This window comes from Bradyrhizobium shewense, assembly GCF_900094605.1.
GTDB lineage: Bacteria > Pseudomonadota > Alphaproteobacteria > Rhizobiales > Xanthobacteraceae > Bradyrhizobium > Bradyrhizobium shewense.
The window spans coordinates 114,026-171,038 of the sequence record NZ_FMAI01000014.1 but is presented as its reverse complement, the minus strand read 5'-3'; the positions used below and the strand labels follow the sequence as shown (position 1 = coordinate 171,038).

The window sequence follows — 57,013 nt, the reverse complement described above, 5'->3', positions numbered from 1 at the left end:
GATCCGCGGGAAAGCAGGGCTTGGTTCGGGGGAAATAGCCCCATTCGAACGGGACCGGCACTCCGGAGATCTCCCAATGGCCCGACGGTGTATCCTTGCCCTTCGAGATTTCGCTTGCGCAGCCAAATTGCCGGTGCTCGACCCGACCGTCCAGGCCCGGCGGCACGCGACCGTTAGCGAGGCTGCAGGCTTGGCCAAGGCCCAGCGCGACGAGATTGGGCAGATAGAGCGGACCCTCGCGGGCGTTGCTGTCGGCCCGCCCGGCCGCGCAGGCGTCCGCGATGTGACCGACGGTGTCGGCGCCATCGTCGCCATAGCGAGCGGCATCCGGCGCACCGCTGATGCCGACGGAGTCCATGACCAGGATCAGGGCACGCATGTTGGCTCTCTGATGGGAGGATCGGCCGATGCTGGCGAGGCGGCAAGACCGGTCTTCGAGCAGTAACGATCGACCATCGATGCGCAGAAATCGGCGAATTCATTGACATCGAGCGGCGGGCTGGTGTGATGCGGCTCGATGCCTCGATGCTCGGGCGTGAAGCAGAACGTGACGGTGACCTGAAATTCCGCCAGCGTCTCCATCTGGCGGTCGAACCAATCTAGCGCATTCGGACGGAAACTGTCAGCCCATGACAGGCCAGTCCTGAGATGGGTCACGCCGAGACGGCGCATCCATTGCACGGCATTGTCGAGGCGATGATCCTCAAAGTGAAACCACTGGCACAGCCCCATGGCCGGGGCATAGGCGCCGAACAGATTGGCGGCCGCCTTCGGCGTGCCATCCTCGCGCAGCAGGCCCATGTGGAAATGCCTGTAATAGGACGAGCCCTCAGCTTCCTTGTGCCGCGTCGTGGCTTCCCATGCGGAGGGAAGGTCATAAAGGCTGTACCAGTGAATACGCGGCGCGCGGCCGATCAGGAGCTCGGCGGTGCGCGACAGGCCCCAGGCCTGCACCTCTTCGGCGCCGAACGAGGAGACGCCGACCTCGGTGACCCAGACGGGAAGCGCGGTGACCGCCTTGATCTCCTCGATCTTGGCCGGCCACTCGCCGATCCGCCACAGGTTCCAGTCGAGCGGAAAGCCGTGTACGGCGACCGCATGGAAATGGTCGAGAACGTCGCGGCTCTGCATTTTGCGCATGAAGGAGGGGTCGATCGGCGAGATGCCGCCAAGCACGATGGGCAGTGCGGGCCGAGTACTGCGGATCGCCTTGCCGGCCGCAATGGCGAGGTCCGCGAACATGGACCAATCCGGATCGATCTGAAGATCCCAATGTGATTTGTTGTTCGGCTCGTTCCAGATCTTGGCGGCCTCGATCATCAGCTAGTACTCCGGGATGGATAGACGGGACCGTCGATTTGAGGCCGATCGGTTCGCCTGCAGAGGTAGACTTCCTCCTCCGGATGGGCGGTGATCGCGAAGCCGGCGCTGCGCAGCATGGCCTCAACGCAGGCCCGGTTCGGCACCCACCAATTGGTGGGATCGTCGGCATATTTGTGCTCGATGAAGTGCAGCTTGGGATAGCCGGCGGAATCGAACTGGTCGGTGGTCCAGAAATCGTAATTCTTGTCGATCGTATCGACATGGCTGGTGCCGCGCTGCATCGACTGGAACAGCAGGAGATCCGTGGCGACGTGCTCATGGATGAGATCCAGCGCCAGCAGCGGATGACGCAGATGATAGAGCACGCCCATGAAGATCACGAGATCGAACTTCTCGCGGAGCTGTCCGACGTCGTAGGTCGACATCTGGCGGAATTCGATCCTGAGGCCGTTCACCTCGGCGGCGAAGCGCGCCTGAGCGAGGTACTCCTCGTCGGTATCGAGGCCAAGCACGCGCTCGGCGCCCCGCCGCTTCATCTCCATGGCGTAGAAGCCGGCGTTGCAGCCGATGTCGAGTACGCTCTTGCCGTCGAGCCGGTCCGGTATGATTCCCGCGAAGCGGCGCCATTTCACGTTGGGATAGTCGCCCAGGAAGTGTGTGGGGGCGGTCGGCACACCGTTGAGGTCGAGATTGTGAAACCACGGCCCGAGCGCGTCGATGCGCCTGCGAATTTCCTCGCGCGTGAGTAGCGCTCTCGTCATGCAGTCGCTCCATTCTCCATTGCAGCGATCGGTCGAGTTCCATCCGCGACGCCAGCCCGCAATCTCGATCGACTGTCGGCGCCTGTGCTCTCCGCAAGGACCGCCATTGCCGTGCGATAGCCGCCGACGGTCCCGACATCGACATAGGACTCGCCTGCCTTGATCCCGATGCCACTGCCGCCGGCCTGGAGATAAGCATTGACCAACGTGCCGAAATATTCGTCCAGCTTGTCCCGGTCGATCCAGAGTGCATGCAGTTCGCGGAAGCCGTGGGCGGACATCCTGAACGCGCCCCAGATCCATCGCGATGTCGGGTTCGGCTGCTTGACCTGGATCTCCCGCACGCTGTCGCCGTCGAGCACGACGGCGTCGAAGAATTCCGGACGCTCGACAGGAAAGAGCAGGAAGGAGAGGTCGGCGCCGGGAAGCGCCTGCAAGGCGGCTTTCGGAAACCAGACGGTATCGGGCAGGCCGACGACGACGTCTTCATCATGGCCAACGACGGTGCCGGCCCTGAAGACGGCGTCGCACAGGCCGGAGGCGTCGGGCTGGACGACATAGGCGAGCTGGGCGCTGCCGTAGTGATCGCCAAAATATTCGAGAATGTCGGACTTGCCCGGCGAGATCACGAAGCAGATCTTGTCCGCGCCGCCGAGGATCAGGCGCTCCAGCAGATACTCGGAGACCGCGCAGGGCCGCTCGGTGCCATCGTCGCACCGGCTGCCGACGGGCAGCAACTCCTTGGAGAAAGCCAGCGGCTGGATACGACTGCCGCGGCCCGCGGCCGGAACGATGCCCCACATGTCAGGCCTCCTCGGATTGCTGGTAACGCGCGCCGCTGGATACCGCCTGCTCGAGCAGCGCCACCAGCTCGCGCGCCCGTTTGTCGGATGTGTGCTGATCCATCGTCCGCTCATAGGCGCGCCTGGCGATGGACTGGAGGTCGGTGCTCGACAGCGCCAACGCTGCCAAAGTGTCCTGTGCATCGCGGGCGATCAGGATCTCCCTGCCGGGCGTGAAGAACTCTACGATGCCTGGCCAATCATCGCTCAGGAGCGGGACGCCGCAGGCCGCCGCCTCGAACAGACGGCCGGAGGGGCACCAGCCCATCTCCGCCATGGCTTTGCGCGTGACGTTGAGGGTCATGCGTGAGGACGCAAAGAAAGGCGCATGCTCCGATGGCGGCAGATGCCGCACGAAGTAGATGTTGGGCGACCACGGAAAGTCGTCAGGATATTGTGCTCCACCGATCAGGAAACGCAGGTCTTGCCGCGCTCGCGCCGGTTCGACGAATAGCGCCTCGAGCCCGTGTTGGCGGTCTTCGGAGTAGGTGCCGAGATAGGACAGATCCGCGCGATAGTGCGGCTCGGACGGCACTGGGCGGTGAATATCGCTATCGACGTGGCCGTACAGGGGACGTATGTCGCGGGCCCCAAGCCGGTCGCGAAACTCCTGGACGACGCGCGGTCCGCCGGTGAAGCTGAGGACAAGCGCGAAGTCGCGTAGACCTCGCGGACCCATGTAGGGAACGGATTCTCCCGCCATGAGCCGCGCCAGCGTGATCGGGGTATCCAGATCATAGAAGACGGGTAAGGCGCGCCCTTCGGACATGATCAGGTCGGTCGCCGCAATTGCGTCGGGACAGTAGGACGTCACGATCGCAACATCGGCATCCGCGACGTCATTGCGGGCGAGGGAGCGGGTCTCCTCCCAATTCGAAAAAAGCCGCAGCTGCCCACCAGGCAATTCATTGAAGTCCCGGGCATCGGCATAATAGGGCACGTCGCGCTCGTAGAAGACGACGATGTGGCCGAGACGCGTCAGATGCTTGCAGAGGCCGCGCCAGAGTGTGGCGTGGCCGTTGCCCCAGGAGGACGAGATCGTCAGTCCAAAAATGACGATCTTCACGCCGGCACCCGCTGGTTGATCCCGGTAATCCTGAACCCGCCCTTGTCAGCGCTGAGAGTGCTGATGCTGGATGGATCGATCTCAATCGATAGGAAGTCGTCAAGACGCCTGCGTGCGTAATGCAGCAGCGCCGCACGGATCGGCTCGGCATGACTGACGGCGATGACGGCGCCAGTCGAATTGTCGTTGCGCAGTTGCTCCAAATGGCCGACGACGCGATTCTGGAGCGACCGCATGCTCTCGCCTCCGGGTGGGCGGGTGCTGCCGCGCCGCTTGTTCCAGCGTGACCATCGCGGATCCCTGCCGAGTTCCTCGAACGATCGTCCGGTCCATTCGCCATAGTCGAGCTCGTCGAGCGCGGGAACGATCTCGATCGCCGATCCGAAGTGGGCCGCAAGAATGGAGGCCGATTGCATGCAGCGCCGCTGCGGGCTCGACTGGATCAAGGCAGACTGCGGACTGACGTTGGTCGCACAACGCGCGACTTCCTCGCAACCGATGTCATCAAGTGTGACGCCGTTCATCCGGCCGCACAACGTGTGGCCGAGCAGGGCGTGGTGACCATGGCGGACAAGATGGATGATCCCGACCATTAGCTGTACGCCTTGCCGTCGATGAAGGCGCGCGTCCGCCGTCCAGCCTCTTCGTCGGTGAACTGCTGCGGCGGCGATTTCATGAAATAGCTCGAAGGGCCTGTCAGGGCGCCGCCCTGGCCCCGGTCCATGGCGAGTTTTGCGCAGCGGACCGCGTCGATCACGACGCCCGCCGAGTTCGGTGAGTCCCACACTTCGAGCTTGACCTCGGCGCTCAGCGGCACGCCGCCGAACGTCGTGCCTTCGAGCCGGATGAAGGCGAGCTTGCGATCGGTCAGCCAGGGTACGTGGTCGCTCGGCCCGACGTGAATGTTGTCGGGATCCATCGGGACGTCGAACTGGCTGGTGACCGCCTGGGTCTTGGATATCTTCTTCGAAGTCAGCCGCTGGCGTTCCAGCATATTCTTGAAATCGGTGTTGCCGCCGACATTAAGCTGATATGTGCGGTCTAGCCGCACGCCGCGGTCGCGAAACAGATTGGCAAGCACGCGGTGCAGGATAGTCGCGCCGACCTGGCTCTTGATGTCGTCGCCGATGATCGGAAGGCCGGCATCGTCGAACCGCCGCCGCCAGTCCGGATTTGAGGCGATGAAGACAGGGATGCAATTGACGTAACCGCAGCCGGCTTCGATCGCGCGTGCCGCATACCATTCGCTTGCGCGTTGTGAGCCGACGGGCAGGTAGGACACCAAAACGTCGGTGCGCGACATCGCCAGGACTTCCGAAACATCGGCCTCCGGCACGTCAGCGACCGGAACGTCATCTTCGAGATAATGACCGATGCCGTCCATCACCGGGCCACGTTGAACAACCACGCCAGTCTGATCGACATCAGCGAAGCGATGCGTGTTGTTTGGCTTGGCAAAGATGGCATCGGCGACGTCGCGCCCGACCTTGCTGGCGTTGACGTCGAAGGCCGATGCGATCTGGATATCGTTGATGTGGTACCCGCCGAGGTCGACGTTCATGAGGCCGGGCACAGGCTCGTTCGAATTGGCGTTCCGATAGTAGGTGAGACCCTGGACGAAGGAGCTTGCGCAGTTGCCGACGCCGACGATACCGACGCGTACGCGCCGCCTGTCCTGAAGACGGGAGTGCATGAACGAAAACCTCCGGAAAAACGCGTGGTGTCAGCGTAAGTAGGTCGGCGAACGTGCCGGAAGGTATGTTCGTTCCTGCGTCCAAGACGCTATGCCTGCTCGCGGATCGATTCCGGGCAAGAAAATGCACCGGGCTTAACCTGGGATAGAATCCGGGGCTGCATGAAAGGAACGAAGAGCATCTTGGATGAAGATGAAGAAGATGATGCCGGTCGTCTCGCATCACCGTGTCGCGCCGTAAAGAACAAATCTTGCCGACCCGCGTTTCACGGCAGATGGTTCGATGCGATCCCGTGACATTGCCGGACCTACCAACACGCGAGGTGCCGCATGACGTCCAAAACCCAGAGCAGCGAAGCCCAGCAGACCACCGACCACGCTGCGATCCGCAAATGGGTGGATGAGCGCGGTGGTCAGCCGGCGACGGTCAAGGCAACCGAGGAGGACGGGCATGCCGGCATCCTGCGTATCGATTTCGATCCGCCGGATGAGGGACTCGACCGTATCGGCTGGGACGAATTCTTCGAGAAATTCGATCAGGCTGATGTTGCCTTGCTGCACCAGGACCGGACCAGAGACGGCAAGCTGAGCCGTTTCCACAAATTCGTCCGCCGCTAGCCGTATCGCGGGCGATGGCGAACGATTGGGTGGAGGCGATGCGCGCGGGCGATTTCGCGCGCGCCTGGGCCATCAACGACCGCGATCTGGCAGTGCTGGCATATCCGCCAAAGCACACCGGCCCGCGTCATCTCCAGCGGATCTGGCGTGGAGAGCCGCTCACGGACAGGCACGTGCTGGTGCGCTGCTACCACGGGCTCGGCGACACCCTCCAGTTTCTGCGCTTCATGCAGCCTCTCCGCGACTTGGCGCGCAGCGTCACGGTCTGGTGTCAGGCCGGACTCTTGCCGCTGGTGGAGCGCACGACAGGCGTCGATCGCGCACTTGTACTCCATGAGGGGACGCCCGAAACAGATTTCGAGGTGGATATAGAGATTATGGAGGTACCGCACGCTCTCAAGGTCGGGCGAGAGCAAGTCGCGATGCCCGCGCCATATTTGACCCTGCCGGCGAGGAGCACGCCTGTTTCAGTCGACGGCGAAGTTCTGGCCGTCGGCCTGGTCTGGGAAGTTGGCCAATGGGACAAGCGACGGGCGATTCCGCCCGCAATGCTGCGACATCTCGCTGTCCCTAGCGTAGCGCTTCACTCGCTTCAGAGGGATGCGCCGGCTGAAGATCTCATCCGGATCGGCGCGTGCGACATCAGTACGCCGGACATCCCGACCCTCGGCCATCTTCTGTGCCAGCTCGATCTGGCCATTTGCGTGGATACCATGGTCGCACATCTCGCGGGCGCACTCGGATGCGAGGCCTGGGTGCTGCTGCACGCCGACTGTGACTGGCGGTGGCCATCCTCAGGGTGCCGCTCACTTTGGTATCCGAGCTTGCGGTTGTTTCGTCAAAAGGCGGCTGGCGACTGGGGCGCTGTCATCTCTGAGGTGGCCGAAGCATTGCGGGCGCGTGCGAATTGCAAGCAAAGGGTCGCATAAATACCGTTAGGCCGGCACGACGGCCGCTTTAGCCGATTCCAATTGGGCTGGCCGCGCGCTTTGATCGCGCGGCCGGACGCCAAGATAGTTGGGCTCGAAGCCTGCCAGCCGAACCAGCCCGGGCCAGTCCGAGATCACCAGAGTCTTGCCCTGCCATTGCAACAGGTTGCCCTGCCGTAGCTCCTGGATGGTGCGGTTGGCGTGGACGGGAGAGATGCTGCAGGCCGCGGCGAGGTCGGATTGGGTGAAGGGCGAAGACAACCGCAAATCCTTGGCGAGCCCGACATTTTGCAGTCGCGTGGTGATCTCGCAGAGCAGGTGGGCCACTCGTGTCAATGCATCCCGGCTGCCGAGGTTGATGGTCCAGTTGCGCTGTATGGCGTGGTCACGAAGCAGCATCAGCAGCAGGGTACGAGACAACGCAGGCGAGCGAGCTGATAGCTCGCGGAAGAAGCGATGTGGCACGAGCGCGACAACGGCGGGGCCGAGCGCAATGAGGTTGCCGTTGATGCGGGGCCGGTAGAGTGTCTGGAGGTCAGCGATGTCGCCGGGCACAGAGATCGATGTTATCTGCCCGTTTGCTCGCTGGGCATCCTGCCAGGACAGATAACCCTGGAGCAGCACGCAGCATTGATGGCTGTCGTCGCCGTGGCGCAAGATCGCCTGATGTGAATTGAGGTGCGCGATCGTGCTCGGCATCTCTGCCAGCAGATCGAGATCGTCGGCGGTCACGTCACCGAGACTCGCCAGGTGATCGGCGAGCCTGGAAAAAGCAAATCCAGTCTGCATTGGTCTTCCGATCGCCCGCGCCTCCACCAACTCTGATTCAAATGGAAAAGGGCAGGCAATAACCTGTGATACGGTCTATAGATCCATGCGTATGCATCGGCGGATACAAGTCGACCTTCGACGATCTTCAATGTTCCTACGGAAAGGAGATCACACTAGGAAGCCGCTGCAAACCGCGCGAAAATTTATCTACGGGTCGCTCGATCTTTAACAATGTTGAATCTCCCGCCGTCCCCGTTGCCTTAGTCTTGGGTCTTTCAGCTGGAGGCGGCTTCGATGTTCGACACCGATACGACGGCGCTTTTGCGCGCCGTGCTCGAGGAAGTTTGCAAAACCATCTTCCGTCGCGAGATTGGTGCCCGGACTCACGTGGCCTCGAAGCTTCTGGAAGCGGCGACAAGAGGACAGACCTCTCTTGACGACCTCAGGCAGGCCGGTTCCAGGGCTTTGTCCGAAGCCTCCGTCGCGCGGAGGTAAAGGTGAGAGGAACGAGCGTCCTATCCGGGGATTTGAGCAAGGTCTCCACCGGAAGACGCTCATGCACGAAGTTGATGCCGCCCCACTGACTGTTACCCTGACGAGGGCTACGGACGACATCTGGATCGCCGACGATGCACCCATCAGTGCAGCGGGCTTGCGCCTGCCTGTTCGCATGACGGTCATCCGGTTGTCGAACGGCGACCTTATCCTGCACTCGCCGGTGCGATATTCGCGAGCTCTGCGCGATGAGCTGGAACGTCTGGGTTCGATCGAATATTTGATGGCGCCGAACGTTGCGCATTGGACGTTTTTGCCTGCTTGGCAGAGAGAGTTGCCGCAAGCACGGACCTTCGCGGCGCGCGGAATTTCGGCGCGGAAGCAGGCACGCGAGGTCGGCCTTCGCATTGATCGCGAGCTCGGCGAGACCACCCCTGAAGAGTGGGCGGTCGAGCTTGAGACCGTCTCGTTGCAGGCCCCGATGTTTTCCGAGGTGGAGATATTCGACAAACGGAGCCGCACATTGGTCCTGACGGATCTCGTGCAAAATCTTGATCCTCATCATCTTCCTCGCTCGAATCAGGCCGCCGCAAGCCTGCTTGGCATCGCCAAGCCGGACGGGATTGCACCGATCTATTTGCGGATGTTGTTGCGCCTGGGCGGCCGTTCCGTCCAAGCCGCTGCAGAGCGGCTCGTGGGCCTTGCGCCCGAGCGGATCATTTTTGCCCACGGCGACTGGTTCGAAACCGGCGGCACACAGTGTCTCCGCCGGTCACTGCGATGGCTGCTTCCTAGGAGCACTTCGCGATCGCCAACCCGGTCAATGGCAGGCACGCGCGTGGTCATTACGGGGGCATCCAGCGGAATAGGCCGGGCTGCGGCGCTGGCATTTGCGCGGGAAGGGGCGAGCGTTGCGCTCGCCGCGCGGCGCGGCGAGGTCCTGAGTGGCCTAGCGGCGGAGTGCGAGGCGCTGGGAGGCCGCGCCCTGGAAGTCCCGACCGACGTCAGCGATGCCGAGGCGGTGCAGCGACTGGCCAGGCAGGCGGAGGACGCCTTCGGCGGGATCGACGTCTGGATCAACAATGCCGGCACGGGTGTGTTCGGCGCCTACCAGGACGCCGATCTTGCACTTCATCGCCGGACAGTTGAGGTCAATCTGCTGGGAGCGATGCACGGCGCCTTCGCAGTCCTTCCGATCTTCCTGCGCCAGAAGCGAGGCGTCCTGATCAACAATATCTCGCTTGGAGGATGGGCGCCGACACCGTTCGCTGCGGCCTATACCGCAAGCAAGTTCGGCCTGCGGGGATTCACGGCAAGCCTGCGGCAGGAGCTCGGGGCACATCCTCACATCCATGTCTGCGGTGTGTTCCCGGCGATGGTGGATACGCCGGGATTCGTCCACGGCGCCAACATGTCCGGGAAGAGGCTCGATCCGGGCCCATTGTTGTACCAGTCCGAAGACGTTGCCCAGACCTTTTTGAACCTGGTTCGCGCGCCGCGCGATGAAATGGCCGTCGGGTGGCCGGCCCGTGCCGGTCAGATGGCCTACGCCGTGGCGCCGAAGCTGACCGAGGATTTGCTCGGAGGCGCGTTCCGGTTTCTCTTGTCGCGCGCGCGCCGGGCTCCGATTAGCGAGGGAAGCATGATCGAGGCGTCTCCGCCGGGCACGTCGGTCGACGGGGGTTGGCTGGCGCGGAAGCAGCTTCCGCCGGCTGGGGTCATCAGCACAGGGCTAGTTGTGCTTGGAATAGCAGCGTGTGCGGCCATCGTAGCCTTGGCAGTTGCTCGTCCGCGCCGGCAGAGCGGGATAAGACGTCGCCGAGCATCCACGCATCGTACCGACGGGCATCATGGCAGCGCGTAGGCCCGCACGTAGGCGCCGAGCTTGGTGCCGAACGAGCCGTGCCCGCCATCGACCGTCATGACATATTGCTTGCCGCCTGCCTCATACGTCATCGGCGTCGATTGGCCGCCCGTCGCCGGCTTTTGCCGGGATAAAGATCGCGGGCGTGGTGCCGCCCATTCGAACGGAGATCGACCCGGCTCGGCTGCGAGGGCATGTCCATGTCCCAGACATCGTGATGCACGTTCTGGAATGACCAGCGCAGCTTCCCGGTCGTGATGTCGAGTGCGATCAGCGCTGAATCGTAGTGCTCCTTGTCAGGCGAACGGCCACCGCCCCAGATATCTGGAGAGCTCGAGCCGGGCGGGACATAGACGAGCCCGAGATTTTCATCGACCGCCGAGATGCCGTCGGCGTCACACCATTTCACGGCGAGCTCACCGTTCGGATCGGGATTGCTGGCGTCGAAGGCCCAGATCAGCCGCCCCGAATAGATGTCGAAGCCGCGGATCACGCCTGACGGGACCTTGTCGGAATAATTACCGATGACGGCACCACCGACGATCAGCACCTTGTCGGTCACGACGGGCGGCGAGGTACCCTCGTAGAAGCCGAGCGTCTGGACCTCGCTACCTTCCTTGAGGTCGATCTGCCCATGATCGCCGAAGCTGGCACAAGGCGAGCCACTTTGGGCATCCAGCGCAAACATCCGGCCGTCATTGGTCGGCACGAAGATGCGTTCCGGACAATCGCCTGGCGCCGTCGCGCAGTCGGCCGTCACGGCGCCCGGCTTCGTGGCGTGATAGGACACGCCGCGGCAGGTCATGTGCTGGAAGGCCTTGTTGTGCTGGACCTGTGGATCGAACTTCCAGCGCAACTGGCCGGTCGCCGCATCGAGCGCGAACACGATCTGGTGCGGCGAGCAGGTGTAGAGCAGATCACCGATCTTGAGCGGCGTTGCCTCGTTGGTGATCTCGTCGGGATCATCAGGACCCTTGTGATCGCCCGTGCGGAACTCCCAGGCGAGGCTTGAGATGCTTTACATTGGCTATAGTTATCTGGCGAGCGCGGAATAGCGCGCGGTGAAACCGCTGCCGCCATAACCCGTCCAGTCCCCGCCGGCGATGGGCGGGGCTGCTTCGGAGGAGGCAACGGCGCCGGCGTCCGCGATGGTGCCGGCAAGGTCGTGACGATCGCGCGCCAGGGAGAAAGCGAGCACGTCGGCGGCCACGATCAGCACCAGGCCGAGCGCCCATCGCGCGGTCCGCATCTGCGGTATCAGGCGGCCCGCGATGAACGGCAACAGCAGCCAGACGCCCAATGGTGCAAGCACGTCGCCGCGAAGCGCGAGCGACCAGAAATCCAGCCCGGCTTCCCAGACCGCCCACGCCAAGGTGCCGAGCAGCAGCGCGGCATAGACCCAGAGCGCCCCGGCGCGCGAGCAGCCAGCTCGTGAGGAGGAGCGTGATGCCGGCAACGAGATAGTAGACGGAGCCGCCAAGCGTCGCGAGCCAAGCGCCGCCGCCGATGAGTGCCAATCCGATGATCGCCACAACCACAACAGTGGTGGCCAGTATCGGCGTCGCGAAACAATCTTGCCGAACGGTGGATGGAATTCATGTGGTTTACTTCAGCGTATAGAGAAACGCGGCAATGTCGCGTGCGTCCTTCTGCGGGATGCCCATTCTGGGCATGGCGTTGCCCGGCAAAGCCCGCTGCGGATCTTCGATCCAGTCGGCCATGTTGTCCGGCGAATTCTGGATGTAGCCGGCGATGTAGGTCCGCGTGCCGATCCGCTGCAGCGGCGGGCCGACATTGCCGTCGGCACCTGCGATGCCGGGAATGTCGTGGCAGCTGCCGCAGTGATATTGTTTGACGAGCTCGGTGCCACGGCGCGCATCGCCCATGAAATTGTCGGGGCCGGCGGCCTTGCCTGCCTCGCAGGCCGCAGCGGTCACGGCCAGCAGCGAAGCGATAAGTAATCGTGTCGTCGGACTCACCATCGGCTGCTCCCTTTTCCAATCAGGGTTTTTGGCCGAAATTGAAGGTCTTCGTGGCGGACCACGGATCCGTCGTCGAGACTTGCTCGCTCGGGACTTGCTCGACCTCAGGCGACAGCGGATTGGCCGAGAAGGTCCGACCCCATTGCCGGCTGGGCTCGTTGCTGATCTTGCCGATATAGGTGACGAGATCCCAGATCACGCTGTCCGGCAGCACCCCGCCCCAGGCCGGCATGCCATTGGGGCGCCCCTGATAGATCGACAGGTAGATGTTCTCGGGCTGCGAGCCGTAGGTGAAGAGGTTGTTGCTCAGAGCCGGGCCCATGCCGCCGCCGCCATTCGGCGCGTGGCAGCCGACGCAATTGAAATTGACGAAATAGGTCATCCCGCGTTGCTCGGCATTGGGGTCACCCTGCACCGGGTTCTTGATCATAGGCGGATCCGGCTGCGCACCCGGCAAAAGAGTGGTCACGGGTACCTGCATGAACACGCCCGGTCGGCCATTGCCGACGCTGCCGCCGAAATTCGGGCGCGGCGCCAACGTCGGCGTCTGCGCCTCCTGAGATTGTGGCAGGGTTTGCTGAGCGAGAGCTGGGCCGTTCAGGACGGCCGCAAGCAGGAGGGACAGGGCGCTCGTGCGCGGCGCAGACATCATTGACGTCCTCCGGAGGCTGCGACCGGCACGTCGATCAAAGGCACGCCGTAGCTCCGTAACAGTGCGGCAATCTCGGACCGATGCTCGTCGATGTAAGCATTCAGTTGATCGCGGAGCGCGCGGTCTCCTTTGCGTACCCCCATCGAGATGGCGAACTCAAACTGCTGAGGCGCAAAACGCTCGCCGTCCTGGATCGGCGTAACCGTCAGCGGCACCCTGGAGTGCCCGGAAAAGTATCCGGCGAGCGGACCCCAGGCCGCGGCGACGTCGATCTCGCCGCGCGCGACCGCCTCGATCAGGCGTGCAGGCGGATTAGCCTGACGATAATCTCCATAGATCGAATAGCCGCGAACATTGTCGACGATGCCCAGCTCGCCGAGCGCCTGCGCCGGCGGTGGATTGTTGCCGTCATCGCCTACGAGATGAACGCCGATCACCAGACGATGCAGGCGCGGGTCGAGCAGCGAAGACAGATCGAGATGCGCGTCCTGGCGGCTGACGAAGACGTAGGTGGAGCGATAATAGGGTTTTGTGGTCTCCACGAGCTCGCAGCCGGAAGGCACGCCTATCACGACGTCGCATTTTTCCGTCTTGAGCGTGTTGCGGATGAAGCCGCGACGCTGTGCCCACCAGGTGAAGGACACCGAGCGTCCCAGCGCCTCGGCCACCATGGAGGCAAGCTTGTTCTCGAAGCCGGCTTCCGTGTTGTTGGAAAATGGCAGATTGTTTGGATCGGCGCAGACACGAAGCGTGCCATTCGGCGCGGCGAATGCGGGGGACGCGATCCCGGTCAGGCCGGCAAGCGCAAATGCAAGAGTAAGGGCGGCGCAATCACTGCGGAGGTGCATGGCTGTTGTCCTGACCATTGGCGCCGCCGAGCTTGAACACCAGGAGCTCGCTGCCGCCCGTGGTGTAGAACGGAAGATCCTGCATCGCACCGGTGAAGCCGAGCGCACCATTGCGTACGCGCTGATCGACCTCTGCATTCGCCACCACGCCAGGCCAGCCGCCGACACCTGAGAGGATTGCGATGTATTGCTGCCCATCCGAGCCGCGATAGGAGATTGGTTGACCGACGAACCCGGAGCCTGCGCGGAACTGCCAGAGCACGTTGCCCTTTTTGGCGTCCACTGCCTTAAACAGGCGGTCCATCGTTCCGTAGAAGGCGACGTCGCCTGCAGTCACCAGCGCGCCACTCCAGACCGGCAGCTTTTCGTGAATTTCCCAGACCTTCTTGCGCGCGACCGGATCCCACGCCATGAACTCGCCGCGATGGCCGCCCGGGCCGGCATACATGTCGACATCGGCACCGACATAGGGCGTGCCGGCGATATAACCGACCTGCGACGCCTTGAAGTTCATGCAGAGATGCTGATGTGGAACGTACAGAAGCTTGGTGCGCGGTGACCACGCTGACGGCTGCCAATCCTTGGCGCCCGGCGCGCTCGGGCAGATGTTCTCGACCGTCTTGCCGACCAGGGGAGTCTTCTCCTCATTCGGGATGATCTTGCCGGTCTTGAGGTCAACGCCCTTGTAGGCGTTCACGAATTCATAGGCGTCCGCCGAGATCACTTCGCCGGTGGCGCGGTCCATGACGTACATGTAGCCGTTGCGGCCAGGATGAATCAGCACCTTGCGCGGCTGACCATTCAGCTCGAGGTCGACCAATACGTTCTCGTTGATCTCGTCATGGTCGAACAGATCGTGCGGGTTGACCTGATACGCCCATTTGGCATGGCCACTGTCGGGATCGCGCGCGAAAATGGTCGTGCTCCAGAGATTGTCGCCGCTACGTTGGTTCGCATTCCATGGACTGGGATTTGCGGTGCCGTAGTAGATCAGGTTGAGGTCGGGATCGTAGGAGATCCAGCCCCACATAGTGCCGCCGCCCACCTGCCAGCGGTCGGCAGGCCAGCTATTGACGCCGAGATCTTTGCCCTTAAGGTTGTCGTAGAACGGCTTGAAGTCGTCGCCGATCAAGACGTCCTTGTCGGGACCCGTGGCGTAGGCGCGCCAGGCGATGGCTCCGGTGTTCTCGTCGAGCGCGGTAACCCAGCCGCGCACGCCCATCTCTCCGCCGCTGTTGCCGATGAGAACCTTGCCCTTGACGATGACGGGCGCCATCGTGATGGTCTCGCCCTTGTTGATCTCGCCGAGCTTCGTGTGCCAAAGCTCCTTCCCCGTTTTGGCATCGAGTGCGACGGAATGATTGTCGAGCGTATTGAGGAAGATCTTGCCGTTGTCGAAGGCAAGGCCGCGATTCACGACGTCGCAACAGGCAACGCCCGCCGCGGCAGGCTCCGGCTTCGGCGCATAAGACCATTTCAACTCGCCCGTTGTTGCGTCCAGCGCGAACACACGGTTCGGGTAGGGGCCGGCATAGGGGCCGACTACATACATGGTCCCGTCGACCACAAGGGGGGCGGCCTCCTGACCGCGATCCGCTCCGATCGAGAACGTCCAAGCGAGCTGCAGGCGTGAGGCATTGCCTGCGTTGATCTGTTCGAGCTCGCTGTAACGGGTGTTGGCGTAGTCGCGCGCAGCCATCGGCCATTGATCGGGATCCTTCATGCGACTGGCCAGATCGGTCTGGGCAAAGCTAGGCGATAACAATGCGAGGCCTGCGCAGAGCGTACTCAGTACTCCCCACAGCAATCGCCTGAGGCCGAAACCTAACATAAGTGAAGATCTCCACGGCATCGACGAGGCCTTGCCGCGTTGCAGGCCGGTTTGCGAACGTACAAACGTTTGGCTTCCGCTTGGTTCCTAAGCTCTGCGGAGTGTCGCTATCTCACGACATTTCCCGAGACGCCGGCACCGAGATCGACGGCGATCTGGTCTTCCTTGCCGTTGCACTTGGGATGACCGAAGCCCGACGGGCTTTTGCCGTCGGGCCCGATGTCGTAGATGATCGCGTCCTTCATGTTGGGGCTGACGCCGGCCGGCACGTGATCGAGGCCGAGGAAGTGGCGCACGCGCCAGGCGACATTGTGATCCGCACAAGAGCTGTCGCCGCTGACGCCGAGCGCGCCGGCAATGCCGTTGCCGTCATAGAGTGCGAGCCCGCCGCCGAACGCGATCACGCCGCCAACGGGCTTGCCGACCATCGGATCTTTTGCCGTGCCGAACTCCTCTGGCGTGCCCGCATAGATAACTTCCGGAGACGGCGGATTGCTGAGCGCCGCGCCGAACAGGAAGCCGCCGGGTTGGGCGCCCGCGTAGAGATTGGCAGTGGCCATCGCCTTGTTTTTCAGGCTGAACGCATTTGCCGTGTTGGCCTTTTCGGCGGCGATGGCGCGGCTGCCGAGCCATTGGTCGTCGACCTTGCTGCCGCTGTAGGCGACGGCGCAAACCACTCCCTGCCGGTTCACCACGGCAGCCCACTCGTTGTTGTCGAGGCCGCCATTGCTGGGGCCGCCGCTGGGCTTGACGCTTTTCTTCAGGATGTCCGCGAGCTGATCATGGTCGACCGGACATGACATTCCCGGGCGCGGCTGATCTTGCGCTGTCGCGCCTTGCAGCATCGCAAGAGCGGCCGCGATGATAACAGTCGCTCGGACGGTTGGTTTGCCCATATGGCCTCCACGGGATAGTCGAGAGTCAGCTGGCGAACGTTGCATTACAGCTGCGGTTCCTATGTTCGCCCTGAGTCCATGATTCAGCCGGCATGCCGAGCCGCTGGAATGTGGCAGTGCGCAGGAATCGTGATGAGCCACCGGTAGGCGAAGAACAGCGCTGCGCCGGTGTAGAGCATACCCATGGGCACCCACATCAAAATGCCCGCGAGCTGCTGATCTTCCAGGGGAGACAAACCGAATTCGCTGGCGAGTGCGCCCTGTCCCAGAACCCATATGCGTGTCGACAGCGTCAGCAATGCTCCGAGCACGCCGGAATGCAGGACGGTGACGAACAGGCAAGCGATCGCGATCCCGTCCCGCAGCCGCAGGCTGCGGCCGACGCCGCGGCCATGGAAAAGCACCCACCAGAACAACAGCGCGGTCGCAAAGAAGCTGATGTGCTGCAGGCGGTGGAGGGCGGTGTTTTCGAGTGCCCACGCATAGAGTGGCGGCGCATGCCATGCCCAGAGCGCCAAACCATGCAGGGCGGTCGCGCTGACAGGATGGCTGATGACAGCCCATGGCCGCGCCACAGTCGACCAATTCAAGAGACGGCCCGCAGTGGGACGCAGCGAGGCGGGCAGGCTCCACATCATCGGCCCGTTGATCCGGGCGTAGGCTATCAGCGGCGCGCCGATCACCATGAGCAGCTCGTGCTCAATCATGTGCGCCGTGAACAGGCGCTCGCCGAGCCAATGCAGCGGCGACGTCAGCGCGAGCGCGACCACCAGCCATCCAGTCCAGAATGCGCCGACCTGACGGAAGCTGACACCGCGGCCGCCGCCGGCATGGCGCCACAGCCGCTGCGTGCCGACATAGAAGCCGATGCCGACGACATAAAGCGGCGCCAGTAGCCAGGGATCGGAGCTCCAGAGCGAGCCCGTGTCGACGTCCGCGATGCCGTGCGCCATTGCAGGTGTTGCCATGAGGCCAAGCAGGAACGCCACCAGGCTCAGCGCAGGCATGGGCTGATCATGAGCGATGCCGCAAGCTGGTTCACGATCACCAGCGCAAACAGCACGCCGGAGCCGACACCGAGCCACGCCATGAACGTCCGGGGACCGCCGCCTTGGGCATCGGTCCGCTCAGCCCCCGCGCCGCGCCGGACCGCGCTTGCCGATATCACTGTGCCCGCGAGGGCGACAACGACCAGGACCGTGCTCATGATCGTGCCGGTCAGCGTCGTCGTCTCGCACGAGAAATGGGCGAGCGCATAGACGCCTTGCAGGTTGATGCCCCAGGCTAGTGGCCCGAGGGCGACGCCGGCCCAGTAAAGCAGTCTGGTATGTCTTTCGGCGGCGGTCATAGGCGCGGCACCCAGTCGAGCAGGACGTAGAGTGGCAACCAGGCCAGCACGACAAAATTCCAGTAGAACACATTATCGGTGACATCGCTGAACCGGCGCGGCTTGGCGTGCCGGGTGAACATCAGCACTGCCAGCACGAGCGTGTCGCCGACGTCGGTGGCAAGATGGGTCGTGTGCAGTCCCAGGATCAACCAGACGATCGATCCGTAGGCCGAGTTGTCCCAGCGCGTGTTGAGATGAGCGAATTCGAAGCCGCGCAGGACGAGCAGGGCAATTCCGATCAGCGCCATCACGATGAGGCCTAGGCGTACTCTCGCAAGGTCCTGCCGATGAGCGACGCGATTGGTCATCTCGTTCGGAATGACGCTCAGGAGATAGATGATGGTCTCGGCCGTGCCGGGCCAGAGATCGGGAGGCGCAGCGCCAATCGGCCAGTTCGGATTGACGGCATAGAGATAGAGGTAGGCGCCGATCGCGATGGCAAATCCCATCCCCTCCAGCGCCATGAAGCCGATGGCGCCCCACCAGGGGCCGCTGCGCGGACCGTAGCCATAGGTAGGCAGCTCGGCGACATTGCGGACGATTGTTTGTCTCACTCTTCGTCCTCCTTGCTGCCGGCCGGCCAGAACCAGCCGATCAAGGCGACAGCCATCGGCGGCGTGCCCCACAGCACTGCCCAAGGCGTAAAGATCGAGCCGATGAAGAACACCGTTGTCGCGATGGCCGTCAGCAGCGGCCAGATGCTCGGCTCGGGAGACGCCTCCCGGATCTGCGGCTCCGCTTCGGCCAGCGATGTCAGGAGCACCTCTCGCCGCTCGACGCTGAGGCCCGCGACGACAGGCAGGCTCGCGTTGTCGAGCCAGAGCGGATCGCGGTGCTTGACCACGGGAATGCGGTCGAAATTCTGCGGAGGCGGCGGTGAGGACGTCGCCCATTCCAGGGTGGAGGCATCCCAGGGATTATCGCCCGCCAGCGTGCCGCTGCGCAGACTTTGGATCACATTGACGAGCAGCAGCGCAAAGCTGAACGCAAAAATGGCAGCTCCGCCGCTGGACAGCAGGTTGAGGTGCGCCCAATCCATGTCGGCGGTGTAGGTGTAGACGCGGCGCGGCATCCCGATCAGCCCGAGAATGTGCATCGGGAAGAACGCGACATTGAAGCCGACAAAGGCGAGCCAGAAGTTCCAGCGGCCGAGCCTCTCGCTCAGCATCCGGCCGGTGATCTTGGGAAACCAATAGTAGACCGCGCCAATGAGCGGGAATACGGCGCCGCCGATCAGGACGTAATGGAAGTGGGCGACGACGAAATAGGTGTCATGCACCTGGGTGTCGATTGGGACCGACGCGACCATCACGCCGGACAGTCCGCCAAGCACGAAAATGACGATGAAGCCGATCACGAACAGGAGCGGGGTGCGGTAGACCGGGCGGCCATCCCAGAGCGTCGCCAGCCAACAAAATATCTGTAGTCCGCTTGGCACCGCGATCAGCATGCTGGACGCCGTGAACAGGCCGGCGCCGAGCTGGGGCAGACCGGTTACGAACATGTGGTGGACCCACAGGCCGAACGACAAAAAGCCCGTCGCGATCAGCGAAAGGATGATGACCGGGTAGCCCACCACCGGCCGGCGCGCGAATGTGGCGAGGATCGCCGAGACCATGCCCGTGCCAGGAATGAAGATGATGTAGACCTCGGGGTGGCCGAAGAACCAGAACAGATGCTGCCAGAGCAGGGGATGCCCGCCCGAGGAAGAATCGTAAAAGCGCGTGTTGACGAGGCGGTCCAGGATCAGCGACGTCGATGCGACCATGATCGACGGCATCGCGAACATTACGAGGAACGCCGTGACCAGCATCGCCCAGACGAAGAGGGGGATACGGTCGAGCGTCATGCCGGGCGCACGCTGCTTGAACACGGTCACGACGATCTCGACGGAAACCGCGAGCGCGGCGACCTCGGTGAAGGTGATCATCTGCGCCCAGACGTCCGGGCGCTTCGTCGGCGTGTACTGCAGCGATGCCAGCGGAACATAGGCAAACCAGCCGACATCAGGGCCGACGTTCACCGCAAAGGAGATCCAGAGGAAGCAGCCTCCGAACAGGAACATCCAGTAGCTGAAGGCATTCAGGCGCGGGAAAGCAAGGTTTCGCGTTCCGACCATCAGCGGGACGAGATAGACGGCGAAGGCCTCCATGACAGGCACGGCGAACAGGAACATCATCGTCGAGCCGTGCATCGTGAAGAGCTGGTTGTACTTGTCCGCCGACAGGAACGTGTTCTCAGAGCGGGCGAGCTGAACGCGCATGAGCACCGCAAGAAGTCCTCCGAGCAGCAGGAACGCGAATGCCGTGACGATGTAGCGGCGCCCCACGATCTTGTGGTCCACCGACATCAGTGCGCCGAGAAAGCCGGAAGGCGTGCGCCAGATGCCCTCGACCCGCGTCGAAAGCTGGAGGCCATTCAGCGCGTCGTCACGCAGCTCGTGTTGCTCCGCCACCATGCTCACTTGAGCTGCTCCAGATAATGAACGATCGCGATGAGATCGTCCGATTGCAGCGGCATCCTCGGCATATTGTTTCCGGGCTTGATGTGCTGGGGATCGGCAATCCAGGCGGCGAGGGTTGCCGATGACATCGGCAGCGTTCCGGCTGCAACCGTTGTTCGGCTCCCGACGTGGGTGAGGTCGGGGCCAAGCTGCCCGCCGGCGAGCGTCCCGCGGATGGTATGGCAGAGCGCACAGCCTCTTCCGCGGAACAGCTGCTCGCCCTGCTTGCCGAGCGGGTTGGTCGGGCTGCTCACGCTCTGGTTTTCGTGATCGCGCCAGCGGCCGAATTCGTCCGGCGACAGCGCGAGCACGGCGAAGGCCATGTGCGCGTGCTGAAGGCCGCAGAATTCGGCGCACTGGCCGCGATAGACGCCGGCATTTTTTGCCGTGAATTGCAGCTCATTTTTCTGCCCGGTGATGAGGTCCATCTTCCCCGTCAGGCTCGGCACCCAGAAGCTGTGGATCACGTCGGCGGATTCCAGCTCGACTCTCACCGGCTGGCCCGTCGGAATGCGGATCTCGTTGGCGGTCACGAAGCTCTTGTCGGGACTGTCGTCCTCGTAGCGAACCTCCCACCACCATTGATGGCCGATGATCTTGAGCGTGAGGGCGCGCTCGTCCTTGGCAAAGACGGTACGTTGACCGGCATAACTAAGGATGGACAGTCCAAGCACGATGACAAGGGTAGCGGCCCCCAAGGCAAAGACGACGCGACCGGTCGCTTGCTCAAAGGGCGCATCCAGTGCGAGGGGTTGGTCAGCCGTGCGCTTCCGGCGCAGCATGCTCACGCAAAGCACGATCACCACGGCGATCCAAACGACGGCCGCCACGATTAGGAAGATGAAGAGGGTACGGAGGATCTCGTCAGACTGAAGTCCCTGCGGGTCGAGCGCGGACTGCCGGCCGGCGCAAGCGGCCAGCGGCAATGTGGCAAATGGCACCAGAGCCGTTCGCATCGGGACAGGCATCGATGTTCGCCGTGCTCTCCTGTTGCAGGGCGAACCGGTCAATCCTATGAAGGTTCCTATTGCAGTGAGGCGGCCGGTCCCACAAGTCAGAAGGGCCAGCCCTTGGCTGCGATGAAGATTGCCACGTCAGCCACGGCCATCAGGAGCAAGACAAGGACTATGGCAATCATCGCTCCGGGCTGGGCGATCGCGCGAAGGTCTTCGAACATATATCATCCTCCATGTTCGATCACCTTGCCATCCGCTTTTGTGGATCATCGCGGCGTTGCGTCGCTTCGGTGTTCCGGTCAAGCTGGGCGTTCGCTACGACGCAAACTGCAAGCATGCTGCCGTGGTTCCTAAGCGCGGGAACGCGGCGGGACGTCAGGAGAGCGCTGTGATCAGAATTGGGGTGATCTCGGACACGCACGGGCTCCTACGGCCAGAAGTGGCGCGTTGCCTTGACGGAGTCGCACATATCATTCATGCCGGCGATATCGGTGCCGAGCAGGTGCTCGAAGGGCTTCGCAGGATTGCGCCTGTCACTGCGATTCGGGGGAATGTCGATACCGGCGATTGGGCGCGGGACTATCGGGATACGGAGACTGTGCGCCTCGGCCAGTACGACTTCTACATCCTGCATGATCTGAACGAGCTCGGGAGCAAACCTGCGCCTGAGGGCGCCGCTGCCGTGATTTGCGGTCATTCGCACCGGGCGAGCGTCAGGACGGTCGACGGGGTTCTTTATCTCAATCCCGGGAGCGCCGGGCCGCGACGCTTCAAGCTCCCGATCACGCTTGCGACGCTCGATCTCGACGAGAGCGGCGAGCTTCGACCGATCGTGCACACGCTCCGTGAGCCCTAGCGGCGACATCGGGCGCTTGGACCAGGAGGTCTGACTTCGGGTCAGGAACGCTTGCGGTCGCCTTCCGTTACCGGCGCAAACTCCGGAGCCGCTCCCGGGCCGATCTGGCCCCCTCATTCCGTCGACCGTGCCGGAGGACTCCGTCAAAAATTTCGGCAAGCAGGTGCCGATGCAGCGCGCCGGGAAGCCCTCCAAGCTTGCGGTAGGGGTATTTTGCCCGACGAGCCCAAGCTGGATTCGAAAAACAGAAGGACGTCGCGGTCGACCGCTAATCCATTGATTCATTGTCCCCGGGTACTGTGCATGGGGTTGTTTTCGCGCTTCTATTGTTGCAAGCCGATCGATAGGAACCGCACGGGCAGCGAACGGTTGCTTCGAACCTGCCACACGAGGTTTCCCATGGACCTGAAAGACGCTTCCGCAATGACCGAAGCATCCGGCCTTTCTGATGATCTCAGCGTTGGAAACGCCTCGGTAGCAACCGGCGCCCGGAGAGCGGAAACACCGCGGCATGGACCACCTGCGAAGGCAGCCACAGCGCTCATCGCCAAGCAACTGCGGGACATCGCCACGGCCGCACCTCTCCGGTCCCTGGCCGCGGCATTCGTGATCGGCGTCATGGTCGCGCGCCGACGCTAGCAATCCGATGCATCGTCGACTGCATCCTGTCGCCCGCCGGGCGGCCAACCGATGCGTCTTCGATCGGTAGATCGTTGTGCCGCGACCGAACAAGCCCAGTTAGGAACATCTCTCCCGGCGATATGTTTTCGAGGCAGTCACGGGAGAACAGCATGGATCAAAACGACGACACCATCGTTCGGTCACGGCAGAACAGCGCAGTTGGCTGGATGGCCGGCGCAATCTTCGTCATAGCGGTCGTCGCGGCCGCCTTCTTCTACAATGGACGCGATGTCGGTCATCAGACCACCACCGCGACTCCGGACAACGCCCCGAGCGTCACGACGGGCTCGACCTCATCCAGCAAGTGAGCGCGCGCTCCGCCGTTTCGAGACCCGAACTGAAAGATGAGGAAGAATTCCTCGGGACAACGCCAGCAAGGGCGGCTTCCGCTATCAGTGAGAACGCTGTCACGATCTCGGCTGCAATGGGGGCCGCTCCTGATAGCACAGGGTTGTGGATCGTCGTCCTGTACGGGGGAGCGCCAATACTGTTATCGATTCACATAAGCCGCGCTCGCCTCGTTGATTCAGCGAAGGAACCGCGCGGACTTGTCGTGCTTATCAGCGGAGGAGGGATTCGCCCCCGAGTGAAAAAAATAGCTTCGGCAGCAGATGGCCCAGCGCGTCGCTGCCGGCTGGCTGTTGAGGAGGCCGCGGCTAGCCGACACCCACCTCACGATCCCCTACAGGAATGAAGGAGGCCCGTCGTGACCCAACCGACCGAAAAGGAAATCGACAAGCGCGCCTATGAAATATGGGAGCGGAGCGGCAAACCCGAAGGTAGGGAGGAAAAATTCTGGCAGTTGCCGGAGCAAGAGTTGCGAAACGAGAACAAGTCATCTCCCCTCCGCACTCCGGACAGCGTGTAAAACAGCGAAGAAGCGCTTATCGGATGTCTCATTCCGCAGCAGCCGAAACCATATTGCTGTACTTCGTGATGCCCCTTTGGTTATTGGCCGGCTTTGCTGATTACCTTTGCCATCGCGCTTCTAGGATTGAGATAACGAGCGGCTATAAGGAATCTCTGCTTCACCTGTTGATGTTGATCGAGCTGGCGATACCGCTGCTGGCGGCGATTTTTTTGGAGATTAACGCTCTTATTATCACGACTATGATTGCGGGCTTTGTTGCGCATCAGCTGACAGCCCTCTGGGACACAACATTCGCTAGCCATAAGCGGCTCATCACGCCCATCGAACAGCAGGTCCATAGTTTTCTTGAACTGATGCCCCTCATGGCGATGGTCATTGTGATTATCTTGAACTGGCCGCAATTCCTCAGCCTCTGGGGGATGGGGTCTGAGCCCGCACGTTACGAACTCGTCCTGAAGCGAGAGCCATTACCCTGGACCTACGTGGCTGCATTCTTATTCGCGGTCCTGCTGTTTGAAATCCTTCCCTATATGGAGGAATTCGTTCGAGGTTTGCGGTCGCGGAAGAGGGCGTTAGGTCCGAACGCGGAGGACCATCAATGAAGGTTGCCGTCATCGGAGGGACAGGACTGTTGGGATCTGCGATCGTCGCTGACCTGTCCTGGCACGGCCATTCAGTTGTTTCCATGAGTAGAAGCGCCGGCCTAAGCAGCCCGGGCGCCATCTCAGTTGACCTTAACGAGGCGACGTCACCGTCTTATTGGCTGCCGCATCTCGACGGCGTAGAGGCCGTAGTGAATTGCGCCGGGGTACTCCAAGATAGCCCAAAGGATTCCACGTCAATGGTCCATCATCGGGGCATTGCGACCCTTTTTGCCGCCTGTGAGCAACTCAAAATCCGCCGCGTCATCCATTTCTCCGCAATCGGGGTAGACCGGCAAACTCCCAGCGCATTTTCAGAAACGAAATTATCTGGCGACAAGGCTCTGATGGGGCGTGACCTCGACTGGATCATCTTGCGGCCGTCCGTCGTGATCGGTCGGGGGGCCTATGGGGCCAGCGCGCTCATGCGAGGCTTGGCGGCCCTGCCGGCTCTGCCGGTGATGCCGAACACGGGACAGCTCCAGATCGTCCTGCTCGAGGACGTCGTGCATACCGTGAGGCGTTTTCTAGAACCCGGCGCGCCCGCACGGACAATTGTCGAACTGGCCGGCCCGCATCGCCTTTCGTTCCTCGAAGTCATTGCACTGATCCGCCGTTGGTACCGTTGGCCTCCGGCGCGCGAAATCCGCTTGCCCAACTTTGCTTCGAGCGTGATGTACAAATTCGGTGACATGATTTCGCTGCTGGGCTGGCGGCCTCCCGTACGAAGCACTGCCGAGCGGGAGATCAGGCGGGGCGCGGTCGGCGATCTTGAAGACATGCGGCGGCTTGGGCTGCATCCAAGAGGCCTGCCGGAGTTCTTCGCCTCCGAACCAGCTTCAGTGCAGGAACGCTGGTTTGCGCGGATGTATTTGCTTAAGTCCGCGATATTTATTGTGTTGTCTCTATTCTGGATCTCAACCGCCTTTGTCTCGCTCGGGCCGGGCTGGGGGTACGGTATGGATCTCATGGGCGAGGGCGGCGTCGAAGGAGCGAGTGCGGCGCTCACGGTGGTCGCCGGCGCATTATCCGACCTGGTGATTGGACTCGCGATTGCCTATCGTCCAACCAGCCGGTACGGGCTCTATGCGGCCATCGCGATCTCCGTCGCTTACGCGATCATCGGGACCATACTTGTGCCTCGCCTATGGGCCGACCCTCTAGGGCCGATGCTGAAAATTTGGCCGATTATCGTCCTGCATTTCGTAGCGCTTGCTGTTGTTGATGATCGATAATGCTGTACTTCGTTCTCAAGTACTTACATGTCGTCGGCGCCGCTGTCTTGCTTGGCACAGGATCCGGCATTGCGTTTTTCATGCTTGCAGCTCACCTCGGCGGAAAGCCCTCCGTCATCGCAGGCGTCGCCCGAATTGTTGTGATTGCGGATTTTATCTTCACAGCCACTGCCGTCGTTGCACAGCCCGTGACAGGCTCGCTGCTTGTGCTGCACGTTGGTTACTCCTTCTGGGAAGGATGGATCGTTTGGTCGATCGTGCTGTATCTCATCACGGGGGTACTATGGCTGCCCGTTGTTTGGATGCAAATGCGCCTTAGGGACATTGCCTCAATCGCAGCGGCAAAAGGCTCGCCTTTGCCGCCTGAATATCACCGAATTTTTTGGCTGTGGTTCGCCTTCGGCATTCCAGCGTTCACTGCCGTGGCCGCTATACTCTGGCTGATGATAGCCAAACCCCAACCTGCGGTTTTTTGAAAGATGGGAGGAATTGCCGAGCTAGACTCAGGAACGGGTTTTCCTATGCCAACTTGCTGCAGCCGCCCGGACAACGCGCAGATTGGTGACGAGTACCGCGGTACGCATGGGCATTGAGAACCTGCCGGCTCAGAAGGCAGGTTTTCTTTTCCGATGGGAGCCCAGGTTCACGACTGGCAGCCATCATGTTACGATCCAAGAGCGATAAGAGCATCGGCATCTCTCGGCGATGTTTTTGCCGGTAGCTCCGCATTTTTTTGCAGATGATTGAAGCGGGCGTGAGACCCCGATCAGGGCCCCATGCCATCTCATTTTCAGACATGGAGAGTGGGAATGATTAGGCTGATTTTAGTTGCCGTTGCTTTTGCACTGGCCGCCGGCACTGTGCAGGCTCAGCAGGGCATGTCTCGTAAAGGGTTCGTCCGCAGTTTAGATAGCTGCAGGCAACTTGCTGCCGAGCGCGGGTTCTCGAGTGCGGGCGGAATAATGAAGGGTCAAGGTCGCGCAAAGCGAGAGTTTGTCATCAACTGCATGCGCGGAAAGCAAACCTGAACGGAGGCATTGAGAACCCGCAGGCAGTCGATAGCGGAGTTTTATGATCCTAAGGATCGATTTGGGGGGATCTCGGTTAGGCGAGCATGGACATCCAGACGATGACGCCGGCGGTATTGGTCGGCCTTCCTGGCCTACTCTCTGCTTGCGTGAGCACTGACCAGGTCACTTCAGGTTCGGCAGTTCGATCAGGGGCGCCATGGGCACGAGACCTCAATGAACGAAACAGCGATCTCGGGTATTAAAAGCGGACCTGAATGCTGCGCGTGCGAAAGCTCCGCGTTAGATCTGAGGTTCGCCCAGCAGAGACAGCGGATGTCGGTTCACGCTGACGGGCCTTCGCTCGTGCTTCTCGTTCCGGACCTGAGGAGCTTTGGCACGGGGGGCATCTGCGGCCGCGGAGTATCGATCGGCTGGTCTGTGGGGAATCAACTTCCTCTATCTTCCTCCCGCTGACGAGGACGCCAATGCAGCCGATCGCTACTAGGAGGGCGCCTGCGATCATCAGCCAGTGCGGCAACTTCAAGCTTGCGAAAAGGGATAGCCACACAGTCTCTACTCAGTTGGCCCACCTGTTAAAGATGGCCGTCTTCGGCTTCCTTGAGCCTCGATCAACTCAGCGTTTCCGCTGTTAATCATTGTGAATTGCCTCCTGATGCCCGCAAGAAATACTGATCAGGTATGCAGGCGGGATTATTGATTACGGGGTGTATCGGCGTCTTGGCGGTGTGCGCCACGTTCGCGGTGATAAAATATCTCGATCTGCGGTCTGAGCGTAGGCGCTACTAGCCTGTATAGCTTCCTACGTGGTGCTGTCTTAAAGCCACTTCATGGGGAGGCCAAGCACGTAGCCGCGCCTTCGAACTCGTCTTCGGTCCTCTGGAGCTTTTCGCAGATGATTGCGACGGGGGCAGTTCATCTTCGTGTTTCTTTCAACTCTGAGATCGGCCGGAACTGCGCCTTAGAACTTTGCCTTCTAATTAAAGTTCGCGGTCTATAGCAGAATGGCTCCGGTTCTTCACCTTAATCCAGTGCTTCTGCCGACCGCCTCGGCCCGGCCGATCTCGGTGCTTCGAACCCAGGCCCTCCAGGCCCATCCGGCAAGCCGCGCGAAATAGGTCCGGCCCGATCTCGCCTCGCTCAAACGGCTCCACGCTGATCCCGTCCGGTCGGCACGCTAAGAGTTGCTGCAAGTTTCCGCATGTGGAGGGGCAGGGGCCGCAAAATGCACCAGCCCGACTTTGTCGTTGATAGACAAGTGCTCTTCAAACGCGCCCGACATGCGATCAATCTTGTAAAAATATACCATCTTCATCTTTTGAATTGCACGCGAACACGTACCTGATATGCGCATATCGTCGCTGTTAGCTAAGAACTCATAGCAGGGAGCCTTCGTGGTTCGCACCTGCACATTTTGCGGTTGTCCCACGGGCAACATGTACGTTGGTTTCAGGGAAAACTCGCCTGTCGTTCCGCTTTCTGGCTTTGATCATCTATCGTGTACTCGTACTTACAGACGGCAGATATCTCTTGCGCGTAAGCGGCGGGAGCGATCGACAAAGCAACGATAACGAATAAAGGCCGCATGATTTAGTGTGGCTCGCCTGTGCTGTTTTTGGGGCGACCACCGGCAAGTTCGCGCGTGCGGGAATAAAAGTCTTCACGCTCGACCGCATGCGTTCCTGATGCGACCTGAAGTTCTGAACGCGCTTAGCGATGTGCTCCCGCTCAGAGGTGTCCCGGCTCAAGGGGGACACAGCGGGCTAGGGTGGTTTCATCGGGGCCGTTTTGGGCGGCACGAACGTCGCCTTTGGGCGGTGTACGGCCGGTTGCGGGTTCGCGTTTGCTGTGCGCTCGACAAGCGCGGCAGTCTCGCGCACGAACGCGTCTAGCTCCTTTTTCCATTCCATTGTTTTGCTCCCCCTACACTGTGGAGCGGCGGGGACGGACGGTCAAACAGTCTTGTGAACAACCCTCCTTACACGGTTATCTGGAGACGCAAGGAAGCGAGTCAGCCGCGCATTGAGCGCGCCCAGGATCGCTCCTAAGCCTCCTAAGGTCACCTACGATGCCAAGGAGGCGATCCGAGAGATCAGGACGAGCCTGATTAGCATCGCCAACAAGCTTCAATGGCTAAGCGAGCCTGCTCTGAAAGGCGCCGCGTTCGAGGCGCGCGAGAACGCCAAGATCGAAGCGGATGGGCCGCTGTGGCTCGGGATTGCCGCGGCGGCTGATCGCCGTCTGACGACGGACCGTCCCGGGTGGATGGCACGTCTAGATCGCGCCACAGACCGAAATCCCAATCCTGCTGGCCCGAGAGTCGTTCCTCTGTGCCAGATCTCCCGAGCGGGCCGGGAGGCCGCCCGCTGAATCGGTCTTACTTCGGCATCTCGGCGTGGATGTGGAGGACGTAGAGAGTGTTCTGGAACTCGTCCACTACCTCCATCCGCCATCCACGGTCCGGCGTTAGCTTCCCATCGAGGCTTTGGAGTATCTGCCCACCCGTCACCGTGGCTTCATGCCAAGCGGCGTGCTTGTCGGGCAGCTCCTCGCCCTCAAGGTCAGGTTCGTGGCGTTCGTGGGTCACATGGAAGAAATAGCGCGGCATGCGTCAGTAATGCTGACACGCGGGCGCCTCCAGCCGACCAGTCTACTTGTAGTGCATGCGAACAAACCGGGGGGATGCGCAACCAATGAACCAGGACACCTTATGTCGCCGGACTTCCCCAGGCTGCATGTTCAGGGCTGCGGCGTCATCGGGGCCGGCCCCCAGCTCCACAAGGCTAGCCGTCCACCCCTCAGGGACGGCATCGAGTACCGCGTCGATTGCGTTGTCCCGAGCGGTTGCCGCAAGCCATATCTGGCGCTTGCCACTATCTGTGATCACCCGAACAATATGAACCCGCTGCATCCTTCGCCGCTTTAATGCTCATGAGGGGTCTCTCGCTGCGCTTTCTCCGCCATGGCCATCCACTCTTCGCTCAGCTTCAGCCACGCCTCCTTGTCGGCAACACGCGTTGCATTCTGCGCCTCCTCGAGACAGGCATTTGCTTGGCGGAGGTATCTGTCAGCATCGTTGTCGTCCATGAGCACCAAATGCGTCCCGGGGGGCGAAGGTGCCAAAAAAAATACCGCGGGCGCTGCTCTGGAGCGGCGCGCGCGGCTGCGCCGCGAGGAACGTGAATTCCCCGTCACAATTGCTCCACCACAGCCGAAGAACAGGTGACCTCTCTTGGCTGACGCCTCAGCCGTTTAGACAGCTGGGGCTTTTTCGTCCCGCGGCGCTCAGCCGGAGCGCCGCGTCGAAATCTCCTCCGTCACATATCGTGATTGAACATATTAACTATTTAATATATTTAATTGTGGATTAAATATTATATAAGCCGCGGAACTCTCGGAGGGTGGAAATGTCAGAACAAGAAGATGACGATCGGCGGGAATTTCTGAAGACCTGCGGCAAATTCGCCGTTGTAACTCCGCCTACCATCACAGCATTGCTGTCGACGTCCCTGACTAGCACAGCCATCGCGCATTCCGGCGGCGGCTTGAAGCATGACCCTCGTGGCAACAATGGTTACGGCAATGGCGGGGATGATGGCAGCCCCAACGGCAAACCCGACAAGAACCGGTGACCTGAGGAAGGGCCAGGACGCTTGGCATACTGCCTAGTTTTCCCGGTGCCATTTCCCCAGGACACCCCGGCAGGCCCCAGCTCCGGCACCCTGCCCCACGGAGCTGGGGCCATTTTTGTAAGGCCCTGAGCCGTATTTTCGCACGCAATCGTGATCGGCACCTTCCGCGCGAGCTTGGGTGCATTGCCATTTTCCCGATGCGCTTGAATGAAGCTGATACACTCCCAAGCTGCACGGCATATTGGGAGCAACTTCATTGATTGACGAAATTCCATCGCCCAGCCGATTCTTCGTTCGAATCGGAGGCAAGGGATGGATGGTCTACGATCGCGAACGCAAAGGCCCAGCACTGATCGGGACCGCCTGGGCCGCCGGTTTGACCAAGGAGCAAGCTGAACAAGCGCTACGTTCGCTTACTGCTTCGCCCGCCGACAAGCCGCCCCTTTGAAATTCAGAGGCCCGCCGACGTGAACCGGTAGCAATAATGTACAGTTGGTCCAAGTGTTTATTGCGAATCCGGCCACGGTCGGGAAAAATAAGCAGCGCGCGCCTATTTTCGAGGCTGCGCCGAACGGCCTCAGCATCCGAGCCAGCCCCGGAACTGCTCGAGGCCGTTTGCTATTTCCTGTCACAAACCTGTGGCACGGTCATTGCTAAGCTTAGCCAACTGGGATTTCAGCGCTCAGTTGGAGAATAAATGCTGCCGGGACATTCATTTCGAGCCCGGCAGCGTCCTACTTCGAGACGCGCGGGACAATTGCCAGCGTAAACTAATGAACGGCCTCGGCTCGGCGGGAGCTGAGGCCGTTGGGTCTGCTCCGGCTTGAGGGGGCTGTTGGGACACCGGAGCGAGATCCAGCTCATCAAATTCCCGCTTGTTCCCAACTCGTAAAGTCAGCGGGAAATCTTATCTTCGGCCTATGCGCATGGCGTACGAACTCTGCCTGGCCACAGCCGCCGGGCAAGTCCCGACGGGGCCGGACTGGATTCATGAGGTGAAGCACGACGGCTACCGGATGCTAGTTATCCGGGAGAACGAACGCGTGCGCCTCCTCTCCCGAAACGGCACCGACTGGACGAAGCGTTATCCTTGGATTGCTGAGGCGGCGCTGAAGAACCGGCAAAAGCGCTTTGTGATCGATGGAGAGGCTGTGATCCTGGGGGTGGACGGCGTCTCCGACTCACGGCCGCAAGCATGATCACGAAGTTCAGCTTTACGCCTTCGACATTCTTGCGATGGGCGGTGACGACGTGCGCGCTCTGCCTCTGCATCTCCGTAAGACAAACCTCGAGCAGCTACTGGCTCGCCGGCCGGACGGGATCATCATGGCGCCTTTCGTAGGCGAGATCGTGCCCGATCTATTTCGAGCCGCCTGCTTCAAGGGCCTGCGCGAGGATCTGCAAACATCGCCCCGCTCACCCCCGCCGAGCAGATCGAGCAGACCTATGTAGAGGGGTCATCGGGCACTCGCCGGGCCCGGTTGATCGGTTCCGATCGCTCTAGCGCATCGACCACGGCCACGCCGATGATGTTTGCGGTTTTTTGACTTGCGGCAGCGCGGGGGTTGGCGCCGGCTTTTGCGTCTGGGCGACATTGGCCGACTGCCGCGTCCGCGGCAGTGGTATTTTGGACGTCGCCTTTGGCTCTTCGGGGCTCATTTTTGGCTCTTCATGCATCACATTTGGCTCTGAGGCGTTGGCGATGACGCGGGCGAGTTGTTCCTGGCTTGCGTTGAGCCGCTCGGTGAGCGTTTGGCTGTCGCGCGCCATCTGAATCTGGGTCGCCTTGATCTGGTCGATGGTAGTGTTGTTACGCGCCATTTCTTCCCGGCTCGCCTTGCTTTGGCTCACGAGATTCTCATTATCGCGCACCAATTGTTCTTGTCTCACCTCGAGCTGCTCGACCGTTTGCCTCAAGGCAGCGAAATCGCGTGCAAGCGGTTGGAGCTGCCGCGCAAGTTCGGAAGACAGGGCAACTGCAGTCGGCGCGGCGGCGTGCGGCGCGGCCTGTGTCAAAGGTGCCGGGTCTGATGGGGTCACCATCGCCTTATCAACGGCAGGTGACCACCGCCAGGCAGCGACACCAATGGATGCTGTCAATAGAGAACCGAAAACCACGTAGCGCCAACCCGCCGAGCGATGAATCGTTGCTGGCGTGGCGCGAGACGTCTTCCCCCTGATCGGCGGGGCCAGAGGACCGACTTCCTCTTCGCGCGCTGGGTTGACCAGTTTAAAAAGCTGCTCCTCCAAGCTTTTCGTGATCTGCTCTTCCGCGAGCTTGTCGCCCAGCTTGGAATCCATTTGGCGCTCCACATCAAAAGCAATGGCACCCGCCTGAGAGCGATCCGCATCTGCGCTACGGCGAGCTAACAATCCAACAAGACGGTTTCTGAGCCTGCGAAGCTTTCCCAAAGGTGAGCATGGAGCTGCACGTCAGGTCGTCTCTTTTTACTAACTCACCCAGAACTGAACTGGCGTTTTTAACGCAGTCGAGGAGGCGGAAGTATGTTCAGAACTCAGGGAACGACAAGGACGGATGTGGCGTGCTTTTTGCGATGATAGCCAGGAGGCGCGACCGGTGGGTCCTCCAGGGCGAGAAGGTTCCGCACCCGCACCCGCGCCCGCGGCTGCGCCGCGACAGTCCGCACGATCGGCGCGGCACGGCCAGGCTAGCACAGAGGCCCGCCGGCGTGACCGGCGGGCCTGTTCGCTCAATTGCACGCCCCCCATCCATCCCCAAAGAAGCTACTTCGCCGGTGCAGGATCCTCCTTCACGCCGCGGGCAACAATGCGCAGTGCGCCGTCAGGAAGCGGCCGTTGTAGCTTTAGCGCCTCATCAGCAGGCGCGTTCATCCAGATCTCCACCTCATCAGCGGTCGTCAGGATCACGGGCATAGCCTTCGGATGGACGGCGCCGACTTCGGCATTGGGCTCCGTCGTCAGGAATGCGTAGAGGTCGTTGGTGGTCTCGCCCTCCTTGACTTTCCGCACGGACGTCCAATTGGTCCAAATGCCGGCAAAGCATAGGAGGGGGCGGGCCTCGTCTAGCGCGAACCAGATGTCGCCGCCTTCGGCTTTGTTGAACTCACTGAACGAACTGAATGGCACCACGCAGCGGTTCTCGACGCCGAGCCAACGCGTCCAGTGGTTGCTCTTCACGTTGCGGATGTTGGTGGTTCCGAAGTCCGGCTCCATCCGGAGCAATTCCTTGAAGTCTACGGTCTTGCCCTTGGCTTGCAGCTTCTCGGCTCTCTTCTTGGTGGCGTCCATGAGCGCTTTAGAGGACGACGGCATGCCCCAGCGAGCAAGCGCAAGCTCGCGACCGTCGGCACCTGTCCGGACGATCGGAGCCTTGTAGTCAGGAAAGACGCCTGACATCGGCGACAGATTGCCCACGTATTGATTGACGACGCGGAACAGCGAGCTGATCGCGGCTTGGTTGGTGGTGATGCTGTAAAGATTGCACATTCTTCAAAAGGCCACTCGAGTGCTGCTAAGACGGATGGCTTTGAGATTGGCGCGTTAGGCGCCGATACTCGATCCCTGCGCGTGAAGCTTCGTACGGTCGCCGGTCATTTCTTCCACATAGTCATCGATGGCCCTCATGAGCTTATCGCGGTCGGCGCGGACGTCCTCCCTGCCGAACACAAGATAGTGGCGCAGCCGGCCGAGCTCGGCGAGGTCTCCCACGGTGACATACGAAGCGAAGGAGGCAATCCGCGAGATCAGAACCAGCCTGATTGCGATCTCCAACAAGCTTCAATGGCTAAGCGAACCTGCTCTGAAAGGCGCCGCATTCGAGGCGCGCGAAAACGCCAAGATCGAAGCGGATGGGCCGCTGTGGCTCGGGATTGCCGCGGTGGCTGATCGCTATCACGAGATCCAGGTTCGCCGACGCACGGGACGGGGCGTCTGGTACGCGCTTGTGGAGATACTGCGATGGGATGCACTTCAACGAACTGGAGAAGTGATCGCAAGCTTCGGTGAGCGCTGCGATTCCAAAGCGAAAGCAGAGGAGGCGGCTCGGAGACTTATGACCGAGAATGCCAACTGCTTTACGGCGGAGACGTCGGTGCATACCGAGGTGTTATGCGAGCTGGAGTGGGATGAGGAAGCGGGAGCTAAGCTTCTCTGACCCCAGAACGCTGCAAGAACAAATTCCCCCGCTTTTCCCCGAGTGTTGCTGCTTAGTTCTGCTGTTTCGTGCCTGCAACTGCCGAATAGGCCCGCGGACGAAATTACAAAAAAGGCCGGAATAACAGAGATTTTGGTGGTGGGCGCACAAGGGATCGAACCTTGGACCTCTCCCGTGTGAAGAGAGCGCTCCTCGGATGCGCAGCATCAGGATCGCCGGGCTTAGATTAAGGCTCGCATCAGGCGAGCTGACCACCGTTGATCACCGAAACCTCTTGAACGGATGGCGATTAAGGTGGTCAATCTCGCGCAAATTTCTTTGTTTTTATTGATCTTTTCGTTTGCTACTTACGTTCGGGACGCAGGGCTCGCGGGTTGCGCGTGCGATTTACAATGCACGTGTAACCTATTGATCTATATAGGCCGATTGAATGATCATTTTACAGCTAAGTACCTGTTTGTGTTCGTAGAACATGAGACTCTTAATCAGCGGGTCCCAGGTTCGAGCCCTGGTGCGCCCACCACCCTTAAGAGATTGGCCCGCAAGGGCTTTTTTAAATTCTTCGACAGAACAATGCACGTCTCGTGCGACGTTCTTTGTGTGGGGTGGACACGGCGTGCACGCACGATCTAGCCGGCTTAACCTCTTCCGCGTCAGCCGCGCTTTCGCTGAGAGGGTGGCTTAAACTCCACGACCTCGTGCTGGCCGCACGGATTAGGTGGCTCATTTTTCTTCACGATTAGCTCAAGCTCGAGAGCCTCGAAGGCGAGCTCATCCGCCAAGCGCTTAAACAGCTCGCGCTTTTCTATGTCCGTCGCCCGCTGACTCATCAGCGCAAACTCTCTGGCGTCAGCGCGGACCTTTTCCAAACGTCGTCGGAGGTCCTTCATGTGTGCCGGCTCAGCTTTTAAACTTATCCTCGGCCCGAATGATCAGTTTGCTTGTTCGGATCCACCGGGAGTCAACTGCCGAAACTCGATATTGGTTCTATGTGGATCGCCAAATTCGCCGCTCATCGTGCTGCGAAATTTAGCCATGCTCCATGACCCGGTTTCAGGGATTGCGGGCTGAGGACGGCCGTCCTGGCTGATGAGCCATCCCTGTCTGGCTCTCGCCGGATGATGCATAGAATTACCATACCTGCAGGGGCACGAATGTTCGAAAGCGCACAGACGCGAGTGTTGCGCCGGACTAGGCTGCGAGCGATCCTAGACGCTCGTGAAGCGCTCGGGGCCCAACGGCCTCGGGGGATGTCAATGTGCCGGCTGCGCTGAGGCGGCTCCGTCCGCGAACCCAGTGTTGCCGGTTGCGCGCCGGGTATGAGGCAGGAGTAAGCTCGGCATATTCTAGATCAAACGATGGTCGTTCCTCGTGCGTACTTTCCTTCTCATTGTGGGAATATGGCTGCTGGTGAACGTTCTGTTCGTTGTAGTTGTCCTGCCCTCGCGCAGACCGGCACCTATTGGGCGAGCAGGAACCCCATCTCCGGTGACGATCAACACGACGGCCGGTCGCTCGGTCGATCACGACCCACCACTCCTGCGGCGCGGAATGACGCCGGTTGCAATCAGAGTTCTTCTCGTCGCCCTCCTCCTTCCAGTCCTTCGAGCGTGGAATGCGGTGAGGCGGCGCTTCAGAGGGCTCCACGACTAGACGCGGGCCATCGCGAGCCTGAGATTCCCGTCGATGTCTTCACTGCGCCGCGGGCCCCCGAGCGATTCAACTAGACCATCAGCCGGATCGCAAGTGCGCTCGCTATGGCCATCCTCCAAGCATGGTTATGACCCCGCGTTTAAACGATGATGTGAAAAGCTCAGAGCCCCAAGAGGTAGCAGCCGGCGCCAGCATTCCCATCCCAAATGCCGCAATCGGCGCTCAATTTGTCTGCCGCTTTTGAGCTCAAGCCTGATCGATCAGGAAATCGTCCAAATCTCGGCCGCTTCGAAGCTGCGGACGCAGCCATCGCGGCTGCCTGCCGCGACCCGACCATGTCTCCGCTGGGTTCTTCGGATTGCGATATTTGGGACGGACGGGCGGGTATGGACGGCGGCGCTTACGATTGAGCCGTGTGGCCTCGTTGGCCAGTTCAATCCTGTGGAGCCTTTCCTCCAACTGTGCTTTTTGCACCGCCATTTTCTGAGCGAGTTTGGCGGCGACCTCTTGGTGAAGTATCCAGAGCTCGTCAACGGAGAGTGAATTAAAATGCGCGGTGTTCATGGCTCCATCCGAATCTTGGGCAGAAGGCCCAGGCAGACAAGTCGGGAATCCGGGAGCAGACAAGCCGTCAGTTAAATATTGATCGTGCAATCCACATTTAAATTCGAGAGGTGGCAGGGAGAAAGGCGCGACAGTGGTAATATCGTGGCGGAGTATTTAATTCGCTGCGAGGGTAGCCACGTCTCGTGACAGCCACAAACTCACCCCTCGGCGAGTTGCGCTTTCGTGTTCGACGAGCGCAGCGATGGTGATCGACCTGGGGGCGCAGCGCGGATCGTGGGCGGGAGCGAGGGCCGGCGCAACTCAGATGGATCGATGAAATCGATCGCGCTGCCTCGTGTTGCACCCCTGGAGTGCTGCGCCGGCATATTAATTAGGTGGTCAAGAGTACAATTAATTCATCGCGTCGCCCGATTTAAGCCGCATGGGGGCCGTTGTCGCCGCTAAGGCTCAAGCGGGGGTAGGGCGCACCCGGGAGTTTTCGATGTCCGGTCAATTGCGATTGTACTTCGCCAGTTTGGTCTTTGTCGGAGGTTTTTCGGCGGCGCCCGCGTCTTCCAATCCTGTTGCCGACTTCTTCAATACTGCTACGTCCCAACCCACGGTAACCTCTCCGCCGCAAGCCGAATGCATGACGCGTCCCGGTACCTCGACCAGTGGCGGACAGCATTGGGTCTACCGAATGGACGGTCGCCGCAAATGCTGGTTCCTGGCCGAGGGCATCGCGACGGTGAAGAAGCCCATTCGGGCTCGCGTGGCCAAAGACCGCAGCGCCAGTTTGGACGAAAACGGGACCACGCAGACCAGGCGGAGCGCGGTCGTTGATGCGCGCGCGGAGTTGCTGCGCTCCGCACCGCCCGAGCGATCTCAGGCGCCTGTACCCGAAATGCAGGTAGCAGATGCCGCTTCCGATCTCGGCACGGGTCCTACCCTGATGTCGGCGGCCCCCATCGTAGATCTTCCCAGCAATCAGCTCACGCCCGAACACTCCGTGCCGGGCCAAGTCGACGCTGGGCAGTTCCTCGCCGCCGCGCCCGCCGACCCACCTCAAGATATGCCGCTGGGGGCGCGCACCGCAGTGGCGCACGGCGAAGCGCGCAGCTGGACGGCCTGGTTCGGTGTGCTGCTGATGACACTTGGTGGCCTCTCGCTCTTAAGCTCGAGCCGCACGCTTCGGCACGCAGTGAGATTACGCCACTGAGGTAGCGACATACAAAGTACTGCCGCCGCGCGACCGAGGGGATTGAACGAGCAGGTATAGCCGAACTGCCACATGTATAAAGGTTCCGTGCGTCGTCACTTAGTTTGGCGCTGCCTTAGACCGACATTCGAGTACGATGACGCTCGTCTTTGGATCGGACTGCATCATGCGGTACAAGGTGTTCGTGGTGGACGGCAGCCGGCAAGTGATCTGCGCTGCAAAGCTCGACTGCATTGACGAGCAGGCGGCGAGACGCCGAGCCGAGCAAATGCATGACGAGCACGACGTTGAGCTTTGGGAAGGCGATCGACTCGTTGCGGTGTTCCGAAGTGCAACGTCGAATGAAAGTCGGAGCTAACGCGCGATCCTGAATAGGTGGCCGGTCTCGCCGCCGAGTTTAGTTCAAGCATTGTGAGGCACCCCGGCCTGGCTGGTTGGCGACATGTCGCAGCTACGTCATCGCCGAGGCTCGCTACTGCGGGGATGAGGGCGCCCAGTCCTCTTTCAAAGTGGTGGCAGATGCGAGGAGCGCGGGCATCCGCGAATTGAATCGCGCGAGTGAGCCAATGCGGGTCAACCTTCGGACCCGGCGGGTCTCTAAACGGCTCTTGCTCTGCCGCTCGCTTTGGTACGCCGTCTTCTGCCGATTGTTTTTGCTTCTACATGTCGGAGCTTACTTCGAAGCTTCTCCACCTCTCTAAGCTCCTCCAGAAGCGCCTGGTGCCGTTCGCTCAGAACAGCACTAGAAAAAATCTGACGCGTACTCGACATCGCATGCCTCGGAAAATGACTTGAAGTAAGAAGTCGACGAAAAGCGAAAGACAAAGAACCCTCGACCTAAGCTCAATGCGCTAAAGCCGCAGCCGCCAGATGCTCCCAGTACTCTGCCTCTGCAAGCAGTTTCCAGCTTCTCTCGGGTTGGAGTGCGGCAGTCTGTCGGCAAAGTAGTGCCATTGCGCGAAAGCGGCGGGCAGCTTCCATTTCAACCTCCCATGTTTTCTTTTCCCCAACATATTTTTCAATTTTGCGATGGAGTCATCATGATTATACACAATAATCAAATATATCATTTAATGACGGTCGATTTGGTTGCGTTCGCGCGTCAACCGGGAGCTGGTTTCGGTTTAAGCTTCACATGGATTTCGAATGCGGCTTGCCGGGGCCCTGTTGCGCGTTAAAGCGAACGAGAAACCTGCGCGGGACAGCAACAGGAGATGCGAAGCTTCGTGCGAGAGCATCGAGGACTCTTCTCGCCGCCCCCCAGGACACATGCGCCGGCTACCGAGCCATATAACCCAGCCATCGGATTGCATCAGCGCTCTGGCTACGCGTCTCGCTCTTAGAGCGCACCACCATTGGATCCCGCGATGGTCTCACGCTTTGGAACGGCGCCCGGGCGACAAGGACGGCTACACTGACCCGATGGGATGACCAGTAACACATTGAAGGCCACGTCCATCGCTTCACGGCGGGTGGGCCTGGATCGTCGGGTGCGCAAATTAATAATCACAGGTTGGCGCAAAGTATTGTTGGACCGGTGCTTTCATGCCTCGTCTTCGTAGATTGGGCCGAGTTTCGGCTCCAATTGCTCCCTGCGAACTGCCGATCCACGCGAAGCAAATATCATCTCGCGAACCAAGTTCATCTGGGAGAAAAGCCGTAAAATTCCGGTGTCGCCTCGCAAGGAGGGACGCATGGGCCTCTTTGTTATTGATTTCGATGTATTAATTATTAAATATAGCGCTTAAATAAATAAATGGACTGATGCTTTAATTTAAAATAGTTTTTATTTAATCAGGAGCAAATGACCGTGGCGCTTCTTGATCACGGTCGTCGCTTCTCGAGCCGCGAATATTGCAAGATCAATAATTGCCAAACGTGGGCGGCTAAGCGCCGGCCACGATGGGCAGGGGGATACCGCTCTAGATCTTTTCGAGTAACTTGGCAGCAGCTGATTGATTGTCGCTGGTGGCGGACCTGTCGCCGTCCGAGCGAGCGCTACCAAATTGCGTGAATTGATTTGCGGCGACGCTCTCTGCTCTGCATTGGCAGACGAGGGTTGCGAATGGCGTGCACGCATTTTTTAGCAATGTTCGGCTGGGCTCGGGCAAGTTCGAATTCTTCTCCGTCAATTTTCGATCTTCCGATCCAGCCAAGTTTGCGGTTTGCAAACATGGCGGCTGTCAGGCGCGCGACCGTGCACACGACATCCGCTCGCGAGCTCGGATCGACTCTAGCCCCAAACGGGCTTGAGCGGCACGTGTTCTGTTTGCACATTTTCGAAGCGCTGAGCATGACGGCAGGCATGCTGAGCAGCTCAGCATTTTTCTTCAGCAGCATAGGCAAGGCAACGGCCGAACATCCCCGCGCCATTGTGCAATTTGTGCCGGTCCGTGAATGCGGACGGCGTATCACCCAGAGGATTTAAGCTATGGCGACGCAGACAACGGGCGGCGGCAGCACGGTTTCGTTCGGCAATACTCCGCAAGCCAACACGGACATTTTCTCGTTTACGGAAGACGCCAGCAACATTCTCATCTTGAATGTGCTGGCAAATGACCTTGGGGGCGCGGCCAAGACGCTGTTCTCCCTGGACAATGGAACGAGCGCCTCCGCGTCCACCAAGACCTACGCACCTGCGGATCTGCTGGTCAAAGATGTGGCGTACAGCAGCGATGCCGCCGGAATGGCCGCAACCGGTGACCGCAGCGCCCTCGGTGCACGCATCTGGATTGAAGCGGACGGCACCGTTCATTACGACAAGGGCGACATCAACGCTCAGCTTCAGGCGCTGGCGACCGGTCAAACGCTGACTGACACATTCACCTACGCTATCCAGCTGGGTAATGGCACGCTCAGTTGGGCGACCGTGACACTCCAGTTCAATGGCGCAAACGACTCGGTCATCATCACATCGAGTCCGCAGAGCGGCTCGGTGGTAGAAGACGCGAACACCACGCCGGATCTCTCGGATTCGCAGAGCGCGGCCGGCACCATCAGTTTCAACGATGCCGATCTCGGCGACACGCATTCGGCCTCGTTCGCGGCAGCCTCTTCCAACACCACTTCGCTCGGCGCCTTCTCGCTCGATCCTGTCAACGAGACGGCCAATGCCGCCAACGGCTCGGTGCAATGGCTCTACAATCTGAACAACGCGGCCGCGCAATACCTCGCTGCGGGCCAGACGATCACCGAGAGCTTCGTGGTGACGATCAATGACGGCCACGGCTCGACAGCTACCCAGACGGTGACGGTCACGATCACAGGCACAAACGATTCGGCTACGGTCTCTTCCGAGGCGAAGTCCGTCACCGAGGGCAATGCCGCCGCCGCACTCAACACAAGCGGCCAACTCACCATCATCGACCCGGATACTGGCCAGGCCCATGTCGTGGCGCAATCGAACGTCCACGGGACCTATGGCGACTTCACGATCGATGCCAACGGCGCCTGGAGCTATACCGGCAACGGCGCGCACAACGAGCTCACCGCCGGCCAGCAGGTCCAGGATCAGTTCACGGTGACCAGCCAGGACGGCACCGCGAGTGGCACGGTGACGGTGACCATCACAGGTACCAATGATGCGGCCACGGTCTCATCGGACTCGAAGTCCGTCACCGAGGCCGACACCGCCGCGGCGCTGAACACCAGCGGCCAGCTCAGCATCACCGACCCGGATACGGGCGAAGCCCACGTCGTGGCGCAATCGAACGTCCACGGGACCTATGGCGACTTCAGCATCGATGCCGGCGGCGCCTGGAGCTACACCGGCAACGGCGCCCACGACGAGCTCACCGCCGGCCAGCAGGTCCAGGACCAGTTTACGGTCACCAGCCAGGATGGCACCGCTTCCGGCATCGTGACCGTCACTATCACCGGCAGCAACGATGCGGCGACAGTCTCTTCGGACTCGAGGTCCGTCACCGAGGGCGACATCGCGGCGGCGCTCAACACGAGCGGCCAGCTCAGCATCACCGACCCGGATACGGGCGAAGCCCATGTCGTGGCGCAATCGAACGCCCACGGCACCTATGGCGACTTCAGCATCGACGCCAGCGGCGCCTGGAGCTACACCGGCAACGGTGCCCACAACGAGCTCACCGCCGGCCAGCAGGTCCAGGATCAGTTCACGGTCACCAGCCAGGACGGGACGGCGAGCGGCATCGTGACGGTGACCATCACCGGCAGCAATGATGCGGCCACGGTCTCATCGGACTCGAAGTCCGTCAGCGAGGGTGATGCCGCCGCCGCGCTCAACACCAGCGGCCAGCTCACCATCACCGACCCGGATACGGGCGAAGCCCACGCCGTGGCGCAATCGAACGTGCACGGGACCTACGGCGACTTCACGATCGATGCCGACGGCGCCTGGAGCTACACCGGCAACGGCGCGCACAACGAGCTCACTGCGGGCCAGCAGGTTCAGGACCAGTTCACGGTGACCAGCCAGGACGGCACGGCCACCGGCACCGTGACGGTGACCATCACCGGCACCAATGACGCGGCCACGGTCTCATCGGACTCGAAGTCCGTCAGCGAGGGCGATGCCGCCGCCGCGCTCAATACCAGCGGCCAGCTCAGCATCACCGACCCGGATACGGGCGAAGCCCACGCCGTGGCGCAATCGAACGTCCACGGCACCTATGGCGACTTCAGCATCGATGCCAACGGCGCCTGGAGCTATACCGGCAACGGCGCCCACAATGAGCTCACCGCCGGGCAGCAGGTCCAGGACCAGTTCACCGTCACCAGCCAGGACGGCACCGCGACCGGCACGGTGACGGTGACCATTACCGGCACGAATGATGCGGCCACGGTCTCATCGGACTCGAAGTCCGTCACCGAGGGCGATGCCGCCGCCGCGCTCAACACCAGCGGCCAGCTCACGATCGTGGATCCCGACAGCGGCCAAGCCCATGTCGTGGCGCAATCGAACGTCCACGGGACCTACGGCGACTTCACGATCGATGCCAACGGCGCCTGGAGCTATACCGGCAACGGCGCGCATGACGAGCTCACCGCCGGGCAGCAGGTCCAGGACCAGTTCACGGTGACCAGCCAGGACGGCACCGCCACCGGCACGGTGACGGTAACCATCACCGGCACCAACGACGCGGCCACGGTCTCGTCGGACTCGAAGTCCGTCACCGAGGGTGACACCGCGGCGGCGCTGAACACCAGCGGCCAGCTGACGATCGTGGATCCCGACAGCGGCGAAGCCCATGCCGTCGCGCAATCGAACGTCCACGGCACCTATGGCGACTTCAGCATCGACGCCAACGGCGCCTGGAGCTACACCGGCAATGGCGCCCACGACGAGCTCACCGCCGGGCAGCAGGTGCAAGACCAGTTCACGGTGACCAGCCAGGACGGGACGGCGAGCGGCATCGTGACGGTGACCATCACCGGCAGCAATGATGCGGCCACGGTCTCATCGGACTCGAAGTCCGTTACCGAGGGCGACACGGCCGCCGCGCTGAACACCAGCGGCCAGCTCAGCATCACCGACCCGGATACGGGCGAAGCCCATGTCGTGGCGCAGAGCAATGTGCATGGCAGCTACGGCGACTTCACGATCGATGCCAACGGCGCCTGGAGCTATACCGGCAACGGTGCCCACAATGAGCTCACCGCGGGCCAGCAGGTCCAGGACCAGTTCACGGTGGCCAGCCAGGACGGCACCGCGAGCGGCATCGTGACGGTGACCATCACCGGCTCGAACGACGCGGCGACAGTCTCATCGGATTCGAAGTCCGTCACTGAGGCCGACACCGCGGCGGCATTCAACACCTCAGGCCAGCTCACCATCACCGATCCCGACACGGGCGAAGCCCATGTCGTGGCGCAGAGCAATGCGCACGGCAGCTACGGCGATTTCAGCATCGATGCCAACGGCGCCTGGAGCTACGCCGGCAACGGCGCCCACAACGAGCTCACCGCCGGTCAGCAGGTTCAGGACCAGTTCACGGTGACCAGCCAGGACGGGACCGCGAGCGGCATCGTGACGGTCACTATCACCGGCAGCAACGATGCGGCGACAGTCTCATCGGACTCGAAGTCCGTCACCGAGGGCGACACCGCGGCGGCGCTGAACACCAGCGGCCAGCTCAGCATCACCGACCCGGATACGGGCGAAGCCCATGTCGTAGCCCAGACCAATGCTCACGGGACCTACGGCGACTTCACGATCGATGCCGACGGCGCCTGGAGCTACACCGGCAACGGCGCCCACAACGAGCTCACCGCCGGACAGCAGGTCCAGGACCAGTTCACGGTGACCAGCCAGGACGGGACCGCGAGCGGCATCGTGACGGTGACCATCACCGGCAGCAACGACGCGGCCACGGTCTCATCGGACTCGAAGTCCGTCACCGAGGGCGACACCGCGGCGGCGCTCAGCACCTCGGGCCAGCTGACGATCGTGGATCCCGACAGCGGCGAAGCCCATGCCGTCGCGCAATCGAACGTCCACGGCACCTATGGCGACTTCAGCATCGACGCCAACGGCGCCTGGAGCTACACCGGCAACGGCGCCCACAATGAGCTCACCGCGGGGCAGCAGGTCCAGGACCAGTTCACGGTGACCAGCCAGGACGGCACCGCGAGTGGCACCGTGACGGTCACCATCACCGGCACGAATGACGCGGCCACGGTCTCGTCGGACTCGAAGTCCGTCACTGAGGGCAATGCCGCCTCCGCGCTCAATACCAGCGGCCAGCTGACAATTGTGGATCCCGACAGCGGCGAAGCCCACGCCGTGGCGCAATCGAACGTCCACGGCACCTATGGCGACTTCACGATCGATGCCAACGGCGCCTGGAGCTACGCCGGCAACGGCGCCCACAATGAGCTCACCGCCGGCCAGCAGGTCCAGGACCAGTTCACGGTGACCAGCCAGGACGGCACCGCGAGCGGCATTGTGACGGTGACCATCACCGGCACCAATGACGCGGCCACGGTCTCGTCGGACTCGAAGTCCGTCAGCGAGGGCGACACCGCGGCGGCGCTGAACACCAGCGGCCAGCTCACGATTGTGGATCCCGACAGCGGCGAAGCCCATGTCGTCGCGCAATCAAACGTCCACGGGACCTATGGCGACTTCAGCATCGATGCCAACGGCGCCTGGAGCTACACCGGCAATGGCGCGCATGACGAGCTCACTGCGGGCCAGCAGGTCCAGGACCAGTTCACGGTGACCAGCCAGGACGGGACGGCGAGCGGCATCGTGACGGTGACCATCACCGGCAGCAATGACGCGGCCACGGTCTCGTCGGACTCGAAGTCCGTCAGCGAGGGCGATGCCGCCGCCGCGCTCAATACCAGCGGCCAGCTCAGCATCACCGACCCGGATACGGGCGAAGCCCATGTCGTGGCGCAATCGAACGTGCACGGGACCTATGGCGACTTCAGCATCGATGCCAACGGCGCCTGGAGCTATACCGGCAACGGCGCCCACAACGAGCTCACTGCGGGCCAGCAGGTTCAGGACCAGTTCACGGTGACCAGCCAGGACGGGACGGCGAGCGGCATCGTGACGGTGACCATCACCGGCACGAATGACGCGGCCACGGTCTCGTCGGACTCGAAGTCCGTCACCGAGGGCGACACCGCGGCGGCGCTCAATACCAGCGGCCAGCTCAGCATCACCGACCCGGATACGGGCGAAGCCCACGTCGTCGCGCAATCGAACGTCCACGGCACCTATGGCGACTTCAGCATCGACGCCAACGGCGCCTGGAGCTACACCGGCAACGGCGCCCACGATGAGCTCACTGCGGGCCAGCAGGTCCAGGACCAGTTCACGGTGACCAGCCAGGACGGCACCGCTTCCGGCATCGTGACGGTGACCATCACCGGCAGCAATGATGCGGCCACGGTCTCATCGGACTCGAAGTCCGTCACCGAGGGCGATGCCGCGGCGGCGCTCAATACCAGCGGCGTATTGACGATTGTGGATCCCGACGCGGGCGAAGCCCATGTCGTGGCGCAAAGCAATGTGCACGGGACCTACGGCGACTTCAGCATCGACGCCAACGGCGCCTGGAGCTACGCCGGCAACGGCGCCCACAACGAGCTCACCGCCGGCCAGCAGGTCCAGGATCAGTTCACGGTGACCAGCCAGGACGGCACGGCCACCGGCATCGTGACGGTGACCATCACCGGCACCAATGACGCGGCCACGGTCTCGTCGGACTCGAAGTCCGTCAGCGAGGGCGACACCGCGGCGGCGCTCAACACCAGCGGCCAGCTCAGCATCACCGACCCGGATACGGGCGAAGCCCACGTCGTGGCGCAATCGAACGTCCACGGCACCTATGGCGACTTCAGCATCGATGCCAACGGCGCCTGGAGCTACACCGGCAACGGCGCCCACAACGAGCTCACCGCGGGGCAGCAGGTCCAGGATCAGTTCACGGTGACCAGCCAGGACGGCACCGCGAGCGGCATCGTCACGGTGACCATCACCGGCAGCAATGATGCGCCGGTGCTGAACGCCAATGGCGGTTCAATGTCCTATACCGAGGGTCAGGCGGCGACCGCGATCGATACGGCGCTGTTGGTGTCGGACCTTGACAGCACGAATCTGACCGGCGCGACGGTGTCGATCACAGGCAACTTCGTGTCCGGCCAGGATGTGCTCGGTTTTACCAATCAGAACGGCATCACCGGCAGCTATAACGCCAGCACTGGGGTGCTGACACTGACGGGTTCGTCGAGCGTGGCGAACTACCAGGCAGCCCTGCGCTCGGTGACGTATTTGAACTCGGGTGACAATCCGTCGGGCGCGACCCGCACCATCAGCTACCAGGTTGACGACGGCCACCCGGCCAGCCACGCCAGCAATATCGTGAGCTCGACAGTCGCGGTCATCCCGGTCAACGACGCGCCGGTGAATACGGTTCCGGGAGCCCAGACGACAAACGTCAACACGACAAAGGCGATCACGGGACTCAGCATCTCCGATGCCGACTCGGACGGCGCCAGCGAAACGGTCACGTTGTCGGTAACCAACGGCACCTTGAGCGTTTCAGGCGGTACCGCGGGGATCAGCGGTAGCGGAACGTCGACGGTGACGCTGACCGGAACAGTCAGCGCCATCAATTCTACCCTGGCCTCGACGGTCAACTACGTTCCAACATCGAATTTTGCCGGAGCTAGCACTCTGACCATGACGACAAGCGACAATGGCCACACCGGAGCGGGTGGGGCGTTGACCGATGTCGATACGGTGACCATTTCGGTCACGAGCCCCAGTCCCTTCGCTCTCACGACCGGCACCGATACAGTCTTCTATGTATCGGGCACCAATACTGTGACCGGCTCGCAATCTCCACTAACGCTCAACAACGGTGACATGCTGACTGGGGGAAGCGGCACGGACACTCTCGCCGTCAGTGGTGGTGGTCTGGGGCCATTCACCTTCGGCGATGGTGCAGGAAGCATTGGCCTGACAAACTTCGAAACAATCAGTTTAAGTGACAGCAACAACGGAAATCACGCTGACCTCCTGACATTCCTTTCGACATTCCAAAATGGAGGAACGCTCACGATCGACGGATCCGGCATCACGGGTAACGGCGACCTGGTCGTAGACGCCAGCGCAGTCACGTCTGGATCGTTTGTCATCATGGGCAGTTCAGGAAACGGCGGTGATGATACCCTCAAGGGCGGTTCAAGTAACGACACGATCAACGGTGGCGCAGGCATTGGCGCGGACAGGATCGTGGGTGGTGGTGGCGCAGATACGCTGACTGGTGGTGGCGGGAACGATACGTTCGCCTATCTCGCTGTCACCGACGCGGGTGACCACATCACCGACTTCAACACCTCAGGCGATAAGCTGGAATTTACGGTAACCGCCGGGCGGTTCGTCATTGGCGATGTCGATACAACCGTTGAAAACGTCAGAACGGGCAACAACGCTGCGTTAAATCTCGCCAACACGGAGGTCGGCATCAAAACAGACGCATCCGTGACGACAGCGACAGTTCAATCAACGATCAATAGTTACTCCAACATCACCACAGGAGCCCTGTTCGTATTCCACAATTCGACAGTCGGTCACGCGCAGGTTTACTACGATCCCAATCCGAGCATCGCAGGCGGCGCAACACTCGTCGCCGATTTGGACAACCTGACCACTCTGGCGAGCATAACTGGTAGTTTCAGCGCGGCGGACTTTGCGTTTGGAACGGCGCTTGCTCCTGCGGGCGTGTCGGGGCAGCCCATCAATCTCGGTCTGACGGAATCGCCCGCCAATCAGGGTCAAATCGCCACCGTCACTGTCGCCAGCATGCCCGCCGGCTGGACACTAAATGGTGGGACGCTGCTCCCCGATGGCAACTGGACGATCGAGACGACCGATGTCAGGTCGCTAATGGTGACATCGCCAGTCAGTTTCGCCGGTGCTTTGCACCTCGACGTGGCCGTGACCTGGATGCAGCCGGATGGCTCGGCCGTAATCGAGACATTCGCCGACAATGTTGAAGCTTTTGCACCGGGCTCCGCCATCATCGCCATTTCCGGCGACGACTATCTCACAGCGTCAAGTGGCAGCGATCTGCTTGTATTCTCACAGCCGATCGGCCACGACGTCATCTATAATTTCGAGACCGCGCATGATCAGATCGACCTGATTGGCTACGCCAGCTTCAAGACGTTCGCCGACGTCCAGACGCATCTGGCTACCGACAATGACGGTAATGCCGTCATTACGCTGGCCGACGGTCAAACGATCACTTTGGATGGCGTCGATGTCGCCTCGCTCGCAGCGGACGACTTCGTGTTCGACTTTAAGCCCATGGTCGACAATGCCGGCACAATGACGATCGGCAACGGCGCATTGCTGCCGCTGTCCGGTAACATCCACAATACGGGCACGATCTCGTTGAACTCGACGGGCGGCGAGACCGACCTTCAACTTGTCGGGCACGGCATTCTGCTTGATGGTGGCGGTCAGGTGCTGTTGTCCGACAATAGCGAAAACACTGTCAGTGGAGGTGTTTCCGACGTCACGCTGACCAACGTCGACAACACCATTTCGGGAGCCGGACAGCTTGGCGAGGGGACACTGATCCTTGTCAACCAAGGTACAATCAACGCGACGGGCACCAACGCGCTCGAGATCGACACCGGCAGCAACACCGTCGTCAATTCCGGAACGATTGCGGCCAGCGGCGGCGGCGGCCTGGTCATCGACAGCGACGTGGATAATTCAGGGCTGCTGTGGGCGCATGGAGCCAACATCACTCTCAATGGTAATGTAAGCGGCAGCGGCACCGCACTGATGGATGGCGTGGCTACGATCGAGTTCGGAGCGGCTTCATCTGCGCATGTTGCGCTTGATGCCGCAGCCACCGGGACAATCGTGCTCCATGATTCCTTCGACTTCAGCGGAGTCGTGTCCGGGTTTGACGGAAATGACCACCTGGATCTCCTCGACGTCGCATTCGGGGACGGCACGACCGCTAGTTATGTCGCAAATCAGGCCGGCACTGGAGGAATTCTTTCGGTGACTGACGGAGTTCATACCGCCAATATCAGCCTGTTGGGCCAGTACGATCCCGCGAGCTTCCAGACTGAGGCAGACAAGAACATGGGAACGCTTATCAGCTACCACGAGTATCTCGTCTGACGCGCTGCGAGGAGATGGCGAAAGGTGCTGACTGCAAAGTCGGTACTTGGTTTGCATGGGATTCGGGCGCGCTCCACCGGACCGATGGTGGAATTGGCTGTATCCGCGTTGACCTCAACGCGCCTTGCTGACTGCGCTGCTGCATCCCGCCGCTTCTGAATAGCTGGCATCTCGTTGGGCTTGACCGAATCCCGCTCGAGTAGCGATTTACTGGAGGCTGTTCCAGTTCATCGAGCCTTGCTTGAAAACGGCGCAGATATCGATGCGCGAACCCGAATTGATGACTGGGTCACGCCAGTGCAACTGGCGGAATCTTGCGGCTGAAAGGCAGCGATCAGCATCTTTGGGGAGCACCTGAATCGTCGTGACAGGTGTATCGCTTCGCGCCTCAGCACTTCGCGAAATCTGCTACATGCGCATCGGCCTGGTCGCGGCATTCGCTCGATTGTGTGAGTGGATTTAATGGGTTGGCGCAGCACCACGGTTCATTGCCAAAACATAATGTTTCCGATTTACCAAATAATAAAATTATCCCGCTGGCGACCCGTACTATTCCGGTGACTCCCTCCGACACTCAGCCGGCGCTTTGCCCAGAACTCGATTGCAGCGGTCGGCTATTGCTTTGAGTTCATTGGGATTCATTCCATTTGTTTCCGTCTTTGATCTCCGCGAGGAGCTCATTTCTCGTTCAAATCGGTTATTCAATGCATTATATATTAAATGTTGACGATAATAAACGTTTAATAGATAGTTTATCGCTGGCGGGGCCGGACTTAAATCCGCGGCCGCTGGAAGTTGCCGAGGTGTCTGCAAATTCATCTTAAAAGAAGGGATTCTTCCTATGTTGCATCATTTCATCGAGACCAAGGAAGCGTTGAAGCGTCTGCGAACGGACCAGGACGGCGTGGTGTCGTTCGAGTACATCATCGTCGCGGTTTGCATCGTTGGCGCAGTGGGTGCTGTGTTCGGTGGTGGAGCCGGTGGGCAGATCGGGGCGGCGCTAACGACCGGGATCACCGCAATCACCACCGCTTTCGCTACTGCCATCGCTGGTTGATTCAGCCATTTTGGCGCCAGAGGGGGGCAATCCAAGCTGCCCCCCTCCTGCGGGAGTGCTCCCGCTAGTTTGCCTTCCACCTTTTTTGAAACGTGCATTTTCATGAGTTGGATTGCTCCCACAGCCTCGATCCTGGAAGTCCTGTTGTTGCTCTATGTCGCAACGATGGACGTTGCGACGCGCTTGATCCGAAACGAATTTTGTCTTGCGCTGGCACTCCTCGGGATCGCCGGTCAATTGCCCAGCCCGATTCAAGTCGCTGTGTCGCTGATCACAGCCGCGATCCTCTTCCTGCTACTTTTTGTCCTGTACGCGCGCGGAGGAATTGGTGGCGGCGATGTCAAGCTGCTGGTTGCCCTGGCGGTTGGTCTCCCGCCGAGCGGCGTGTTGCAGTTGCTGACCGTCACCGTGCTGGCGGGCGGCGTTCTTGCCTTGGTGCATCTGATGATGCGTCAGCTGCCATATCCCAGGTTGGCACCCGCCGGATCGTCGCTCGCACGCCGGATCTACGCGATCGAGCGTTGGCGCCATTTGCGACACGCCCCGCTGCCTTACGGAGCCGCTATCGCCTGCGGCGGTATCTGGACCATTTTGAGCAAAGGATCATGAAATGTCATCCGCGCTGCGTCTGTCGATCATCGTGGTGCTTTTGCTTGCAACCACAGCGTTCGGACTGATCGCCTACAGCATGAACCTGCCGAAGGCGCAGCCTCCGGTCCCAGTACAGGTGACAGAGGCGCCCCTCGCGCCGGCGGCGCCGGCGACCGCCGGATACTTTGTCGCGGCACGGCCTTTGCCGAGGGGGACGTTGGCCCGCGAAGAGGATTTCGCCGTCCGCTCGGTGCCACCGGAGCGCGTTCCCCAAGGGGCTATCCTTGAAAACCCCGAGTCCAAGGCCGGACTTCCCGGTTCACTCATCCGCAACTTCGTCGAAGCGGGCAGTCCCGTTACATTGCAGGACGTCCTGCGTCCGCGAGATCGGGGTTTCCTCGCCAGTGTCCTGGCGCCAGACAGCCGTGCCATCAGCATCAAGGTTGACGAGGAGGCCGGTGTCTCGGGCCTCATCAGGCCAGGCGATCACGTCGACGTCGTGTTGACCCAGGTCTTCGAGAAAGTCGATACCGCGCGCCGTGCCCTGAGCGAAACCGTTCTGCGTAATGTTCGAGTCATCGCGATTGATCAGGAGATCGTGCAGGGCGCGCGCCCCATCAGCGGGATGGCAGGTAAGCAAACGCAGACCGTATCACTGGAGCTTACGCCGGTGCAGGTCAAGAAAGTCACCGTCGCCAAGCAGCTCGGGACGCTCTCCATGGCCGTACGCGCAGCAGTCGATCAGTGGGACAAGGCAGACACCGGCGCGATGTCGAGCTGTGATGTGTCGCCTGAACTGGCCCGCCAGTATGCAATTTCCGCACAGAGAACGGCGGTGGTCGTTCATTCAGGCGGTGAGGTCAAGCAATACACGGTCAGGAAGCAAGAGGAAGACGCTCTCGTCAGCTGCGACGGCACATCGGAAGCTGTACGCCCGACTGCAACAGCGGCGGGTTACGATAACAGGTTGTCGGAGAAACGGTGATGAACATTGCCATAGCCACCCCGGCTGAAGAATCGACGTCGATCGTCACGCGTAACCGCATCATCGGTTTCGTAAATGATGAGCTCAGCGCCGCGGCGTTGCGCAAGGGGCTCGAGGGCGCCAATCTCTCGATCAGGCGCGGCACGATCCGCAACGCCATACGGATGCTTGAAACCGACACGGATCTGTTCGCACTGGTGGTAGACATCAGTGGCATCGATGATCCCTTTACTGAGCTGGAAAGGCTGGCCGGCGTCTGTCCACCCGATGTCCGCGTAGCCGTGATCGGCGACAACAGGGAGATCACCTTTTACCGTGAGCTCCTGGAGCTCGGCTTGACCGAGTATCTGCCGCGGCCGCTCACGCGCGATCTGGTGCTGGACAAGCTGCGCCCCAAGCTTCTCGGCGACGTCGCAGCCAACCAGATCGATCGTGGCGGGCACGTGGTCTCGATCTGCGGGGCGCAGGGCGGCGCCGGCGCCACGAGCATCGCGATCAATCTGGCGCTGCAACTCGCCGAGACAACCAAGGCCAAGGTGGCCCTGCTTGATCTTCATCTGCAGGGCGGCGAGGCGGCCGTGATGCTGGGTGTTCGTCCCGGGCCGGGGCTGCGTATCGCTCTGGAAAATCCGACGCGGGCGGACACACTCTTCCTCGAGCGCGCGGCAATCGAAGTCAACGAAAGGGTTTGCCTGGTCTCGGCCGACGAGGACCTCGATGCGCAGCTCGAAATTACGGAAGCTGGCGTACGACACGTGCTGGGTCTGCTGCGTCAACGGTTCAACTACATCGTCGTCGATGTACCCGTCCCGTTTCCGCCGTCGATCTATCCCGTGATTGCGCTTTCCCGTCATGTGATGGTGCTGCTCGAATCCGAGGTGACCGGACTTCGCAATGCCCATGCGCTACGCACCGCCGTGATCAACATCGCGGGCAAGGACCGGGTCTTTACCTTGCTCAACCGGGCCGGTCGTCCCGGGGGCCTTCCGAGGGCGGCGGTTGTCAAGGCGTTGGGTGCAGAGCCCGACATCGTCGTTCCCGATCTCGGCAAGGGCATGACCGAGGCGCTCAATCTCGGAATTCCAGCTCTGAAGCACGTCAGGAAATTGCGGCGTCACCTGGCACCGATCGTACGGGAGATCAGCGGTGTCGCTGCCGAGCGGGTTAGCTGGTGGAGGAGGGTGCTCACAGCACATCTGCGATGAAGAAGTTTGGTAGGCGCGAAGACGACGCACCAGCTCACGTATTGGCGGCAGGCGTCCCTGCATCTGCGATAGGCTTGCCGTTGCCGTCGGCCGGCGCGACTGCAGCCGCACCGAACGTGCCGTCACCTGCGCCAAGGCGCGACGAACCTGCGATCCACCAACCCATCATTCCACCTTCGCTGCGTGAACGGGTGATTGAGCAGATCGAACCCGCGGTGGCCGCAACCGTCTCGCGGGAGGTTCTCCGGCGGCAGATTGAAGAGATCATCCATCACATTGCCAACCAGGAACGGCTCGAGCTGTCGGGCCGCGAGCAGCTGCAGCTCGCGGACGAAATTGCCGACGACATGACGGGCTACGGGCCGCTCCGTCCGCTGCTGCTGGACCAGTCGATCAGCGATATCATGGTGAACGGCCCAAGCAATATCTACGTGGAGCGAAGCGGCAGGCTGGAACGAGTTGCGGTGCGTTTCCGCGACAATGATCACATCGCCTCCGTCGCTCAGAAGATTGCCGCGCAGGTCGGTCGGCGCGTCGACGAATCCAGTCCGATGGTGGATTGTCGCCTGCTGGATGGCAGCCGGGTCAACATCATCCTCCCGCCGCTGGCGATCCATAGTCCGTGCATTTCTATCCGGAAATTTCCAAGCCGTCGTTTGGACATCGCCGGATTGATCGAAAACGGCTCGATGACCCCGGCCATCGGACAATTGCTGGAGATCGCCGCCCGCTCGCGGCTCAATGTTCTGGTCTCCGGCGGCACCGGATCCGGCAAGACGACGCTCCTGAACGCGATGAGTCAGTTCATCGATCACACCGAACGTATTGTCACGATCGAGGACGCGGCGGAGCTGCAGCTTCAGCAGCCCCACGTGATCAGCCTGGAGACCCGGCCTCCCAGCCTCGAAGGCACAGGGCAGGTGACACAACGCGATCTGCTGGTGAATGCCCTGCGCATGCGTCCCGACCGGATCGTCGTCGGCGAGGTGCGCAGTTCCGAAGCATTCGACATGCTGCAGGCGATGAACACCGGCCATGATGGTTCGATCTCCACGGTACACGCGAATAGTACCCGGGATGCCCTGACCCGCATCGAAAACATGGTGCAGATGGGACAGGTCAATCTACCGTCGCGCGCCATTCGAAGTCAGATCGTCGCTGCGCTGGATCTCATTGTGCAGGTCGAACGCATGCGGGACGGACAGCGCCGCATCGTTCAGATCAGCGAGGTGATCGGCCTTGAAGGGGAGGTGATCACCACCAATGACATCGCAGCCTTCGAGTATCAGGAGGAGGATGTGAACGGGCGGATATCGGGCAGCTATAAGTCCAACCTTGCAACTCCGAAGTTCAAGAGCCGGCTTGTCTATTTCGGGCTAGATGGTGCTTGGGCCGAGGCCATGAGGCAAATATGACGCTGGAGTCCGTGATCGTCACTGTTCTGGCGCTCGCGATGTGCGCAGCAACCATTTCGTTGTGGCTCGACGCTCGGGAAAGACGCATCAATCGCCGGTTGGCGGTTGCTCTGCCAACGTCGCATCCGGCCAATCTCCCATCCATTCGCCGCTTGGAGAGCGGGTCTCAGGATCAGTTTCTCAATCGGCTGTCAAACTACAATCCCGATATACCTTACGTGTTGCATCCCGCCTACGTGCTGCTTGCCGGTGCATTCGGAGCAGCGGCGATCCTTTATGCGAACAGCCAGCTGGGATATTCCATTGTCTACGCGTCCATTGTCGCGGCAATCGCGGCCCTCATTGTGATACGAGGCCTGTTCGGATGGCAGCAACGTCGCTTCGCTCTTCAGCTTTTTCGACAGCTGCCTGATGCGATCCAGCTGGTGACAAGTACAGTGCGATCGGGTCTGCCTGTGCACGAGGCATTTCGTGCCCTCGCGCGCGATATGCCGCAGCCAACCGCCGGGCAGTTTGCCATCGTATGCAGCGAAGTGAATCTGGGAAGACCTGCAGAGGAAGCGGTCCAAGCTGTCTATCGGCGAACGCAGGTGGCGGAGTATGCGATCTTTGCGGTGACACTTGCCGTCCAGTTGAAGTCCGGTGGCAGCCTGGCCGAGACTTTGCAGAACTTGGGAGACACTGTCAGGCAACGTGTTGCGCTGGCTGCCCGCGCCAAGGCGCTGGCAGGGGAGGTGATCTTTTCCTCACGAGCGCTGACAATCTCGCCCTTGATTGCAGGTGGGGTCCTATACGCAGCCAATCCGCAAACGGTTGATCTGTTGTTCACCGATCCGGTTGGAAACAAGCTGCTGGCTTACGCAGTCATTTCGGTGCTTGTCGGAGCCCTGGTGATAAGTTGGATGGTCAGAAGGGAAACAGAACTATGACTTCTGGTCTCAGTCTGGTGGCCCTGGCAGTCGTGGCTGCGACTGCGTCCTGCATGTTGATTATCCGCGAAATACACATTCGTACATTGGACGCCCGGGTATCAAACGCCGTGATGGGTGTTGCTGGCCGGTCTGCGCCCTTCCAGGATGTGACCGGTTGGTTTTCGTCACTCGGCATGCGGTATCGTCGCTTCTATGCCGAGGAAAATCTGGATCAGCTACGAACCATCCTTCAATCGTCAGGTTTCAACCATCATCGAGCCTTGCCGACCTGGATCGGTGTCAAGGCCGTCAGCATGGCGCTATGCCCGATCATCGCCGGAGGTGCCGCTCAGCTTTTCGGGAAGCCGCTGCTTGATGTGCTGGTCTTCACACTTATTGGCGTGGCGATCGGGATTCTAGCGCCGCGATTGATACTGGCGGTGCTGAAGCGGCGGTTTGATGCCGCCATTCGACTGGGCACGCCGGACATGATCGATTTGCTGGTTGTGTGCAGCGAATCGGGAATGGGACTGGAAAGCGGGCTGGCACGTGTCGCGCAAGAAATGCAGGAGACCAATCCCGCTATAGCCCGGGTCATGAGCGGCCTTCTTGATGATCTCCGGATCCTGCCAAGCCGCAGCGACGCATTCGAGAAACTGGGGGCTACATCGGATGGGCTTCGCCGATTCGGAATCATGGTCGGCCAAAGCCTGCAATACGGAACGCCGGTGGGCCAGGCTCTGCGGAGTGTCGCCGTCGACCTCCGGCGCGAACGTATTACCAAGCTTGAAGAAAGAGCACACAAGTTGGGCGCCAAGCTGACCATTCCGATGGTGTTGTTCCTGCTTCCAGCCATGTTCGTCATTTTGGGAGGAAGTCCCATTCTGCACCTCGTGCGTTCGTTCGCCAGCTTCGGTAAGTAGCCATGAGCACGATTGCCATTTCGAAAACGTCCTCTTACGACCGGACAATGCAGCTGCTCGGCGGCATGTGGTTCATGTTGCTGGCGCTTGGCGTCGCCATCAAGATCGGATCATCGGCTCATGATCCCTGGCCGTCGCTCCTGTCGAGTGTCTGCCTCGCTGTCTTCTACGTGCTTCTGGCGCTGTTGGTCATCACGCGGCCGCCGGCGAAGGCGCAAGCGAACGGCCGTCTCCCAAGGATAGCGGCGTTCGTCGGCACCTATATGCCGTGGACGATCGCCTTCTTCGGCGAAACCGACAAGGCGTTACCAAACCTGGCGTCCACCGCGTGCGTGTTGATCGGCATGATCATGATGCTGGTCACCATCCGACAT

General features: G+C 61.0%; 55 protein-coding genes (2 of these 55 cut by a window edge). 27 read left to right on the top strand and 28 right to left on the bottom strand.

The genetic code is table 11. The features are described 5' to 3' along the window. The 7 genes in view from GA0061098_RS25600 to GA0061098_RS25570 are tightly spaced (at most 1 nt apart) and all read right to left on the bottom strand, a layout consistent with a single transcriptional unit that may run on beyond the window. Window positions 1-379 carry the beginning of a phosphopentomutase gene (locus GA0061098_RS25600; RefSeq protein WP_091963025.1) on the bottom strand. Its footprint begins 818 nt before the window's first position, so the window shows 379 of its 1,197 coding nt (coding positions 1-379); it begins with the start codon at window positions 377-379; its stop codon lies beyond the left edge, outside the window. Continuing rightward, a complete protein-coding gene (locus GA0061098_RS25595) occupies window positions 367-1,320 on the bottom strand; it encodes a glycoside hydrolase 5 family protein (RefSeq protein WP_018322032.1) in 954 nt (317 codons plus the stop codon). Before GA0061098_RS25595 ends, GA0061098_RS25600 begins: the two co-directional genes overlap by 13 nt. Beyond that, entirely contained in the window at window positions 1,320-2,084 is a 765-nt protein-coding gene (locus GA0061098_RS25590; RefSeq protein WP_091963023.1) for a TIGR04290 family methyltransferase, read from the bottom strand. The genes GA0061098_RS25595 and GA0061098_RS25590 overlap by 1 nt, the downstream gene beginning before the upstream one ends. After that, window positions 2,081-2,887, bottom strand: coding sequence for a sugar phosphate nucleotidyltransferase (locus GA0061098_RS25585; RefSeq protein WP_018322030.1), 807 nt, complete (start codon window positions 2,885-2,887; stop codon window positions 2,081-2,083). Before GA0061098_RS25585 ends, GA0061098_RS25590 begins: the two co-directional genes overlap by 4 nt. 1 nt (window position 2,888) lies before the next feature. After that, window positions 2,889-3,992: a CgeB family protein gene (locus tag GA0061098_RS25580; protein ID WP_091963020.1), complete on the bottom strand. Its 1,104-nt coding sequence runs from the start codon at window positions 3,990-3,992 to the stop codon at window positions 2,889-2,891. Beyond that, window positions 3,989-4,585, bottom strand: a complete 597-nt coding sequence (locus tag GA0061098_RS25575) for a histidine phosphatase family protein (RefSeq protein WP_091963016.1) — start codon at window positions 4,583-4,585, stop codon at window positions 3,989-3,991. The genes GA0061098_RS25580 and GA0061098_RS25575 overlap by 4 nt, the downstream gene beginning before the upstream one ends. Next, window positions 4,585-5,685, bottom strand: a complete 1,101-nt coding sequence (locus GA0061098_RS25570) for an inositol-3-phosphate synthase (RefSeq protein ID WP_091963013.1) — start codon at window positions 5,683-5,685, stop codon at window positions 4,585-4,587. Before GA0061098_RS25570 ends, GA0061098_RS25575 begins: the two co-directional genes overlap by 1 nt. A 330-nt stretch (window positions 5,686-6,015) precedes the next feature. Between GA0061098_RS25570 and GA0061098_RS25565 the strand changes: the two genes are divergently transcribed. Beyond that, window positions 6,016-6,303 carry a hypothetical protein gene (locus GA0061098_RS25565; RefSeq protein ID WP_091963009.1) on the top strand — a complete coding sequence of 96 codons (288 nt, stop codon included), beginning with the start codon at window positions 6,016-6,018 and terminating at the stop codon, window positions 6,301-6,303. A gap of 14 nt (window positions 6,304-6,317) precedes the next feature. Next, window positions 6,318-7,232 (top strand): hypothetical protein, encoded by a 915-nt coding sequence (locus tag GA0061098_RS25560; protein ID WP_091963005.1) that lies wholly within the window; start codon window positions 6,318-6,320, stop codon window positions 7,230-7,232. Window positions 7,233-7,238: 6 nt separating this feature from the next. Here the strand turns inward: GA0061098_RS25560 and GA0061098_RS25555 are convergent, their stop codons facing one another. After that, window positions 7,239-8,021, bottom strand: a complete 783-nt coding sequence (locus GA0061098_RS25555; protein WP_091963001.1) for a Crp/Fnr family transcriptional regulator — start codon at window positions 8,019-8,021, stop codon at window positions 7,239-7,241. Between the two features lie 276 nt (window positions 8,022-8,297). Between GA0061098_RS25555 and GA0061098_RS25550 the strand changes: the two genes are divergently transcribed. Continuing rightward, window positions 8,298-8,498, top strand: a complete 201-nt coding sequence (locus GA0061098_RS25550; RefSeq protein WP_091962998.1) for a hypothetical protein — start codon at window positions 8,298-8,300, stop codon at window positions 8,496-8,498. A 61-nt stretch (window positions 8,499-8,559) separates the two neighbouring features. After that, entirely contained in the window at window positions 8,560-10,362 is a 1,803-nt protein-coding gene (locus tag GA0061098_RS25545) for an SDR family oxidoreductase (protein WP_129590922.1), read from the top strand. Between the two features lie 88 nt (window positions 10,363-10,450). Here the strand turns inward: GA0061098_RS25545 and GA0061098_RS46255 are convergent, their stop codons facing one another. From GA0061098_RS46255 to GA0061098_RS47010, 13 genes are all read right to left on the bottom strand, one after another. Further along, window positions 10,451-11,314, bottom strand: coding sequence for an outer membrane protein assembly factor BamB family protein (locus tag GA0061098_RS46255; protein ID WP_488226173.1), 864 nt, complete (start codon window positions 11,312-11,314; stop codon window positions 10,451-10,453). A gap of 81 nt (window positions 11,315-11,395) precedes the next feature. Then, window positions 11,396-11,842: a hypothetical protein gene (locus tag GA0061098_RS46250; protein WP_245323558.1), complete on the bottom strand. Its 447-nt coding sequence runs from the start codon at window positions 11,840-11,842 to the stop codon at window positions 11,396-11,398. A gap of 124 nt (window positions 11,843-11,966) precedes the next feature. Beyond that, window positions 11,967-12,344 carry a c-type cytochrome gene (locus tag GA0061098_RS25535; RefSeq protein WP_091962994.1) on the bottom strand — a complete coding sequence of 126 codons (378 nt, stop codon included), beginning with the start codon at window positions 12,342-12,344 and terminating at the stop codon, window positions 11,967-11,969. A 19-nt stretch (window positions 12,345-12,363) separates the two neighbouring features. Continuing rightward, complete coding sequence (locus tag GA0061098_RS25530; RefSeq protein WP_091963183.1) at window positions 12,364-12,993, bottom strand: c-type cytochrome; 630 nt, start codon at window positions 12,991-12,993, stop codon at window positions 12,364-12,366. Further along, window positions 12,993-13,844 carry a substrate-binding domain-containing protein gene (locus tag GA0061098_RS25525; RefSeq protein WP_091962989.1) on the bottom strand — a complete coding sequence of 284 codons (852 nt, stop codon included), beginning with the start codon at window positions 13,842-13,844 and terminating at the stop codon, window positions 12,993-12,995. Before GA0061098_RS25525 ends, GA0061098_RS25530 begins: the two co-directional genes overlap by 1 nt. Continuing rightward, window positions 13,828-15,675 (bottom strand): methanol/ethanol family PQQ-dependent dehydrogenase, encoded by a 1,848-nt coding sequence (locus GA0061098_RS25520; RefSeq protein ID WP_091962985.1) that lies wholly within the window; start codon window positions 15,673-15,675, stop codon window positions 13,828-13,830. Before GA0061098_RS25520 ends, GA0061098_RS25525 begins: the two co-directional genes overlap by 17 nt. Before the next feature lie 107 nt (window positions 15,676-15,782). Further along, window positions 15,783-16,571, bottom strand: coding sequence for a GlcG/HbpS family heme-binding protein (locus GA0061098_RS25515; protein WP_245323552.1), 789 nt, complete (start codon window positions 16,569-16,571; stop codon window positions 15,783-15,785). An 83-nt stretch (window positions 16,572-16,654) separates the two neighbouring features. After that, window positions 16,655-17,578 carry a cytochrome c oxidase assembly protein gene (locus tag GA0061098_RS25510; protein ID WP_091962978.1) on the bottom strand — a complete coding sequence of 308 codons (924 nt, stop codon included), beginning with the start codon at window positions 17,576-17,578 and terminating at the stop codon, window positions 16,655-16,657. Then, window positions 17,566-17,919, bottom strand: coding sequence for a hypothetical protein (locus tag GA0061098_RS25505; protein WP_091962974.1), 354 nt, complete (start codon window positions 17,917-17,919; stop codon window positions 17,566-17,568). The genes GA0061098_RS25510 and GA0061098_RS25505 overlap by 13 nt, the downstream gene beginning before the upstream one ends. Beyond that, window positions 17,916-18,515, bottom strand: coding sequence for a cytochrome c oxidase subunit 3 (locus tag GA0061098_RS25500; protein WP_091962969.1), 600 nt, complete (start codon window positions 18,513-18,515; stop codon window positions 17,916-17,918). The genes GA0061098_RS25505 and GA0061098_RS25500 overlap by 4 nt, the downstream gene beginning before the upstream one ends. Further along, the gene (ctaD, locus tag GA0061098_RS25495) at window positions 18,512-20,419 is read right to left on the bottom strand and encodes a cytochrome c oxidase subunit I (protein ID WP_208610679.1); all 1,908 of its coding nucleotides are present in this window, start codon (window positions 20,417-20,419) and stop codon (window positions 18,512-18,514) included. The genes GA0061098_RS25500 and ctaD overlap by 4 nt, the downstream gene beginning before the upstream one ends. A gap of 2 nt (window positions 20,420-20,421) precedes the next feature. After that, a complete protein-coding gene (gene coxB / locus GA0061098_RS25490; protein WP_091962961.1) occupies window positions 20,422-21,432 on the bottom strand; it encodes a cytochrome c oxidase subunit II in 1,011 nt (336 codons plus the stop codon). A gap of 86 nt (window positions 21,433-21,518) precedes the next feature. After that, window positions 21,519-21,641, bottom strand: a complete 123-nt coding sequence (locus GA0061098_RS47010) for a hypothetical protein (RefSeq protein WP_283808004.1) — start codon at window positions 21,639-21,641, stop codon at window positions 21,519-21,521. Window positions 21,642-21,808: 167 nt separating this feature from the next. Between GA0061098_RS47010 and GA0061098_RS25485 the strand changes: the two genes are divergently transcribed. The 8 genes from GA0061098_RS25485 to GA0061098_RS25450 all read left to right on the top strand — a co-directional run bounded on the left by GA0061098_RS25485 (window position 21,809) and on the right by GA0061098_RS25450 (window position 26,732). Next, the gene (locus GA0061098_RS25485; protein WP_091963180.1) at window positions 21,809-22,276 is read left to right on the top strand and encodes a metallophosphoesterase family protein; all 468 of its coding nucleotides are present in this window, start codon (window positions 21,809-21,811) and stop codon (window positions 22,274-22,276) included. 399 nt (window positions 22,277-22,675) lie between these two features. Continuing rightward, window positions 22,676-22,915: a hypothetical protein gene (locus tag GA0061098_RS25480; RefSeq protein ID WP_091963177.1), complete on the top strand. Its 240-nt coding sequence runs from the start codon at window positions 22,676-22,678 to the stop codon at window positions 22,913-22,915. 152 nt (window positions 22,916-23,067) lie between these two features. Next, entirely contained in the window at window positions 23,068-23,265 is a 198-nt protein-coding gene (locus GA0061098_RS25475; protein ID WP_091962957.1) for a hypothetical protein, read from the top strand. 398 nt (window positions 23,266-23,663) lie between these two features. Further along, window positions 23,664-23,825 carry a DUF2934 domain-containing protein gene (locus tag GA0061098_RS25470; RefSeq protein WP_091962954.1) on the top strand — a complete coding sequence of 54 codons (162 nt, stop codon included), beginning with the start codon at window positions 23,664-23,666 and terminating at the stop codon, window positions 23,823-23,825. Between the two features lie 23 nt (window positions 23,826-23,848). Next, a complete protein-coding gene (locus tag GA0061098_RS25465) occupies window positions 23,849-24,430 on the top strand; it encodes a hypothetical protein (RefSeq protein WP_091962950.1) in 582 nt (193 codons plus the stop codon). After that, entirely contained in the window at window positions 24,427-25,704 is a 1,278-nt protein-coding gene (locus tag GA0061098_RS25460; protein WP_091962945.1) for an SDR family oxidoreductase, read from the top strand. Before GA0061098_RS25465 ends, GA0061098_RS25460 begins: the two co-directional genes overlap by 4 nt. Next, window positions 25,704-26,180: a DUF2269 family protein gene (locus tag GA0061098_RS25455; protein ID WP_091962941.1), complete on the top strand. Its 477-nt coding sequence runs from the start codon at window positions 25,704-25,706 to the stop codon at window positions 26,178-26,180. Before GA0061098_RS25460 ends, GA0061098_RS25455 begins: the two co-directional genes overlap by 1 nt. A 333-nt stretch (window positions 26,181-26,513) precedes the next feature. Then, entirely contained in the window at window positions 26,514-26,732 is a 219-nt protein-coding gene (locus GA0061098_RS25450; protein ID WP_091962936.1) for a hypothetical protein, read from the top strand. Window positions 26,733-29,109: 2,377 nt separating this feature from the next. On the opposite strand, the gene GA0061098_RS25430 is transcribed toward GA0061098_RS25450, so the two are convergent. After that, window positions 29,110-29,340 carry a DUF6894 family protein gene (locus GA0061098_RS25430; RefSeq protein ID WP_091962927.1) on the bottom strand — a complete coding sequence of 77 codons (231 nt, stop codon included), beginning with the start codon at window positions 29,338-29,340 and terminating at the stop codon, window positions 29,110-29,112. Window positions 29,341-29,654: 314 nt separating this feature from the next. Further along, window positions 29,655-29,819 (bottom strand): hypothetical protein, encoded by a 165-nt coding sequence (locus GA0061098_RS45165; RefSeq protein WP_165637592.1) that lies wholly within the window; start codon window positions 29,817-29,819, stop codon window positions 29,655-29,657. 320 nt (window positions 29,820-30,139) lie between these two features. Between GA0061098_RS45165 and GA0061098_RS25420 the strand changes: the two genes are divergently transcribed. From GA0061098_RS25420 to GA0061098_RS47255, 3 genes are all read left to right on the top strand, one after another. After that, window positions 30,140-30,364, top strand: a complete 225-nt coding sequence (locus GA0061098_RS25420) for a hypothetical protein (RefSeq protein WP_091962920.1) — start codon at window positions 30,140-30,142, stop codon at window positions 30,362-30,364. 256 nt (window positions 30,365-30,620) lie between these two features. Then, window positions 30,621-30,812, top strand: coding sequence for a hypothetical protein (locus GA0061098_RS43980; RefSeq protein ID WP_129590921.1), 192 nt, complete (start codon window positions 30,621-30,623; stop codon window positions 30,810-30,812). A gap of 478 nt (window positions 30,813-31,290) precedes the next feature. Next, window positions 31,291-31,563, top strand: a complete 273-nt coding sequence (locus tag GA0061098_RS47255; protein WP_347337539.1) for an ATP-dependent DNA ligase — start codon at window positions 31,291-31,293, stop codon at window positions 31,561-31,563. Window positions 31,564-31,864: 301 nt separating this feature from the next. Here GA0061098_RS47255 and GA0061098_RS25410 read toward each other — a convergent pair whose 3' ends face one another. The 3 genes from GA0061098_RS25410 to GA0061098_RS45160 all read right to left on the bottom strand — a co-directional run bounded on the left by GA0061098_RS25410 (window position 31,865) and on the right by GA0061098_RS45160 (window position 34,054). Continuing rightward, window positions 31,865-32,665, bottom strand: coding sequence for a coiled-coil domain-containing protein (locus GA0061098_RS25410; protein ID WP_091962917.1), 801 nt, complete (start codon window positions 32,663-32,665; stop codon window positions 31,865-31,867). A 444-nt stretch (window positions 32,666-33,109) separates the two neighbouring features. Beyond that, window positions 33,110-33,832: an SOS response-associated peptidase gene (locus tag GA0061098_RS25405; RefSeq protein ID WP_091962913.1), complete on the bottom strand. Its 723-nt coding sequence runs from the start codon at window positions 33,830-33,832 to the stop codon at window positions 33,110-33,112. Between the two features lie 54 nt (window positions 33,833-33,886). Then, the gene (locus GA0061098_RS45160) at window positions 33,887-34,054 is read right to left on the bottom strand and encodes a hypothetical protein (RefSeq protein WP_165637591.1); all 168 of its coding nucleotides are present in this window, start codon (window positions 34,052-34,054) and stop codon (window positions 33,887-33,889) included. A 1-nt stretch (window position 34,055) separates the two neighbouring features. On the opposite strand from GA0061098_RS45160, the gene GA0061098_RS25400 reads away from it, so the two are divergent. Continuing rightward, the gene (locus GA0061098_RS25400; RefSeq protein ID WP_091962908.1) at window positions 34,056-34,499 is read left to right on the top strand and encodes a hypothetical protein; all 444 of its coding nucleotides are present in this window, start codon (window positions 34,056-34,058) and stop codon (window positions 34,497-34,499) included. Window positions 34,500-35,152: 653 nt separating this feature from the next. On the opposite strand, the gene GA0061098_RS25395 is transcribed toward GA0061098_RS25400, so the two are convergent. Continuing rightward, a complete protein-coding gene (locus tag GA0061098_RS25395) occupies window positions 35,153-35,389 on the bottom strand; it encodes a hypothetical protein (RefSeq protein WP_091962904.1) in 237 nt (78 codons plus the stop codon). Between the two features lie 1,009 nt (window positions 35,390-36,398). After that, complete coding sequence (locus GA0061098_RS25385; protein ID WP_091962900.1) at window positions 36,399-36,716, bottom strand: H-NS histone family protein; 318 nt, start codon at window positions 36,714-36,716, stop codon at window positions 36,399-36,401. Between the two features lie 484 nt (window positions 36,717-37,200). Between GA0061098_RS25385 and GA0061098_RS25380 the strand changes: the two genes are divergently transcribed. The 11 genes from GA0061098_RS25380 to GA0061098_RS25325 form a co-directional block, all read left to right on the top strand. Further along, window positions 37,201-37,917: a hypothetical protein gene (locus GA0061098_RS25380; protein WP_091963174.1), complete on the top strand. Its 717-nt coding sequence runs from the start codon at window positions 37,201-37,203 to the stop codon at window positions 37,915-37,917. A gap of 166 nt (window positions 37,918-38,083) precedes the next feature. Then, a complete protein-coding gene (locus GA0061098_RS25375) occupies window positions 38,084-38,275 on the top strand; it encodes a hypothetical protein (protein ID WP_028144438.1) in 192 nt (63 codons plus the stop codon). A 2,073-nt stretch (window positions 38,276-40,348) separates the two neighbouring features. Next, window positions 40,349-49,552 carry a VCBS domain-containing protein gene (locus GA0061098_RS25365; protein WP_091962893.1) on the top strand — a complete coding sequence of 3,068 codons (9,204 nt, stop codon included), beginning with the start codon at window positions 40,349-40,351 and terminating at the stop codon, window positions 49,550-49,552. An 841-nt stretch (window positions 49,553-50,393) separates the two neighbouring features. Further along, window positions 50,394-50,609: a hypothetical protein gene (locus GA0061098_RS25360; protein ID WP_018318137.1), complete on the top strand. Its 216-nt coding sequence runs from the start codon at window positions 50,394-50,396 to the stop codon at window positions 50,607-50,609. A gap of 102 nt (window positions 50,610-50,711) precedes the next feature. Beyond that, window positions 50,712-51,218, top strand: coding sequence for an A24 family peptidase (locus GA0061098_RS25355; RefSeq protein ID WP_091962888.1), 507 nt, complete (start codon window positions 50,712-50,714; stop codon window positions 51,216-51,218). Between the two features lies 1 nt (window position 51,219). Then, window positions 51,220-52,185: a Flp pilus assembly protein CpaB gene (gene cpaB, locus GA0061098_RS25350; protein WP_091962883.1), complete on the top strand. Its 966-nt coding sequence runs from the start codon at window positions 51,220-51,222 to the stop codon at window positions 52,183-52,185. After that, window positions 52,185-53,390 (top strand): CpaE/TadZ family protein, encoded by a 1,206-nt coding sequence (locus GA0061098_RS25345; RefSeq protein WP_091962879.1) that lies wholly within the window; start codon window positions 52,185-52,187, stop codon window positions 53,388-53,390. Before cpaB ends, GA0061098_RS25345 begins: the two co-directional genes overlap by 1 nt. Then, entirely contained in the window at window positions 53,387-54,805 is a 1,419-nt protein-coding gene (locus tag GA0061098_RS25340) for a TadA family conjugal transfer-associated ATPase (protein WP_091962875.1), read from the top strand. Before GA0061098_RS25345 ends, GA0061098_RS25340 begins: the two co-directional genes overlap by 4 nt. After that, window positions 54,802-55,734, top strand: a complete 933-nt coding sequence (locus GA0061098_RS25335; protein ID WP_165637590.1) for a type II secretion system F family protein — start codon at window positions 54,802-54,804, stop codon at window positions 55,732-55,734. The genes GA0061098_RS25340 and GA0061098_RS25335 overlap by 4 nt, the downstream gene beginning before the upstream one ends. Continuing rightward, window positions 55,731-56,639, top strand: coding sequence for a type II secretion system F family protein (locus GA0061098_RS25330; protein WP_091962867.1), 909 nt, complete (start codon window positions 55,731-55,733; stop codon window positions 56,637-56,639). Before GA0061098_RS25335 ends, GA0061098_RS25330 begins: the two co-directional genes overlap by 4 nt. A 2-nt stretch (window positions 56,640-56,641) precedes the next feature. Beyond that, window positions 56,642-57,013, top strand: the 5' portion of a protein-coding gene (locus GA0061098_RS25325) for a methyltransferase family protein (protein WP_091962862.1). 276 nt of this gene lie beyond the right edge of the window; only the first 372 of its 648 coding nucleotides appear in the window; the start codon lies at window positions 56,642-56,644; its stop codon lies beyond the right edge, outside the window.

What these genes read in the sequence shown, in the direction of transcription:
- GA0061098_RS25585 (WP_018322030.1), bottom strand. Translation starts at nt 2,887, where the DNA reads ATGTGGGGCATCGTTCCGGCCGCGGGCCGCGGCAGTCGTATCCAGCCG.
- GA0061098_RS25345 (WP_091962879.1), top strand. Translation starts at nt 52,185, where the DNA reads ATGAACATTGCCATAGCCACCCCGGCTGAAGAATCGACGTCGATCGTC.
- GA0061098_RS25465 (WP_091962950.1), top strand. Translation starts at nt 23,849, where the DNA reads ATGTCTCATTCCGCAGCAGCCGAAACCATATTGCTGTACTTCGTGATG.
- GA0061098_RS25560 (WP_091963005.1), top strand. Translation starts at nt 6,318, where the DNA reads ATGGCGAACGATTGGGTGGAGGCGATGCGCGCGGGCGATTTCGCGCGC.
- GA0061098_RS25405 (WP_091962913.1), bottom strand. Translation starts at nt 33,832, where the DNA reads ATGTGCAATCTTTACAGCATCACCACCAACCAAGCCGCGATCAGCTCG.
- GA0061098_RS47010 (WP_283808004.1), bottom strand. Translation starts at nt 21,641, where the DNA reads ATGTTCGAAGACCTTCGCGCGATCGCCCAGCCCGGAGCGATGATTGCC.
- GA0061098_RS47255 (WP_347337539.1), top strand. Translation starts at nt 31,291, where the DNA reads ATGGCGTACGAACTCTGCCTGGCCACAGCCGCCGGGCAAGTCCCGACG.
- GA0061098_RS25555 (WP_091963001.1), bottom strand. Translation starts at nt 8,021, where the DNA reads ATGCAGACTGGATTTGCTTTTTCCAGGCTCGCCGATCACCTGGCGAGT.
- ctaD (WP_208610679.1), bottom strand. Translation starts at nt 20,419, where the DNA reads ATGGTGGCGGAGCAACACGAGCTGCGTGACGACGCGCTGAATGGCCTC.
- GA0061098_RS25385 (WP_091962900.1), bottom strand. Translation starts at nt 36,716, where the DNA reads ATGAACACCGCGCATTTTAATTCACTCTCCGTTGACGAGCTCTGGATA.
- GA0061098_RS25510 (WP_091962978.1), bottom strand. Translation starts at nt 17,578, where the DNA reads ATGCCTGCGCTGAGCCTGGTGGCGTTCCTGCTTGGCCTCATGGCAACA.
- GA0061098_RS25565 (WP_091963009.1), top strand. Translation starts at nt 6,016, where the DNA reads ATGACGTCCAAAACCCAGAGCAGCGAAGCCCAGCAGACCACCGACCAC.
- GA0061098_RS25590 (WP_091963023.1), bottom strand. Translation starts at nt 2,084, where the DNA reads ATGACGAGAGCGCTACTCACGCGCGAGGAAATTCGCAGGCGCATCGAC.
- GA0061098_RS25360 (WP_018318137.1), top strand. Translation starts at nt 50,394, where the DNA reads ATGTTGCATCATTTCATCGAGACCAAGGAAGCGTTGAAGCGTCTGCGA.
- GA0061098_RS25330 (WP_091962867.1), top strand. Translation starts at nt 55,731, where the DNA reads ATGACTTCTGGTCTCAGTCTGGTGGCCCTGGCAGTCGTGGCTGCGACT.
- GA0061098_RS25395 (WP_091962904.1), bottom strand. Translation starts at nt 35,389, where the DNA reads ATGAAGGACCTCCGACGACGTTTGGAAAAGGTCCGCGCTGACGCCAGA.
- GA0061098_RS25335 (WP_165637590.1), top strand. Translation starts at nt 54,802, where the DNA reads ATGACGCTGGAGTCCGTGATCGTCACTGTTCTGGCGCTCGCGATGTGC.
- GA0061098_RS25340 (WP_091962875.1), top strand. Translation starts at nt 53,387, where the DNA reads ATGAAGAAGTTTGGTAGGCGCGAAGACGACGCACCAGCTCACGTATTG.
- GA0061098_RS25380 (WP_091963174.1), top strand. Translation starts at nt 37,201, where the DNA reads ATGTCCGGTCAATTGCGATTGTACTTCGCCAGTTTGGTCTTTGTCGGA.
- GA0061098_RS25375 (WP_028144438.1), top strand. Translation starts at nt 38,084, where the DNA reads ATGCGGTACAAGGTGTTCGTGGTGGACGGCAGCCGGCAAGTGATCTGC.
- GA0061098_RS25550 (WP_091962998.1), top strand. Translation starts at nt 8,298, where the DNA reads ATGTTCGACACCGATACGACGGCGCTTTTGCGCGCCGTGCTCGAGGAA.
- GA0061098_RS25545 (WP_129590922.1), top strand. Translation starts at nt 8,560, where the DNA reads ATGCACGAAGTTGATGCCGCCCCACTGACTGTTACCCTGACGAGGGCT.
- GA0061098_RS25410 (WP_091962917.1), bottom strand. Translation starts at nt 32,665, where the DNA reads ATGGATTCCAAGCTGGGCGACAAGCTCGCGGAAGAGCAGATCACGAAA.
- GA0061098_RS25535 (WP_091962994.1), bottom strand. Translation starts at nt 12,344, where the DNA reads ATGGTGAGTCCGACGACACGATTACTTATCGCTTCGCTGCTGGCCGTG.
- GA0061098_RS25570 (WP_091963013.1), bottom strand. Translation starts at nt 5,685, where the DNA reads ATGCACTCCCGTCTTCAGGACAGGCGGCGCGTACGCGTCGGTATCGTC.
- GA0061098_RS25480 (WP_091963177.1), top strand. Translation starts at nt 22,676, where the DNA reads ATGGACCTGAAAGACGCTTCCGCAATGACCGAAGCATCCGGCCTTTCT.
- GA0061098_RS25475 (WP_091962957.1), top strand. Translation starts at nt 23,068, where the DNA reads ATGGATCAAAACGACGACACCATCGTTCGGTCACGGCAGAACAGCGCA.
- GA0061098_RS25365 (WP_091962893.1), top strand. Translation starts at nt 40,349, where the DNA reads ATGGCGACGCAGACAACGGGCGGCGGCAGCACGGTTTCGTTCGGCAAT.
- GA0061098_RS25355 (WP_091962888.1), top strand. Translation starts at nt 50,712, where the DNA reads ATGAGTTGGATTGCTCCCACAGCCTCGATCCTGGAAGTCCTGTTGTTG.
- GA0061098_RS25595 (WP_018322032.1), bottom strand. Translation starts at nt 1,320, where the DNA reads ATGATCGAGGCCGCCAAGATCTGGAACGAGCCGAACAACAAATCACAT.
- coxB (WP_091962961.1), bottom strand. Translation starts at nt 21,432, where the DNA reads ATGCCTGTCCCGATGCGAACGGCTCTGGTGCCATTTGCCACATTGCCG.
- GA0061098_RS25525 (WP_091962989.1), bottom strand. Translation starts at nt 13,844, where the DNA reads ATGCACCTCCGCAGTGATTGCGCCGCCCTTACTCTTGCATTTGCGCTT.
- GA0061098_RS25460 (WP_091962945.1), top strand. Translation starts at nt 24,427, where the DNA reads ATGAAGGTTGCCGTCATCGGAGGGACAGGACTGTTGGGATCTGCGATC.
- GA0061098_RS25420 (WP_091962920.1), top strand. Translation starts at nt 30,140, where the DNA reads ATGTCAGAACAAGAAGATGACGATCGGCGGGAATTTCTGAAGACCTGC.
- GA0061098_RS25530 (WP_091963183.1), bottom strand. Translation starts at nt 12,993, where the DNA reads ATGTCTGCGCCGCGCACGAGCGCCCTGTCCCTCCTGCTTGCGGCCGTC.
- cpaB (WP_091962883.1), top strand. Translation starts at nt 51,220, where the DNA reads ATGTCATCCGCGCTGCGTCTGTCGATCATCGTGGTGCTTTTGCTTGCA.
- GA0061098_RS25430 (WP_091962927.1), bottom strand. Translation starts at nt 29,340, where the DNA reads ATGCCGCGCTATTTCTTCCATGTGACCCACGAACGCCACGAACCTGAC.
- GA0061098_RS45165 (WP_165637592.1), bottom strand. Translation starts at nt 29,819, where the DNA reads ATGGACGACAACGATGCTGACAGATACCTCCGCCAAGCAAATGCCTGT.
- GA0061098_RS25505 (WP_091962974.1), bottom strand. Translation starts at nt 17,919, where the DNA reads ATGACCGCCGCCGAAAGACATACCAGACTGCTTTACTGGGCCGGCGTC.
- GA0061098_RS25450 (WP_091962936.1), top strand. Translation starts at nt 26,514, where the DNA reads ATGATTAGGCTGATTTTAGTTGCCGTTGCTTTTGCACTGGCCGCCGGC.
- GA0061098_RS25575 (WP_091963016.1), bottom strand. Translation starts at nt 4,585, where the DNA reads ATGGTCGGGATCATCCATCTTGTCCGCCATGGTCACCACGCCCTGCTC.
- GA0061098_RS25455 (WP_091962941.1), top strand. Translation starts at nt 25,704, where the DNA reads ATGCTGTACTTCGTTCTCAAGTACTTACATGTCGTCGGCGCCGCTGTC.
- GA0061098_RS25520 (WP_091962985.1), bottom strand. Translation starts at nt 15,675, where the DNA reads ATGTTAGGTTTCGGCCTCAGGCGATTGCTGTGGGGAGTACTGAGTACG.
- GA0061098_RS25515 (WP_245323552.1), bottom strand. Translation starts at nt 16,571, where the DNA reads ATGGGCAAACCAACCGTCCGAGCGACTGTTATCATCGCGGCCGCTCTT.